Consider the following 49489-nt stretch of genomic DNA (forward strand, 5'->3'; position numbering starts at 1 on the left):
AAAAGCTCATACACTGGGGACTGAAAGAAATGTCCGCAATATATGAGCGTAGATACTCAATAGGTTGAACCGCCGTATACGAGAACCGTACGTACGGTGGTGTGAGAGGTCGGGAGTTAATCGCTCCCTCCTACTCGATTATCAAGTCAATGAGAAAGAGCATGGAAAATGAATTCCATGCTCTTTTAGATTATTTACAGATTAACCGTTCTTCATTTAAAAACATTGGAAAGATGAAACGCGGTCTAAATCAGTTCCATAATAATTCCATCTAAATCCGTTCCAACGATAGCCTGCTATGGATTCTCTGCCAACGAAAGTTGGGTAGAACCAAAAAGATCGACCGTTTCGTAACCAAATAAACGTAAAGCGGAATAAACATCCACGAATCGCTCCAGGATCTACTGCAAAAGCGCTAACTCCTCCTCTTGCTTGAGGAGATTGCTGCGGCGTAAACGATGGAGGCGGTCCTGAAGGAACATTCGATGGGGGACGAACACCACCTGGTAGCGAAGGAAAACCTGGCCCTTGGGATGGTGGTCCACCAGGTCCCGGAAATCCAGGTCTTCCAAATGGTGGCCCTCCTTGTCCAGGGAAGCCAGGAATTCCGAATTGTGGTCCTCCTCGTCCAGGGAAACCGGGTATGCCAAAGGGTGAAGAGTCTCGATCTGAAAAAGGGAAACCAGGAAATTGATTAACCAAAAATTTGTACCTCCCTTACACTTTTCTCTTCTTAGTCTATGTACGTAGAATGGAGAAGCTTGGGTAGAGGTTCACTGTTGGTTCAAGAACGCTTACAACACATAAAAATAAACGCATAAAAAGTGACAAAGTGTCCCAAGAAGAATGAAAATGTGAAAAATTTCATGAAACCCTAAAGGTGAAATTTTCAAGATATTGGATTTCGCCGCATAAATGGCACCACCAATGGTATACATAACGCCTCCGCCAATTAATAAAAGAAGGCCGTTCATACTTAAACGCTCTGATAACGGTGCTGCTAGGAAAACAATGATCCAGCCCATTGCAATATATAAACCGGTGGATAACCATCTTGGAGAATGAAACAAAACCATTTTAAATAAAACACCTGCTATTGCAAGGGAAACAACAATCGAAAATAATATGATTCCCGTTTTACCTTCTAAAGCAATTAAGCAAAGTGGTGCATAAGATCCAGCTATTAAAATATAAATCATGGAGTGGTCTAGTTTTCTAAAATAGGCAATCGTTTTGTCCGTAGCTAGGACCATATGATAGATGGCAGACGTTGAATATAAGAGAATCATACTTAATCCGAAAATGGAGACAGCTATGACCTGTAGGATGGATTCCTCATTTGAAATTGCTTTTTCCACCATCAATAGTAAGGCAATAACGGATAAACCAGCACCTAAAAAATGTGATAAAGAATTAAACGGTTCGCGAATATAACGATTCATAAAACACCCTCATTTCGATAAGTAGTAATAATAACTACTTATCAATATATAATGAATTCATCATGTAGTCAACATTTACGTTGCCGGATTTTTCATGTAAAATAAAGTCTAAGGAAACAGACATATTTGAGGTGGCGTAATGGAAAATATCAACGACTTACTAGAGAAGATATCACTCGAAAAGAGTGTGTCATTAGAAGAAATGCCCGAAATTGATTTATATATGGATCAAGTCATTCAATTGTTTGATCAAAAATATAAAGAAACGAAACGAAATGAAGACGAAAAGATTCTAACTAAAACAATGATTAACAACTATGCGAAAGGCAAGTTGTTTATTCCAATCAAAAACAAAAAGTACTCGAAAAAGCATCTCATATTAATCAGCTTAATTTACCAATTAAAAGGTGTCCTTTCGATTACGGATATAAAGTCAACGCTACAAATTATTAACGATAAGATCACAAGTGATGACATTAACTTAGATGCGTTCTATACTAGTTTACTTACGCTGCAGAAAACGAATGCAGAAAATGTGAGTGAATCAATTCCAATTCGGCATCAAGAAGTAAAAAGAGTGATAGATGAAGAAGATGAGAAATTAGAACAAATTATGCTTATTGCGTCACTCGTAAACATTAGTAATTCGTACCGGAAAATAGCCGAGCGTCTGATTGATGACTTAACAGAAACTGTTGCAGTTCCAGGTACCGAAACAAACACGAAAAAATAAACAATTGAATTAGTTGAAACAAACACGAAAGTTTGAGTGCCGGGCACCGATTAAGGAGTGACATTATTGTTAGAACAAGCAAGGAAGTATTTACAATCGTATTTCGGATATGAAACGTTCCGTAAAGGACAAGAACAGGCGATCCAACAAGTATTGGATGGAGTGAATTCTATATGTGTTATGCCTACTGGTGGAGGAAAATCGATTTGTTATCAAATCCCTGCATTGGTTCTTGAAGGTACAACTATTGTGGTGTCTCCACTTATTTCTTTAATGAAAGACCAAGTTGATACATTAATAGAAGCTGGTATTTCAGCGGCGTACATTAATAGCTCGCTTAGTCATGAGGAAGTAAGAGAAGTCCTTTATGATGTTCAACGCGGAGCAGTTAAATTATTATATATTGCACCAGAACGATTAGATTCACAAACATTCTTAAATGAATTACAAGGAATCCCAGTGCCGCTGATCGCAGTAGATGAAGCTCACTGTATTTCACAATGGGGTCATGATTTTAGACCAAGCTATCGCTTAATTAGTCGAATGACTGAGTTATTTCCAAATACACCGACTGTGTTGGCTTTAACGGCAACAGCCACTCCTCAAGTTAGAGAAGATATTTGCAGGATTTTAGCAATAAAAGAAGAACACACGGTTATGACCGGATTTGAACGCGCGAACCTTTCATTTTCAGTGATTCCTGGTCAAGATCGCGAGAAATTCGTAAAAGATTATGTAAAGAAAAATGAAAATGAAGCGGGTATTATTTATGCGGCTACCCGAAAAACGGTAGATCATGTTCACGATATGTTACATAAACGCGGAGTGAAGGTTGCCAAGTATCATGCAGGTTTATATGATGAGGATCGACGTTATGAACAAGAGCGTTTCTTGAAGGACGAAGTGGATGTTATGGTTGCGACGAACGCCTTTGGAATGGGAATAGATAAATCTAATATTCGATATGTCATTCATTATCAAATTCCACGAAATATGGAGAGCTATTATCAAGAAGCGGGCCGTGCAGGTCGTGATGGACTCCCGAGTGAATGTATTTTGATGTATGCGTCTCAAGATGTTCAAACGCAACGTTTCTTAATCGATCAAGCGCAAGATCAAAGTCGGATCCCTGGGGAACTTGTAAAGCTTCAAGGAATGGTAGATTACTGTCATACCGAAAATTGTTTGCAACAATTCATCATTCATTATTTTGGTGATACCGATGCGCAGGCGTGTGGGCGATGCAGCAATTGTATGGATGATCGGGAAAGCCAAGATGTCACAACCGATGCTCAGATGGTGCTCTCTTGTGTTATTCGAATGGGGCAGAAGTTTGGTAAAATGCTGACGGCTCAAGTGTTGACTGGTTCTAAGAATAAAAAGGTAATCGAATTTGGTTTTGATAAGTTAACGACTTACGGAATTTTAAAACACTACAGTGCTAAAGAAGTGGCTAACCTGATGGAGTTCATGATTTCTCAAGATTTATTAGCAGTAGAGCATGGGTCGTTTCCGACAATTTATGTCACAGAACATAGTAAAGATGTACTTAAAGGAAATCGCAAGGTCTTAAGAAAAGGAGTCGTGGTAACAAAACAAATTGCGGATAATGATCCGATGTTTGAAGAGTTACGTGTTCTTCGGAAGCGTTTAGCAGAAGAAGCAAATGTACCACCATTTGTTATTTTCTCAGACAAAACTTTGCAGGATATGTGTGCACGACGTCCAAAAGATGAAGATGAATTTTTAAAAGTTAGTGGTGTAGGTGCCAATAAACTCGAGAAATATGGCGAAGCATTTTTAGCAGTAATTAATGGATAAATATAAAATGGCCCCTCGCGTTTGCGAATGGCCATTTTTATATCTTATAAATTCAGAAGCTCTTTTTAAAACTAATCTATTAAAAAATAGGGCTAATCTTGTAATGATTCATTCGCTGGAGCATTCTTCGAGACTTCCAACTTCTCATTCCCCATAAAGTAAACAGCGACAACCGCAATTGCTATTGGAATAAGGGACCATAAAAATGTAGCCGATATTGAATTTGACATGGCATTTACAATAATTTCTAGAATATTTGATGGAATTTGAGCACGTTGTTCAGGTTGGAAAACCGTTTGTAAATTATCAATCGTACTCGCTGCTTGATCTCCTGAGGCACCAAGCTTCGTTGTAATTTCATTCGTCAATAATTTCGTTTGAAGGGAACCGAATATTGTAATTCCCAAAGCTAAACCCAGTGAGCGGAAAAATGAATTTGTTGAGTTTGCTGATCCACGATGGCGGTAGTCCATTTTATGAACGCTAGCAGATGGCAATAAAGAAAAGGAGAATCCAACGCCTAATCCGACTAAAATCATATAAATGGTCAATAACAATCGACTTGTATCTGGAGTAATCGTCGACATGAAAATCATGCCGATTGAATACACAACGACTGAAATGACCATGATTTTACGATACGTCATTTTGGATTGGGCGAAACCAGCAAAAGCGCTTCCCACAACCGATCCAAGTAACATTGGCATCAAGATAATTCCCGCATTGGTAGCGGATCCACCATAAACAGCTTGAACAAAAATAGGAATGAAAATGGTTAAACCCACAAAAGTAGCGCCATATATAAATGCTAAAACTTGAGATGATGCAAATAATCGATTCTTAAACATCCAAAACGAGATGATAGGTTCTGAGGCCTTTGTTTCAGCCCATAAAAACACAATAAAGAAGACACCGAAAATACTAAACAATGAGATGCTTTGCCAAGATGTCCAGGCAAACTCTTTCCCGCCAAGCTCAAGCCCAAACATTAGACTCACAATAGCTGTCACAAGCGTAATGGCGCCTAACCAATCAATCTTAAGCTTCGCATGTTGCCTTGTTTCATTATAAAACCGAAGAATTAAAACTAAAGAAGCAATCCCTATTGGTACATTCACATAAAAAACCCAATGCCAGCTAATCGTATCGGTAATAAATGCACCTAATAATGGACCTAGAACACTAGAAGCTCCAAATACTGCCCCTAATAATCCCGTCATTTTCCCTCGTTTTTCTGGAGGGAATACGTCAAAGACAATCGTAAAGGCGATTGGCAATAAAGCACCTCCACCAATTCCCTGAATCGCACGATATACTGCAAGTTGAGGAACAGACTCAGCTATGCCACAAAGTGCTGACCCAATTAAAAATATAGTTAAACCGAAAACGAAAAATCGCTTCCGCCCATACATATCTGATAGTTTCCCGAAAATCGGCATCCCTGCTAAAACAGCAACCGCATATGCAGACGTAATCCACACATAACTCTCTACGCCTCCAAGGTCAGCTAATATTGAACCTAGTGCAGTTGCCACAATGGTATTGTCCATAGCAGCCATTAATATAGCTAAAAGTAGTCCAGTTAAGACCAATCGCAAATTTGTTTTATCTCCCATATCATTTAGCTCCTCTTACCTAATAATAGAAATAGTATAGCAGTACAGTTCTAATATGAGAATTTTTGATTGGAATTGAAATTGCTAGGTAGTTCTACGAAACAATATTTACAAAAAGATATATTCTTTCCACTTCGCCCGTTCCAATTAATAGAGTCGACATAATCTATTAATCAAGGAGGTATCAAGTGGTGGTGTCTTTGTACTACCGATTCTAGCAAACTCTTCACTATCATTTGTCTACGATAAGGTAACCCGCGTTTCAGTATTTGGTTTTGGTCCACAGACTCATTCAAGTTCCAAGCAACGTACAAGGTTGAAGTAGATGAACACAAAAGGAGGCATGCCTGCTAGACTTGGCATGCCTTTTTTGCTCTAACGCCAAATTATTGTCGAGTAACGCTATATTAATGATAGTTTGCACCATATTATTACGTCCGAACGACATATTATCTTCCTCAAACGCTAGATTATTCATTCCAAATGCCAAAAAAATCCTCGAGCCATTCTCAGCTCGAGGGAATTTGTATTTATTCAACTAACAATAAAACCTTCGCACCAGAAGGATCAATCGCTCCCAAGATATCATTTTCCACAGTTACGACCGCGCCTATTTCTTGCAAACGACTTACCGCCAAATCTCGAGTCTCGGTACTTGGATATACAAGTGAAAACGCATGTAATCCGAGCGTGTGATCATTACGCTCTATCGCCTTAGGTCGGCCCCAAGTATTGAAGGCAATGTGATGGTGATAGCCATTTGACGAGATGAATGTAGCTTGAGACCCACAGCGACTAACGATATCGAACCCTAATGCATGTACATAAAATTCTTTTGCTTTTTCTAAGTTCGATACGCTTAAATGAATATGCCCCATAATTGTGCCTGAGGATATGCCAGACCATTCCGCTTTAGTTGCACTGGTAATTAAGTCCTCAATATCAAGTGGATCTACGGTCATTTCAACCTGTTCGTTTTGCCAATTCCACATTTCTGGACTGCGGTCATAATACAATTCAATTCCGTTGCCATCTAAATCATTTAAATATAGAGCTTCACTAACTTTATGGTCAGAGGCACCACTAAACGGATACCCCGTATTGCGGATGTGATTAAATAACGCACCTAATTCTTCTTTGGATGGAAGTAGGAGTGCCAAATGATAAAGGCCTGCAGCGCCAGGTATGTGAACATTATTTTGTTGACATTGTTCTATGATTAATAAAACATCTGATTGATTGGCTGAGAACTCTACTTTGTCCTCGGTTTTATTCAAAATGTGTAGTCCAATAATGTTTTCATAAAATGCTGTCGACTTTGTTAAGTCGGACACAATTAAATGGACATGCTTTGGATAGATTGATGGATGTTGATGAAAAGACATATGCATTCTCCTTTTAAGTTACATTTATAAATTAAGTTACTTTATGTAACTAATATTAAAGTATGAGTCTGTATATGTCAATCATATCGTTTTGCGAATAAATACCTTTTCATATGGCAAAACTTTCTTCAAATACGAAACCTTCAAAAACGAAGGGAAGTGAATGAATGAAAATATGGAAACGAGCACGACAAGTAGTTGAAAAAAGCAAGGAAAAACCTTCTCCGCCATCACATCAGAAGGAACCTGCACCAGTTTCGTTAGACTCTCTTAAAAAAGATCTGACTGATATTGATGATGCTGTTTTCAAAGAGTATCAAACAAAAGATGGACTTGTAACAGTTATCTATTTGAGTTCGCTAATTGAGCCTGTTCTTTTACATAAAATTATTATCTTGCCACTTGTAAATGATAAGGGCGAAGTAATGAATTCGTTTGATGAGATTGATGGATGGAATAAGCAAAAGCTTCTAATGGCCATTGTAAACGGTGACACCGTTATTTTTAATCACAAAAAACAGCAATATTTACTAGCTCATACCTATAGTCCACCAGAACGATCAATTACTTCTTCAGAAAACGAAGCAACCGTCCTTGGTCCGCAAGACTCCTTCACAGAGTCACTAAAAGCAAATTTATCTCTTATTAAAAGAAGGGTTCATCAAACGGGGTTAAAAAGTAAGGATTACACAATCGGTCAAGAAACAAATACCAAAATATCGATTATGTATATTGAGCATCTTGTTAACGATGAAAATCTTAAAAGAATTCAGGAACGCATTCAACAATTAGATTTTACAGGTTACGTGGATATCGTCATTCTTAAACAATTACTTGAGGACAATCCTTATTCTCCGTTCCCTCAATACGGAGCGACATCGAGGCCCGATGCTGCGGTGAATTCCTTATTAGATGGAAGAATTGTCGTTGCAATGGAAAATAGTCAAACGGTAATGATTTGTCCCTCTTCGTTTCTTGAAATGTTTAATTCTCCAGAAGATTATTATAACCGTTGGACAACGGCTACTCTATTAAGAATCTTGAGATTTGCGGGCTTCTTTATCACCATTATGCTGACGCCTACGTATATTTCAGCTCTATCTTATCATCCAGGCATTCTTCCATTTGAATTATTGATTATGACCATGGAATCAAGAAGCAGAGTACCTTTTCCTCCTGTTATTGAAGTACTATTTATAGAACTAATTATTGAAGTTTTGAAAGAGGCTGGATCTCGAATGCCTTCCAAGGTCGGACAAACCATTGGTATTGTGGGTGGTATTGTAATTGGGACAGCAGCGGTACAAGCGGGTATTGTAAGTAATACACTCATCGTACTAGTGGCTGTTTCCGCATTATTGTCATTTTTAATGCCCAGCTACCTTATGAGTAATGCCAGTCGCTTTGTGCGGTATATTTTTATTTTGGCAGCTGGATTATTTGGTTTGCTAGGCCAAATGTTGGCGTTAGCATGGCTGTTGAATCATTTATTAAATTTGACATCACTTGGAACGCCGTATATGACGCCTGTTATCCCGCGGTCATGGTCAGACATGTTTGATAGTGTCATTCGTTTTCCATTGACCTATTTTCAAAAAAGAACTGGAATGTCTAGAACAAAGAGAGAGAAAAAACCTACTAAATAGAGGGGTGATTGAAAATGGATGTTACTAAAAAGAAAATTTTGAATGGGTACCATGTGGTATTTCTAGTTCAGAATATTATGGTTGGCATGGGGTTGTTGTCCATGAATACCTCTTTAAGTCCAGTGGGCTACAGTCAGTGGTGGTTCCCAATTCTTTTTGGTGTTATAGCAAACCTCACACTCATCCCTATGATTTGGCTTGGTTTACAGTATAAAGATGATGACTTGTTTGATATCCATGAAAAACTTCTAGGAAAATGGATTGGTAAATCATTAAACTTTGTATTACTTATATATGCAATTGTTCTTTTTGCGGCGGTTATAGATGGCTACTTAGAACTCATTCAAGTTTCCATATTGCCAGAACGATCGATAAATGGTCATTTAATCTTCTTTATTTTAGTGACGGTGTTTATTGTTAAGGGCGGTATAAAATCACTGGCTAGATTTTGTATATTGACACTGTTCTTAACAGGCTGGATGGCCTATTTTTTGCGATGGGGCTTTGAAAATGGAGAAATACGGCATCTCTTGCCACTCTTTAACTTCACGGGTAATGAGTTTTGGGAAGCAACCAAAAGTGGTTTCAATACAATCGTTGGATATGAACTACTCATGTTCTATTTTCCTTATATTCGTCAGCCCGAAAAAGCCTTCAAACATGCATCTATCGGTATTTGGATAACGATAATGTTCTATTTTATGGTAGGCATTGTCGGAGTTATGTATTTTACAGAATGGCAACTAGAACATATACTCTTTCCGGTTCTAAAATTGTTCCAAGCAGTAGACCTCTCTTTTGTCGAGAGAATTGATAAGATAGGTATTACTTTATGGGTATTTTTAATTTTAACGACAGCTGGAGCTTATCTATGGATGGCTAAAAAAGGTGTCGATTCTCTTCGAAATAAAAATAGTCAATATCATATATATGCGGTTGCTATATTGACGTATGTCGTCATTAATCTTCCTATTTCTCAAACTGTAAAAAAAATTTTTTATGAACAAACATTCCTTTTTAGTTATGGTCTTATTTTATGGCCGATCCTCTTATGTCTAATTCACTTAGTCAGAAGGAGAAAAATGAGGTGAAAAGATGGCAGTTTCTCGATTCATAATGGCGATTAGTATTCTTTTAGTATTGAATGGGTGTACCACTAAGCAAGGTGTGCAACCTTCTTTGGAAAATCTGGGATTAATTAGTGTTGCTGGTTTTGATTATATTGATAATGACAACATGAGATTGACGGTAATTATGCCACAACCGGCTCTTGAGGCTGAGAAACATACGCAAGTCATTTCTGTTGATACGGATATGTTGCATAAAGGACTGGTTGACATTTCTTCCCGTGCTGATAAAACAGTCTCTTTGAAACAACTCCGAGTCGTCTTATTCAGTGAGGAATTTGCTAGAAAAGGACAAATGAAAGAAATGGTTGAGTATTTATTTAAAGATGCGGATGTACGATCAAGTGTATTTGTAGCTGTCGTGAAAGAATCTGCTGAAGAAATGCTTAGAATGGAATACCCAGATAAACAGAATACAAGTTCTTATATCAACAATTTATTCCAACAGAGGCAATATACCTTTTTCAGTCCTTTTACAACGATACATGAATTTGTCTATGATGAAACCGATCCTTTAAGGGATACGATTGCTCCATATGTGGAGCTAAAAGAAGAAATCATCCATATAGAAGGACTTGCCATGTTCAGTGATGGAAAAATGGAAACGACTTTCACCAAACAAGAAGGCAAGATTATTCAAATATTGCGTGGTAGAGAGAGATTGAGTGTATTTGCCATTACTCTCGACGATGAAGAGAAAGAGAAAGTAGCTATAGAATTTGTGAAATCAAAAGCTAAGGTGAAGGCAGAAAATTTAGAATCGCCGAAGGTCATTTTAAATTTGAAATTCGAAGGTACCCTAAGTGAATATGAAGGCAATAAAGATTTAGCTGAAAAAAAAGATGTTGAAACTCTTGAAAAAGAAGTGAGTAAGAATATTGACAAGGATATTAGAGCGTTGTTAGAAAAATGTCAAGAGTTATCAATTGAACCTATTGGTATGTTTGAAACCCTTCGTATGCGTTATAAAGGAGATTGGCCAAGTGGCTTAACCGAAGAATTGTTAGCAAAAGCACAATTTGAGATAACAGTTGAAACAAGTCTTACGAGTGTGGGTGCATTGAAATAAATTAATAAATAATAGACAAACAAAATTGGCATTCTGAAAACTTGAAACTTCGTGTTTTGTTAATCGTATTAGAAGATGACGATTGAATTTTAAGGAGGATTTCGATGTTTAAAAAGTTAGCTGCAGAAGCATTAGGTTTATCGGATATTGGAATTGTGGTACCAAAAGCTGATTTTGATAAGACGGAAGCAGACGATTTTGTTATGCACGAATCAGGAGAAGAAATTTTCTTCTTGATTAAGACCAAAGCAGATGAATATTGTTTTACAAACAAAGCACTCATTCACGTGGACGGCGCAAATGCAGTTAGTAAAAAAAGAACATTGAAACGGTATGAATACGCACTGCATCCAATTACCAATGTAGCTCTAGAAACGGCCGGTACCATCGATTTAGATGTCGAAATCAAATTCACGATTGGCAGTACACCATTATCCGTTGATATTCATAAACGGTTTTTAACGGAAATTAAAGATCTTTATAAAGTCTTATTTGCAATCTCACTTGAAGTGAAAGAAAACGAAAAGAAATATGCGATTGCTGAAACAAGTTTGAATTATGCTTCCCAGTCTATAGGTCGTATTAGTAACAATGAAGTGACTCCTGCTCAGTCATTTGAAGATATTGCTCGATTCTCACAAAATTGGTTGTATGAGAATCGGAAGAAATACGCTAAAAAAGATTTCAAAGATACATTTGAGTTGTATATTAATCAATAGTTGAATACTGTGAAACCGTCCTTCCTGAATGAATATGGACGGTTTTTTCATACGGCGTAGGGTTATGGATATCAGTGTAAGAAATTATGCGTTTTTTTAATCTGAATAAAGGGAAAACCTAGAGAAACGATTATATTTGCTTATAAAGGATGGTGAAAGAAATGTGTGGACGGTATAGTTTAACTGCTGACTTCCAAGTAATAGAAGATCGGTTTGGGGAAGCCACTTTTGATATAACTAAATACGAAGAAAGCTATAATATTGCACCTTCTCAAATGGTCCTATCAGTCGTTAATGATGGCTCGAAAAATAGACTCGGGTTCTTAAAGTGGGGACTAATTCCACCGTGGGCAAAAGAATCGAAGATTGGCTTTAAAATGATTAATGCCCGTTCAGAAACAGTGCATGAAAAGCCTAGTTTTCGAGAAGCATTCAAGAGAAAAAGATGTCTCGTTATTGCAGATTCTTTTTACGAGTGGAAACGAACGGACGACCGGAAAATACCCATGCGCATCAAAATGAAAAATGATGAACTTTTTGCGATGGCTGGTTTATGGGAATCTTGGAAATCTCCTAAAGGAGATACGATTCATTCATGTACGATTTTAACCACAACACCTAATGAACTCATGTCAAACATTCATGATCGAATGCCTGTTATTTTAAAACCATCAGATGAACAAAAGTGGTTAAATCCAGAAATGAAAACACTGGCTGATTTAAAGAAGTTTTTGATTCCTCTCCAAGATGGTCATCTAGAAGCATACGAAGTATCGGACAAAGTGAATTCTCCTAAAAATAATTCGCCTGAGTTGATTGAAAAAGTAGGAGACTAATTATATAAGAAATCTTTATTAGTGTAAGAGGTGAATGACATGAAAATTTTGGAAACAGACAGGCTAACACTCCGACATTTAACTGAGGAAGATGCAGAGTTTATCGTAACCCTTTTAAATGAACCGGATTGGATTAAATACATCGGAGACCGCGGCATTCGTACAGTTAAAGATGCGAAAAAGTACATCAAAGAAGGACCCATGACCATGTATAATGAGCATGGGATAGGCTTGTACTTAATTGAATTGAAGGAAAACGCACAACCAATAGGACTTTGTGGTCTGCTACATCGTGATTTCTTAAAAGACGTTGATCTTGGATTTGCATTACTTTCTACGTATTGGGGAAAAGGGTATGCGTTTGAAGCTGCAAAAGGTACCTTAACGTATGGTGCTGAAATCTTAGCTCACCGCCGAATTGTTGGCTTTACTTCACTTGATAATGAAAAGTCCGCCAACCTTCTTCGAAAATTAGGAATGAAAGACGAAGGGACGATTAAATATACGTCAACTTCCGAAGATGTCCGGTTGTTCGCAATTGAATATCCAAAAAAAGATTGAAACGAGCATCATCAATGCCGTTTCAATCTTTTTCATTATATGCCTGGAACCCATCCTGGATTTTTTAAGATTCTTTGCCATAGAGGAGTAGGAAGATCTAACTCTACTTGTTTATCGATTTCAAGCTTCGTGACAATTTCATCTTCGCGACCTTGCTCAATCTTTTGAACCCATTCTGGGTCAATTAATAATTCCCGACCTAACCCAATTAACGGTACTCCAGAAGTTAGCGCTTTTCGTGCATCTTCTGGGGTATAGATGGATCCAACCCCGATAAGCGGAACTCTATCTCCAATGACTTCTTGTAAGAGTTCAATACGTGAACGAGTATCTTCAACGCCTCGCTTAGGTGTAGACCAAAAATCCATAAGAGAAACATGTAAGTAATCTAGATTTTTTGAAGCTAATCGATCTACTAAAATGAGTGTGTCAACCATCGTAATACCTGGTTCTTCCGGTTCTTCTGGGGAGAACCGATACCCAACGATAAATGGTTCTTTTGCGTACTCATTCACAACGCGTTTTACTTCATCTACAACAGCTAATGGGAAGGTCATTCGTTTCTCTAACGTTCCACCAAATCGATCGGTTCGACGGTTTGAGTGTGGAGAAAAGAACTGTTGTATTAAATACGTATTGGCACCATGAATTTCAACACCATCATACCCAGCCTCAATTGCACGTCGAGTCATCTCGCCGAAGTCACGAATGATAGCTTCGATTTCAATTTCTGTTAGTGCACGAGGAACAGGTTTGCCTTCAGCGGGATAAGCGACAGCACTTGCGCTAACGACATCACCGTTCGGTGCGATCTCTTTCGGCACCTGTCTACCAGCATGGAAGATTTGTAAAATAGCTTTTGCGCCTTCATCTTTAATTGCTGAAGCTAGTCGCTTTAAGCTCGGAATCATTTGGTCTGTATGTGCTGCAAACTCACCAGGAAAGCCTTGTCCATTTGGGGTTCCGTATGTACAAGCAGTAATCACCATACCGACACCTTTTGAGCGACGAATATAATAAGCAACTTCTTCGTCTGAAACTGTGCCATCTTCATTGGAAGAGTAATTCGTCATAGGCGCCATCACAATGCGATTCTTAAGTGAAACACCATTTGAAAAGTCAAATGGTTCTAAGAGTGGTTTGTATTTTTCATTCGTCATATTTATGAACCTCCAGAACGTAGTGTGGATAGTAAGTATTAAGAAAAAGCATAGTGTCACTTTATGCTTTCGCCATATAGTAGTCAAAAGATATGCCTAAATCTGAACTTACGTGTAGTGTCAGGACGTTCTCTCATCAATTTTTATTATGACAAGTTGATAACACCCAATAATCATTGTCAGCAAAAAACCACCTGCAAAATAACCAGCTAATACATCACTTGGATAATGAACACCTAAATAGATTCGGCTGAATCCAATTGACAGAATCATGAAGATGCTAAAAATAGACAAAATGATACGTCCCCAGCGAGCGGGGATATGCTGCCACAAAACAAAGGTGAGTATTCCATAAATACACAAAGCATTCGTCGCATGCCCACTTGGGAAACTATATCCACCGATTTCAATAAGTCGATGAAAATCGGGTCGTGCTCTTTTGAATAATTGTTTTAATAGACGGAAAAGGTAATGTGAACCGAGCAAGACGATAATGAAAAGAAGAAGTTTTGATCGATCCTTCAAAAAGAAGTAGAAGATAATAAAAATGACAAAGGCTAAAATATGAATGAAAGACATCGAACCAATGTAAGTGAATAATTGCATGATACTTGTTAAGAATGAAGTCTCGAAATCTTGAATATAAGTTGTGACTAATTTATCGAAACGATCCATTTTATTCAGACGAACTAAGATAGCTATCAACCCAAATCCAAATGCGAAGAAAAAACTTAGCAATAAAAATAACTTAAAGTTATAAGGCATCTTCATGTATTTGATGATAACTCCTTTCAAGGATTCGATATATGTATATTCATTTATGGTAAAACAGCCAAAAAATAGTAAATAACTGTATAATCATATTAGGGGTGATATATTTGAAGAAAATTATTTTAGTAGTTAGCTTGTTAATGTTAACTGCTTGTTCGAATAGTTTAGATACATCCAAGTTAGTTGAATCGAAAAATAGTGAGGTATCCATGAAATTTTATAGTGCACCTTCTGTTGAAGTAGCAATTGATTCATTGCCGTACGAGGTTAATTTACCCGAGCAATTACCATTCAATGCAAAGAAATTCAATTCTTTAGGCATTACAGATTACGGAGGAAAAGGGCTCAATCCAGAAGCTAGTTTTATAACAAGTGATGAAAATTCAAATGAATTAATAATTACAACCTCAACTGCAAATGTGGAATATCCTGATACCACACCTAAAGAAATCATATTGAAAAATGGATATCAAGCTTTTTACATAGCACCGAATCGATTAGATGTTGTTGTTAAAGACGTTACATATTTATACACATTAATAATGCCAAAATTAGATGAATCTCAAGTTGAAACAGAGTTGCTCAAGTTAGCAGAGCAATTAACCGAATAAAAAAGCCATTCATCAATAGAATGGCTTTTCTCATTTATTTAATTCTCATGTATTCCACGACTTTTTGATCAATCATGCCACGAGGTTGGACACGTTCATCAAAGTTTTCAATTAAATGATACGACTCAATGGCGTTTAATAAATCATCGTGTTCAGAAAGCTCACGCTGTAAATGGCCATTTTCGTATAATAACTCTTGGAGTTCTTTTGCTAGAAAGCCTTGCACTTCAACCACGTCTTCAGGCAATGTAGGTTCAAAATACAGTTTATGTAACTTTAATAATCGAGTTAACTCTTGAACAGGTTCCTCATGATCATCTACTCTTAAATCGATATAGCGGTCATTGTAGCCACCATAACTGCCATTTTCTTTAACAATCAACAACGCTGCAGATTGTTTCCCGCGGCTATCACCACCCGCTGAATCACCTGCAAGTAGGGCAGACAACAATCGCTCAGCTAATGAACCTTGCGTTTGTAAGAAAGTTGACTCCATCGCTTCAACCGTATGTTGATCCACTAAAATATTTCCTTGAGCTGCAAAATGATCACCAGCCGAGCCTCCAGCCCAATCGAAACAATCTTCTCCAGTAAAAGTGACACTTCTTCCTTTAGCATCGATGATACCAACTTGTCTTGAGGCAGATTTGTCATCCGACTGTATTAATTTTTCAAGCACTTGTTGAGGGGGAAGTCCTTTTTCTAAAAGCTCTAGCCCATGTTTTCCATAATCTAAATTAGCCCACGACTGTGTAGCAATCGCGCCAACTCCAGCTTTTGCAAATGGAACAACTGCTCCAACGGCTAAAAATTTGGATGCAACAGCAACACCGAGCTCTTTTGTTTGTGGATCATATCCAACGATAGAAAATGTCATATCAATTTCCTCCTTGAGCAAATTTGGGTTATTAAACTATTTATTTAAAGCTAGCAATCTACGGTGAGTATCATCATCACAGATAACATACAATATGGCATCTGAAGGAATATTCTCGTCTAATTTTCGATTGATATCCATATGATCACGGTCAGCAATTAAAGTTGCACCATTTGAGAGTAAATCATGAAAAGCATCTCCATAGGTTTGCCACTTATCATTTTTTGGTACTTCAAACAAATCTTCACCAATACTTCTACTTATTAATTGTGTCACAATGGTACTGACGTTTTGATGCATGGCGGAACGAACCGCAAGCAAAGATGTTGTTTCTTGAGATAGGATAAACTCATCCACTTTCACATGTGAGAAATTAGGGATTTGTTTTTTTGTCATAATCTCAACTGTCGTGTGTACATGACTTGCCAAACGTTCAACAGTAATGGCAATCGTAAGTGTCTTGGCATCACGCAAAGATGGAATTTGAATGGCATCATCTGCAAAAATAATGACTGATTTGGCTTTTTTAATATTTGCTTGGTTAAACGTTTCTTCTTCGGAAGGATCACCTTGAACATAATGTACTCGCTCTAGTGCAACATCTGTAGGAGATTTGGGTAAAGTATCAATAATCACCACTTCACTCGTTGTATCAGATGCCAATATTTCATCAACTGCTGTTTCTGTCTTTTTGCCCCAACCCACAATAATGATATGATTTTCTTTGGTATAAGCCAATTTGCCTTCTTCCTTCCGTTTTCTAAATAAAGAAAATGTGTCTACAATTTTTCCAATGACGACTCCTAGTAATCCAATGCCGAATAAATACATAAGAATGGTAAATAACCTACCTGCGATTGTAGTAGGTGAATAATCACCATATCCGACCGTGGAAAAGGTGGTCATTACAAAGTAAAATGATGTGAGAAGACTTTCAAAAGTTTGGGGTTCTAACATATAAATAGTCACCGTGCAAAATAAGATAAAGAATAATGTGGCTAATAATAAGGATAAGTTTTTCATTCGAACTAAACCGAGTCCTACTTTCAAGAAAAAATGCATATGGTTATCTCCAATCGCCTGAATCTTTCGATAAATTCTAGTTTACACGTTTTCTATTCAAGGTGCTATAGTAGGGTTTAGCATTTCAATCTTCATTCAAAAAGGTTGAAAGTTGGTTTAGAGGAGATTTACTGAAAACAGCAGGAAGGAATGAACTGATGACCAATATTTTAGTAGACGCAGATGGATGTCCCGTTGTAGATTTAACCATTAAAATTGCAAAGCAGTTCTCCATACCGGTGTATTTGTTCTGCGATACCGCTCATAATATGCAACGTGACGGCGCAGAAACAATCATGGTTTCAAAAGGTGCAGATGCCGTTGACTTTGTTCTCGTGAATCGGGTAAATAAAGGCGATATCGTTGTGACACAAGATTATGGTCTTGCAGCCATGGTGTTAGCAAAACAAGGGTTAGTGATTGACCAAAACGGTCGAGCTTATACAAACGATAATATTGACCAACTATTATATAGCCGACACATGTCTCAGAAAGTGAGACAAGCAGGTGGTCGCATGAAAGGACCAAAAAAACGTCAAAAAGAAGACAACGAGAAATTTGAAAAAGGCTTTAGAGACATACTGGAAAATTTGCCGAAACAGTAAGGAATTGTTTCCTAGTGAATAAATAAAAATAGGTAACGCAAACTAAACCTGATTTCTTCTTTTTATTTCAATGAAAGAGGGGTGACGTGGATGAGTAAAAAAACACCGCTTGACGATAAGTCAGCACAAATTCATCACAATTGGACTCGACCAAAAAGAGCAAAATCGCAAGTGAATGGGAATACCGAAGAAACCCAGACGACACAGATTTTAAAAACGAGCGCCAAGATTCACCGATTGTAATGATTTGAATAAGAAGAAGTCATGACCCAGTAAATTTGCTGGGTCATTTTTTTGTGGAAAATAATGAGTCGAGACTTGTTTATGCACTGTTTGAACTGTTTCTAATTGCACACATTTTCGACAGATTACATATTATTTTGAAGAAGAGGTGGTGAACGATGAAGGAAGTGATAAATCCAGTTGTAACGGAAGAGCGTGAATGGCGAAAACAGCAAAGAAAGGGCCGCATGAAAGCAGCGTTGACCATATCGTCTCCGTTGTTGTTACTTGTGTTATGGGAATTTTTATCACAATCAGGTCTCATCGATTCTCGATTTTTCCCTCCGCCGACTCAAATTGTATCAACTTTTACTAGCTTACTAACAAGCGGTGAGCTATTTAGCCATATGGGGATCTCTCTTTTTCGAATACTTGCTGGATTTTTGTTAGGCGTAATTCCCGGAATTATCATTGGTTTGTGTATGGGATTGTATGCACCAATTCGACACTTTGTATCTCCACTAATCATGGCGTTAATGCCCATACCAACACTGGCTTTATTGCCATTAATATTAATCGTATTTGGCATTGGTGAAACTTCAAAAATTGTAACGATTGCAGGTAGTGTATTTTTTCCCGTTGTTATTAACACGGTGGCAGGTGTCATTACGATTGACTCCATCTATATTGATGTAGCCAAAAATTACGGAGCTAGCCAAAAAGATTTCTTTCTGAAAATTGCTTTACCAGGCGCATTGCCAGTCATGCTTGAAGGGATTCAGATGGGGCAAGCAATTGCCTTATTAACGATTGTTGCTGCTGAAATGATGGGTGCACAATCAGGAATCGGCTATTTAATATGGACATCGTATAGTGCGTTTTTATTAAAAGAAATGTTTGTTGGGCTCATCCTCATATCGTTTTTTGGCTATTTGTTCTCACTCCTAATCCGAGCTTTACAACGAAAACTTTTACCATGGAGGTGACCAATCTGGAACAAACACCTAAAATTCGAATTCAAGATTTAACGAAAGTTTTTTATAAAAAACAGGACAGTGTGACAGCCCTCGATAACATTTCTATCGATATAGCGGATGGTGAATTCGTCTGTATTGTAGGACCGAGTGGATGTGGGAAGACGACGTTGCTTCGAATATTAGCTGGATTGGAAAACCAAAGTGCTGGAACCTTTTCGATTGCTAAAAGTAGTGAGGAACGGCCGTTGCAATCCATGGTATTTCAAGAACGCGGCATTCTTCCTTGGCTAACTGTTGAAGAAAATGTTGCGTTCGGACTCAATATGCGCCATTTACCGGCGTCCATTGTGAAAGAGCGGACCCATTATTTTTTGAATAAAGTCGGGTTATCTAAGTTCGCCCGCATGTATCCAAAAGAATTATCTGGGGGAATGAAGCAGCGAGTTAGTATTGCGCGAGCATTCGCCAACGATCCAGAGATTTTATTGATGGATGAACCATTTGGTGCACTTGACGAACAAAATAAATACATTTTGCAAGAAGAGTTACTATCCATTTGGTCCGAGACGAAAAAAACGGTCTTGTTCATCACTCACAGCATAGATGAAGCTCTTTTTCTAAGCGACCGTATCTTATTGATGAGTTCACAACCAGGCAAAATTTTGAAAGAGATAAAGATGGATTTACCGCATCCTCGTAAGGTAATCGACATTCGATCCAATCCGTCGATGGCCGAAAAGTTTTTAGATATTTGGAGTCATTTGCAAGAGGAAGTTCAAGAGTCAAGAAAGTGAAGGGAGCGTTCGGATGAAAAAGTGGTTAGGCGTTTTTGGCATACTGGTGTTATTAGTTGGCGGATGTTCAAATGAAGAATCCGTAGATGTGAATGACGACGTGAGTAAAGATAATCCATCGGGAGACTTAGCTCCATTAAGTAAGAAAACGAAAGTGGTTATTGCAGAAGATGGAGCGGCATCCGGAGCGGGTTTTTATATTGCTAACGACAAAGGCTATTTTGCAGATTACAATATTGAAGTTGAATTTGCAACATTCGCAAACAGTGATGATATGTTGCCAGCTCTTGCTTCAGGCGAAGTGGATATTGCGGGCGGTATTTCATCCGCATCATTCTTCAATGCCATTGCGCAAGGGATTGACGTTAAAATAATTGCAGACAAAGGGCATAATGCGGACGGAAAATCTTATTTCACATTCGTCATTGCAGATGACTTAGCTGATGAAATTAAAGATTACAGTGACTTAAAAGGAAAACGTATCGCTGTTTCTTCAGAGCATGGAGTAGATGATTATATTTTCCATCAAATGCTTGATCATGCTGGTCTGACAAAGGACGATGTAGAATTTGTCTTAATGCCTGAATTCGGAAATATGATGGCTGCCATTGAAAATGGCTCGATCGATGCGGCACTTCAAATTGAACCGCTAATTACGACGGGTGTTGCACAGGGAATCCATGTTCGATTTGGAGATGCAACTGACTATGCACCTGAAGCACAAATTGCCATGGTATTAGGTTCACCGCAATTTATGAATGAAGAGCAAGATGTATCGCTTCGTTTTATGGCTGCGTATTTAAAAGGGGTGCGCGATTATAACGATGCCTTTAAGAAAGGCATTGGCAAAGATGAAATCATCGAAATCATGACAAAATATACAAGACTGAAGGACGCTGCGGTTTGGGAAGATGTATACGTAACTGGCTTAAACCCAGATGGCAAGATGTTTATTGGCGATATTCGTGATCAGTACGAACTGTATAAGAAAAACGGTGCAATTCGCGGCGAATTCAAATTTGACGAAGCCATCGATACAAGCATCACCGAAAAAGCGGTTGAGATTATTGGGGACTATGAATAATTGAGTTTGATAGCTGCCAAGGTAACATTTTCAGAGGATTCTTGCTCTAACGCCATAATAATTGAAACAAACGACATATTATGACTCGCTATCGCCAAATTAATCCTCTCAAACGCCATATTATCGGCTTCCACCGCCATATTATCAAACAACAACGAGTTGCCGTCATGGCAACTCGTTTTACATAACAAAGATAGATTATTTATTTTTTCATAAGTGCTTGTCATAGGCTTTATAGGGGTAAAGAAACATAGATTAGTATGGTACACTAGAACTATAATTATCAAACTATTCTAACTTTTTTATAGAGAGGGTGGTCAAATGTTTCAGTCTTACAACGTAAAGCCGTTTTTTGATGAAATGCTTGAAGCAAGCGGTAAGCCGAAGAATCATTATCAAAAATTTTATGAGATTTTACATACGTTTACAGAAGAGGAGTTAAAAGAAAAACATGAAACTGCGCAGCTTTCGTTTTTAAGACAAGGCATCACATTCACTGTTTATCATAATAATGTTGGAGCAGAAAGAACGATGCCTTTTGACTTTGTTCCCATCATTATTCCACCCGAAGATTGGGAGACGATTGAAAGAGGAATGATTCAACGGACAGAGGCACTCAATCGATTTTTAGATGATGTGTATCATGATCAGCGTATCGTTGAGGCTGGAATAATCCCTAAAGAATTAATTAATTCCAATCAGTATTACTATGCGAAGCAAGTTCAAGGATTGAAAGTTCCTTTAAATAATCATATTTTTATGGCGGGTATTGATTTAATTCGTGATGAAAATGGAAATTACTTAGTTCTAGAAGATAATCTTCGTAACCCCTCAGGTATGTCTTATGTCTATCAAAATCGATATGTGATGAGACAAATCTATCCCGAATTTTTCGCTAAAAACTCAGTACAAACTTTGGAACATCAGATGACTTACCTACACGAAGCAATCATGGATCATGCTGCTGCAGGTGTGGAAAATCCACGTGCTGTTTTGTTAACGCCGGGCATGTACAATTCTGCTTATTATGATCATGTGTTTTTAGCACAACAAATGGGACTGCAACTTGTTGAAGGCCGTGACTTAATTGTTGTCAACGACATTGTCTATATGAAGACGATTCGTGGGTTGGAAAAAGTTCATATTATTTATCGTCGAATTGATGACGACTTTTTAGATCCAGAAGCGTTTAGAGAAGATTCTACTTTAGGAGTGCCAGGACTATTGAGTGCCTATCGAAATGGCAATGTAGCGATCTTGAATGGAATTGGTAACGGAGTTGCAGATGATAAGGCGATGTATATTTACGTACCAGATATGATCCGTTTTTATTTGAATGAAGAGCCGATTATCGATAACGTAAAGACCTATCGTTTAGAAGATCCCGTTCAACGTGACTGGGTCCTATCAAGGTTATCCGAATTAGTGGTGAAGAATGTGGGTGCTTCAGGTGGGTACGATATGTTAATTGGTCCGCATGCATCCGTAGAAGAAATCGAGACTTTTCGAGAGAAAATCTTAGAAGCACCACATCAATATATTGCACAACCAACCATTCAGTTATCAAGAGCTCCAGCATACCAAGGGGAAGAGTTTTACCCATGTCATGTGGATTTACGTGTATTTGTTATACGTGGAAAGGAAACACATGTATTTCCTGGAGGATTATCACGTGTGGCATTGAAAAAAGGGTCGCTCGTGGTGAATTCATCACAAGGTGGTGGCGGAAAAGATACTTGGGTTATGAAGTCAGGGGGGAGAAGCTAATGTTAAGTCGAGTAGCGGATTCACTCTATTGGATGTCCCGTAATATAGAACGAGCAGAATTAAATACTCGAGTTTTAGATGTCCAATTAACTCAAATGGTTGAAACATTTTCGGAAGATTCAATTGAAGGAAAGCAATGGGAAATTCTTTTTGAAATATGTTCAACAGAAAAAGAGTTTAGAGCATTTCAACAATCAGAAGCATCGGATGAAACGTATATTCGGTATTTAGCTTTTGACGAAAAGAATGCCAATTCCATATTAACTTGCGTACGGATTGCGAGAGAAAATGCACGTATCAGTAGAGATCATTTGCCAAATGAACTATTTGAAGTTTGGAATGATATCTATTTATATGGACTTGAAGCGGAAAGGGAACCCTTTTCTATACGAAATTTGAGAAGTTTCTTCCGTAAAGTAAAACTAGCTTCATTAACTGCACAAGGCATTGTTGAATCTAGTATGTCTCGTGGAGTAGCGTATCGAATGATAAAAATCGGCAAATGGTTAGAACGTGCTGAAAAAACGGCACGTATATTGAATGTGGTTTGCGAACATACCCGCGAAACCCAGTTGGCTTATAAAGGTGAAGACTATTACGCATGGCTGTCTGCTTTACGAATGGTTAATGGCTACGAAGCTTATCTTAAGGTGAATCAACCTAAAATGGATCCGAAAACCATTCTGACTTTCCTTATAGCCGATGGTTCATTCCCAAGGTCGATTCGTTACAATATGGATCATGTGCGCTCAGCAATCGATGCGCTTGAAAACGCAAAAGTTGCCCCTTATTCTGAAAAACTTTACAGCGCGTTGAATGAATTACTGAACGACTTTGATGTCATGACAATAAATGAAGTTAATTCGGACGGCATGTTATCGTTTTTAAATCAATTCCAAAATAAGTGTAATGAGATTGGACAAATTTTTTCAAAGACGTATTATTTAATTGAGCCAGAATCTGCACAAATTCAATTTCAGAATGCAGAACAAGATTTACCACCGCTCGTTGAAAGGAAATCGTCTATGAAATACAAAATTGAACACACAAATATTTTCCAATATGATACCATGGTCGACCAAAGTATGAATTCAATACGCTTAAAACCGAGAACGGATGAGTGTCAACGATTGCTCTCATATCGTGCTGAAATCACGCCAGTTTCCTTGACGAAAGAACATACCGATCTTTGGGGAAATAGTGTGGAGTCATTTTTCATTGCCAATCAGCATGATCATTTAGAAGTAAAAGCAACTTCAGTCGTTAGTATTCAAAAAAGCCCTTTTATTCACCGAATTGATTATTCACCCGAAATGAGAGAGATTTTCCATTCTAGTTTGTTTCATGAACATTATTTAGCCTATTTAAGCAACACAGCCTATACATTTTTGACAGCAGAACAAATGAATAAGATAGACTCAGAAATCGGTGAAATGCACAACCCAGTTCAATACGCAATTAATGTCATGGGTTACTTGCATAATCACTTTACGTATGATGGATCTTCAACTGATGTCACGACGAAAGCATCGGAGTCTTTTGATTTGAAAAAAGGAGTATGCCAAGACATTACGCATGTCATGTTAGGCATTCTTCGATCGAGATCGATTCCAGCAAGATATGTTAGCGGCTATTTATATGTTGGGGAAAATTCAGCATTAATTGGTGATGCAGCTAGCCATGCATGGGTAGAAGTAATGGTCCCAGGGATTGGTTGGGTAGGTTTAGACCCTACGAACAATGTAGAAGCTTTAGAAAATCACATTCGTGTTGGAGTTGGACGCGACTATGTGGATGTAAGCCCTGTTCAAGGTATTTACCGTGGAGGAAATCATAAACTCGACGTGAAAGTTTCAGTTAGCTTAATCGATCAATGAAAAAAATAAATAAAGATGACGCCAACACGATATTGGCGTCATCTTTTTTCATTTAAAGCTCCCTATCATAAAACGCGAAGTTCAACACGGTTACGTCCGTTATTTTTTGCTTGATACAACTCATCGTCAGCCATAACGTACATGTCTAAAATACGGTTTAGTTGAGATCGCTTGCAATGAATGGCACCAATACTTATGGTGACTGGAAGCGTCTCGCCGTTATACTGATACGTCAGGTTTAAGGCACCAACGGCTTTTCTGATTGATTCAGCACAAAGCTTCAATTCTTCCGCGTCAATACCGTTCGTAAAGCAAACAAATTCCTCGCCACCATAACGGCCAAGAATCCCTTTTTGATACCCAAAGGTCTTTTCCATGCATTTCGCCACTTGTTTCAAGCATTCGTCGCCCTGTACGTGTCCGTGATAGTCGTTATACCACTTAAAGTGATCGATATCTAACATCATTAGGGCAATGTTTTGTTCGTCAGAGGATTCTTCCCAAACCTTTTGAAGATATCTCGTGACGCCTCTTCGATTCGCGACTTTTGTTAATTCATCGTAAAAAACTTCATCGCTTAAATCGAGATTAAGCTTCTCTAATTCGGCCAACTGTTTTTTGTGAAGAACGATTTCCGTCTCTAATTGTTCGTTCATTTTAGAAACTTTCTCTACTTCTTTTCCGGTGAACACCTTGTTTAATTCAATCTTAATTATTTCAAGTTTTTGCGAAATTACTTGAGTTTCGACTGCTTGTTCCGCAACGTGATACCGTTTGTAATAGTCCAGCGCAAGTTCGAATTTTCCTTTTCCTTCGTAGTTTTCAGTGAGAATTTTATAGATGGAACTTAGTTTTTTTCGAGCTTGTATTTGCTCAGCATGTATAGCAGCTAAATTCAAATATTCTAAAAAACTACTTTCATTTGATGCTTTTTCCATTTCAGCTTTGTTGATCAATACCTCAATGGTATAGAATTTATTCCCGATATGTTCTAAACGCTTTAAAGCACTATCGTAAAAACGTTTAGCCAAAATATACTCTTTTTTTATAAAGTGAATTTTGTCGATTTTATTTTCAACTTCAGCCAAAGAGGGAACATCATCGAGATTGATCAACATATCGTAACTCTTTTTATAGTAGTTATAACTTGTATCATAGTTTCCGTTCTTTAAATGAATTTCACCGATGTTTTCTAAGATGACAGCCAAGTTCATGTCGAATTGATAGTCTTATGAAATTCTAAGAACCTTTTCAAAAGCGATTAGCGCTTGTACTTAATCTCCAACCTCTCGATAAACTTCCCCTAAGTTGTTATACACACGGCTCTTAATTAAGTACTCATCTAAACCTTTTAGATGAAATAAAGAATTTAAAAAGTACTCTAACGCTTGCTCATATTGTGCATAGTAAAAGTAGACTACGCCTATTAAATTTAAGGCTTCCGCAACTCCGCTATTATTACCTTGTTGTTCATAACGAATCGTAAGCATGGTCATAACACCGTTTCAATTCTGTCATCGAGCGACATGCTAAACCCATTGCAAATAACGCGGCAGCTTCTTCCGTTTGTAAGGAGTTCTCTCGAGCAACTTGTCGAGCTTTTTGAGCCATTTCAAAAGATTGAGATGGATTTTGAAATGCTATTTTCCTCGCTGCATTGATTGACTCCATTAGTTGTTCAGAAACTAAATTCATATCCATCCCTCCCCGACAAAATTCTATCTACATTATTTCGACATTTTACGTCATTTCATCTTCTTCATATAGATAAAAAGATTGAGGTTTTTCCTGCTAATACAGGTTCTAAAGTCTCTCAGTGATTAGAGAACGTTGTAGTTAAAAAAAGACCTAGCAAGCACCATTAAAGGTGTAAGCTAGGTCAGAGACTGAAGACTAATAATATGTGGATTTCAATTGCAGCGGTCGCTTTCCGCGGGGGCCAACAGGATGTTGGTTTCAAAGACGTTGCCACACGACGTGGCGTTCTTTGTCTTTGTTATTCTGTAATCCGCTGGAGTCGCCTAGCGAAAGAAATAGCCGACCAATTTCATTTCAGTCGGTTATTTATGAAGTTATCTAAACTATTATTCTTTTACCTACATTCTTTGTTTCTCTAAGTTTTTGAAACAATGGCGAAACTGCCTTGGCCACCATGAATGGCGATAATGGGGCTTAATTCTCCGGTCTTTACAAGTTGGTTTGGATATCGAGAAATGATCATTTGTTGAATCATGATTGCGGTTTCTTCATCTCCACAGTGAAGAACCCAAGCTTCAGATTCAGAAGGAACAAAATCATCAATCATTTGGACAAATGATTTTTTTCGAGTTCTTATTTTATGAACGACTTCGATCGAACCATCTTTAAATTGTAATATGGGATGTATTTTTAGGATACTGCCAATCAAAAATCCGACCTTGCTGATTCGGCCACCTTTTAAAAGTTGTTGTAAATCTGCTACAAAAATTCGATTGTTGTAAGTATAATCACCGTTGTTTAAGGTATCTGCAATTTCTGCTGGCTTTACTCCGTTTGATGCCAAAACTCGCCCCTGTTCTATTAAGTCATATAAGGGCCAAGAAATGATTTTTGAATCTACTAGATGTACTGGAATCTTGGAGTTTTGCGCAACGGATGCTACAGTTGCAAAAGTTCCACTGATTTTATTGGAAATTAGAACTGCAATGATAACGTCATAAGAGGCTTCTAGTTTTTGAAACAGTTGTTCAATATCGAAAACTGTCGGTTGAGACGTTTTTGGAGAAGTGTTCGAGTTATTCAATAACTGATAAAATTTCGATGGCGTTAAGTCGATGCCGTCTTTATAGGATTTATTTTCGTGGTTAATTTGCAAAGGTAAAACATAGATATGTTCTGTATTTGCATTTAGGGGAATTAAGGCAGAGCTGTCAGTAACCCATGCAATTTTCATTTTACTTCCTCCATTCGCACATCCGTTCATGCGTTCTCAAGTTAGCGAAAGTATAATAGATTTATTCAGGAAAATAAAAAAGGAATGTGCAGGTGAGTCGAATGTTGGTGATAATTGCTGCAGTATGTATGTTTTTGTTTATGAGCACCATCTGGTTAATTGCTGTAAAACTCGATAATTACTCGATTGTTGATATTATTTGGGGAATAACGTTTATTATTACAACGACAGTCGTACTAGTATATACAGGACTATACAATGTGGTGTCTTTAACAATCGCCGCATTGGTACTTATTTGGGGACTACGTTTATCTATTTACTTGTTTTCGAGAAATGCTGGAAAACCAGAAGATTATCGCTACCAAGACATGCGTAAAAAGTGGGGGAATAAAGTAAAACAAACAGCTTTTGTTCGCGTGTTTATGCTTCAAGGAACCGTTTCTCTATTGTTCTCATTAGGAATCTTCTTAGGTATTAGTCAAAGTGATACCATCTTAGCTATGTGGCCTGTGTATTTAGGGGTCATTGTTTGGGTTGTGGGGTTCTTATTTGAATCGATTGGGGACGCACAACTAGGTGCCTTTATTCAGAAGCCTGAGAATAAAGGGAAAGTTATCACAACAGGACTTTGGAAATACACGAGACACCCGAACTACTTTGGGGAAGCCACTCAATGGTTTGGAATTAGCATCATTGCAAGTGCAGTACCATTCGGATGGATTTCGTTTATCAGTCCACTACTGCTGACTTTCTTCCTATTAAAAATATCGGGAGTGCCATTGCTCGAAAAGAAAAACGCGAAAAAACCAGGTTATGCAGAGTACGCTGCTAAAACAAGTGTTTTTGTGCCAATGCCACCAAGGAATTAATGAAATAAGCCAAGTCCTAGTGAAGTAACACATGGACTTGGCTTATTTTATACGAATAAGAAATATAGTGTAACGCCTAAATTGCTCACACAATTTTGGGTGCATAATGTATTTTTCTAATTAGATTTCATTTTCTATTTCATCATCGACATCATCAGTGAATTCATTTTCCAGATCGACTTCGGTATAATCTTCTACGCCTAAAGAAGTTGCGACTTTTTCAATCACTTCTTTTCTTGTCATATCTTTTGACAATGCTGTCTCCTCCTTCTATTTTTTTGTGTTTGTTTTCACCTTTATAGCCGAAAAATCGAGCTTATAAACCAAATGAAAAGACAAGTTACGTGCGTATCATTGCGTTCATTGAGATAATGGAATAAATAATGAGGGAAGGGTGTTTTATGATGTCGACATATACAGAAATTTCTACTTTGCCTGAATGGGAAAATGTATTACAGAAATCTAAAGATCAACCCGTATTAATCTTCAAACATAGTACGACTTGTCCAGTGAGTGCAGCTGCTTATCGAGAATTTACGTCCTTTAAATCTGACGTTGAAACGTACCTCGTAAAAGTTATTGAAAGCAGACCAGTATCGAATGAAATCGAAAGCAATTTGGGTGTCCAACACAAATCACCACAAATCTTTTTAATTTCAGATGAAAAGCCGGTTTGGCATGAATCTCATTGGAACATCACTGAAACCAAAATCGGACAAGCGATAGAAAATTATCAATCAAAATAGTGCGAAAAAACCCACTCTTTTCTAAAATGAGTGGGTTTTGTTTGTTTTTTTAAGGAAATTATTGAATATTCATGTTTATTGCTCCGTTTTATAGTAGAATCCATTTAGAAGCTAGATTGACAAAGAGATAAAAATGAGGATGTGTGAACGATGGAAGCAATTAACCGTGTGGGTAAATATTTAATAAATCATGCTGAAGAAATTTCACGAGAAATGGTTGAGGAAAGTTTGGCGACTGTCGAAATTGAAGTTACTGAAGATTTAATTCAGTTGTCAGTGAAAACGAATGCAGAATTTCTCATACTGTTAGCAGAATCATTTAAAGATAGTGATGAAGATGCTGCTGAAGAACTAATTGAGTGGAGTAAAAAATATGGCGAGGAACAAGCTAAATTGTTATCGCAACTTTCTGCATTGATTAAACCATATGCTGAAAATCGCTTAAAGTTTTTAAAGAGAATCACTCAAATTTCAATCGACCACGAATTATCGACTGAAGATGTAGTAACCATCAACAATCGTGTAAGTTACTTAATGGATGTCAGCATGATTGAAACGATTTTTGCTTATGAAGCATACAGAGATGGCTTAATGTATGACCGTCAAAAAGAAATTAATGAACTTTCTGCACCGATTGTGCCGGTTCAAGAAGGAATTGCGGTTTTACCATTGATCGGTATTATCGACCAACAACGTGTTCAGCATTTATTAAATAATGTATTGCCAACCATTCCAACTCTTGAAGTGGAACATTTAATCATTGATTTTTCAGGAATCTTGACGATTGATCAAGAGGTTGCCCATCACGTCTTTACAATTCACAACGTATTGCAACTTTTAGGCATACACGTATTATTTACAGGAATTCGTCCCAACCTATCAATGGCAGTTGTTCAAGCAGGAATTGATTTTTCTTCATTCCATACTTTTGCGAGCGTACGACAAGCTATTGAAAGTGTTAGATAGGACAATTCTAGCCGGTATTCAATGACTCGCTAAGTGAAATTAGATTTTATGCCGTAAATATGATAATATAACAGTCTAGATATAGCGAGGACGTGACTGAATATGATTAAGATCGAATTGCCAAAACCAGATTTAGTAATTAGACAACGTACACAAGTAGTGAAAGAAAATGAAGTAGAAATCCCATCAGTTTATGGATTTATTGATTTTCATCAAATTCCACGCGACAAAGGTGGACTCATTATGTTCTTCAACAGAGAAAATGAGTTGCTATTTGTAGGAAAAGCACGTAAGTTAAGACAACGTGTGAAAAAACATTTCGAAGACAATGTTTCTCCGATTAAAAATCATCGTGAGGAAGTAGTGAAAATCGAAATCTTTTTCGTGGATGACGCACTAGATCGTGAAATTTACGAAACGTATGCCATTAACAAACTGGTAGCGAAGTATAATGTAGATAAGAAATTTGTTCATCAATGATGAAAAGCTGACTTAACGGTCAGCTTTTCTTTTTGAATAGTATTGATTGAAAATTTAAAAAATAGAGGGATTACACTTGTCTTTATCGAATAAACATAGGGTAAGACAAAGTAAAATGCTGATGAAAGAGGAGGAACTCTAATGACATTTAAAGTTCAACGTATAGAAGATTTGAAGAAAGTCGATGTATCACAGTTGGTAGCGGAAAGTGAAGAAGAGGGTTACCGGTTCTTAACTCGGTTAGTAAATGATTACGAAGATGGAACGAATACGTTCAGTAAAGAAGGTGAAGCTCTTTATGGCGTATGGGAAGGTCCAGATAAATTAGTAGCTATTGGTGGGATTAGTCAAAATCCTTATGAAAATAAAGATACAGCACGTTTAAAAAGGTTCTATACGTTGCAAAGTGTTAGAAGACAAGGCGTAGGCTCACAATTGCTTTCTGAATTAAAAAATCATGCAAGTGAAAACTTTAAAGAAATTACCTGTAAAACAGAGTCTGCAAAAGCCGATGCCTTTTATAGAGCGAATGGATTCGAAGAAACACATGATGCACCACATATCACACACGTCATGAAGTTAGGATAGAGGTTAATGAAAGAAGAGAACCGAAGTACACATTGGTTCTCCTCTTTTCTATGAATTAATATAGGTTGAGTTCATCCAACTTATCTTCGACTACACTCAAAATAATACCTAAGAGGCTGTCCAAAAAATCTGTGAAAATGGATTTTCTGACAGCCTCTTTCTTTTGAACGGCTCTATCGGACACGAACAATAGGATTTATAATGTTGGAAAATTTCGAGCTAATGTTGTAATTCTTATGATTAATGTTGGAAAAAAAGCATGTAATGTTGGAATACACACATATTGATGAGATGTAATAAGCTGATTTCAATATTCAAGTTAAGCTGAGTTAATAGTCAGATCCATCTTTCTTTAATGATTTTATTTTAATTGATATTCGAATTATGGCAATTAGAAATAGCACGAGTGAACAAGACCAAACGAAGATCGTAATCGTGCCAACCCCAATATTAGCTTGAATAGGGAAATTGAAATACGTAAAGATCAGCGCATAAGAGAGTGGGCTACTAATCAACAAAAATAGTAGAATGGTAATCAACCTACGCCATTTCGTTAATAGAGTACTAGAAAAGAGAATTAAGGAAATAATTAATGGGATGAGCACTTGAAGTATCAATATCATTATATGAATGGGTTCGGTCATATCTACAACTCCTTTTTAAACTATATGTTTGACTGAGAAAAAATATTAATCTATACTTTAAGTAACTACTTTGCAAAACAAGGTAGTTGAATTTATATCTGCTACCTTGTATTACAATACACTGAGAGCTTGGTGGTTTTATGTCGATTCGTAGTCAGTTACTAAAAGGGATATTGGATGGATGTGTGCTGGCAGTCATCTCGAAAGAACCCGTTTATGGGTATGAACTCTCAAAGAAACTGCAGCTAGTTGGATTGCCAGATGTGAGTGAGGGAACTGTTTATCCCGTCCTATTACGTCTACAAAAAAATGATTTAATATATGGGGAAATGCGAACATCTGAATCAGGTCCAAACCGAAAATATTATTCTCTTACGCCGAAGGGGATTCAAGCACTCGAAATCATTACAAACGAGTGGCAGCAATTATCTGTGCCGATTAATGCTTTATTATTGAAGGGGGCTTCCAAATGAAATTGAATGAATTAATTCAACAAAACAATGAAAAAAGAAAATTGTTAACTGAAGAAAACGAGAAATATTATACGAGCATGGTTGTTTACTTGCGCACAGACCTAACACTATCAGAACAGCATGCAGAAGAAGTGCTAATGGAAATGTTAGATCATATGATTGCAGCTCAAAATGAGGGGAAAACGGCGGCTGAAGTATTTGGTCATGATCCGAAAAGTTATGCAGATGAACTGATTGAACAGCTACCCCAAGAAGAGAAACGTGATATGGTGAAATTCATTGGCCAACTTGCCTTTACATTAATGGGATGGTTTTTAGTTAGTAGAGGATTAATATTACTTCTCTTTACATCGTTTACCACAGTTAGCACAACTGTTTATATGATTCCTACTCTGATTATTTTAGCTTTAATTGGGCTAAGTGTTGTCATTGGCGTGAAACTTATTTTTGGTTTAATTCGCAGGTCTGTATTTAATGTAAATGCGAATGGCAAGATGGACATGATAAAAGCTGGATTATTCGGTGCAGTCAGTTTTGCAGTGATTATCGCAGCAAATATGTTCATACCTGATTTTGGTCCCTCATTTGAATTTCCAGCGTCTGCATCTCTTGGAGCTGGGGGATTGATGTTATTAGTTTCTTGGTTAATGAAACGTAATAATAATAAGTGAATTTGAAAAGGGGAGCAGATGACTGCTCCCTTTTTACATTCTATATGAACTTGCATAAATGACTAATGTATTCGTCAGCTCTTGATTTCATTAGACTTGAGGACAATTCAGTATAACCAAGATCAGTCCAGCCTTCGTATACATCCATCTCTTCATCCACAAAATCAAATACACTTAATATATCCCAATGAGGTTTATAGTCCATGGGATGTTCATTTAAATACGCTTTTAGGAACGAGTCAGCCGTTTCGACGCCATACAATAAGGAAAAATTTATGCGACAATGTGCAACATCTACTAATGCAGGCCCGCGACATGCATTGATCCAGTCCACTACTCCACTTAGTTTCCCGTCTTCCCAAAGAATATTGGTTGGGTGATAATCTCGATGAATAAAGACCGGTGTAAAAGATGGAGTAGAGTGTTGTGCAAAATGAAGTGCTTTCTCCCATTCGTCTGGATTAGTGGTCCAGTTAGGCACTGTCATCTCATGAATAGGCGTATACGATGCATAATCCCAACGAAAATCAGTCGGAATCGGCGTTTGATGAATTCGGTATAAGGTTTCTGCAAGTTGTGGCATTCCAGCTTCGTACACACTGCGGTCTAACTGAACTTTTCCTGGTATTGCACTCATTAAAAGAGTTGGAGCATCACACTCATTCGCATCAGTATCCGCAGCTAAAATCATTGGAACAGGCAGGTCTTCTATTGAAAGTGCTAGCAGACTAGCTCGCTCATGAATGATTAAATCTGGTTCTTCAGCTAACCATTCTTTATTCAAAATTTGCCTGGAGACGACGGATGATTGATCTTCTAATAGGTGATGTGAGATGACTGATGATACGCCACCTTTTAGAGAATTTGTATTTTTAACCGCTTTTCCTAATTGAAGCTGAATCCAGTTTTCAAGTTTTTCATTTACTTGATTCATAACAGTAAGATCCTTTCGCAATACGCGGGTTTATTTTCCGAGAACTTTCCAAGAAGTTCGAGAAACCTCTTCAAGCTCCCCGGTATCGAGCTTGAACGTTAACGCGCCAACATTATCTTGAGCATGGTGTGTTTTAGTAGCGCCAGGTATAGCGAATACGGTGTCGCCATGATAATGGATTAACCAGTTCAATGCGACTTGACTCGCGCTAACATTATATTTTTCTCCAATTGTATCAAGTAGATTGATTAAAGGTTTTGTCTTGTTAAGACCGGTTTCTTTAAATTTCCGTTGATAGCGACGAGGTCCCTTTGCTTGTTGAATTAAAGCTGGGTTATCGTGGAATTTCCCAGTTAGTAAACCTTGTTCAAGAGGTGAGTAGGCGATAATAGAGATGCCCAATTCTTTTGCACGCTCAATCATGCCACTTTCTTCAATCCGACGATCGAGCAAACTATATTTCACTTGATTCGAAGCAAGTGTAAGACCATGCTCCGTTAAGATTCTATGGGATTCAATCATAGCTTCCACGCTGAAGTTACTAACCCCGATATGTTTGATGTGTCCTTCATTCACAAGCTTAATCATTTCAAGCATTTGCTTTTCAACAGATGAAAAAGAAAAGGGTTGATGAATTTGGTATAAATCAATTGGTCTATGATTGAGCGCTTCTTTACGAATGTTAATCGTCTTCGATATCGAAGCAGCCGTTCGCAATGCTGGCCACCATTTCGTTGCGATTTTTGCATCTTCAGGTGTAACGCCAATAGAATCTAGCGCTTTCGCTAATATTTTCTCAGACTCACCACCACCATATACTTCGGCTGTATCAAACCAATTTATGCCACCATCTAAGGATGTCTTAATAATCTCTTCAGTTAACTCATCATCTAACGCTCCCCAAAATTTCCCGACCAATCCAGCTCCTTTACTGAACTGCCATGTGCCAAGACCAATTGCAGAGAGTGATAAATCGGATTGCCCTAATTGTCTTTTTTCAATGTGTTTATTCAACCAATTCATCCCCCATGAAGACAGTTATTTTGAGTAAGTGTACCATTCTATAAAGGATGAATGCCATTCTCTAGCTGTTTGAAAGTTTAATTGGAAAAGCACATAATAGGAGACATACAAGGTAAGCGAATCGGGGGAATGAAGAATGAAAGACGATTTAGAATTTGATATGGAAATGGCAAGAGAATATGACAAGGGAATTAGGCGAGCCATGCCATCGTATGATGCATTATTTCGAATGGTTCAGTCCTTTCTTCGAGCGAATGTGGAAGATGGAGCTAAGCTATTAGTAATTGGGGCGGGTGGTGGAAATGAAATCGTTACATTTGGTTCGGCTAACCCAACATGGACATTTGCAGGAGTGGACCCATCAGAACCAATGTTAGAAGTAGCCCTTCAAAAAGCGAAGAATGAAGGCATAGAGGAGCGCGTTTCCATACATACCGGAATCATTGAAGATCTTGAGTTTACGGAACGATTTGATGCGTCTACTTGTTTACTAGTGCTTCACTTTGTAGAAACGATTGAAGAAAAGAGAAGTTTATTGAAAAAAGTAAGAGAAAACTTAAAACTGGGTTCACCATTTGTCTTAGTGTCTATGTTTGGAGATCAAACACAACCTGAATTTGATGAACGCATGAATTTATGGAAATCCATTTGGCTTGATTTAACAGATTTAGAACCAGAAGATGTCGAAGCGATGGAAGAATCCGTTCGAGAATTATCATTTATTCCTGCGGGTCAAATTGAAGAGCTTTTAGAGGAAGCGGGTTTTGAACGCATTTCACAATTCTTCTCAACAACGTTATTTGGTGGTTGGATTTGTCACGCTAGAAAATAATGGATTAGAATATAGGTTTCTTTTTAATGCAAAGCGGGAACTTCATATACAAAGAGATTTGTAGAGGAAGTGTCCATTATGCATTCGCCATCGAAAGCAGAAGCAAAAGATAAAATGAGAGTAGCAAAACCATGGGTGCGCCGTTTTGGTCGTTTGGGATATATGGCAAAAGGTGTTGTATACGGAATGATTGGGGTACTCGCGGCACTGGCGGCGTTTGGACCTGGAGGCGAAATGACGGGAACGTCTGGAGCTCTTCAATCAATCGCAGAAATGCCATTTGGTGAAATCGTATTATGGATTATTGGGCTTGGTTTAATTGGCTATATCTTGTGGGACTTTATTAAAGCCTTTAAAGATCCGGAGAATGAAGGAACTGAAGCGAAAGGACTCATTAAACGAACTGGATATTTCATTAGTGGTGTCATTTACTCGAATTTAGCATTTGGATCGATTAAGTTAGCTAGTCATACGGGAAATGCCGGAGGAGGCAATTCGGAAAAGACCATATCGGCAAAGCTGATGGAACAACCATTTGGCGTATGGATCGTTGGATTAGTAGGTGCCATCATTATTGGATATGGGGTGTACGAACTGTATAGTGGTGTAAAAGAGAAGTTCATGTCTAAATTTAAAACATACGAAATGAATGATAAAGAACGTAAAATCGCTAGGGTCTCTGGAAAGCTCGGTTTGATATCACGAGGAATTGTACTAAGCATGGTTGGTTTTTTCTTCATTCGTACAGCCATTACACATAACCCAGATGAATCCAAGGGACTTGGTGGCGCATTAACAGAGTTAGCTAGCCAACCATTCGGCCAATTTTTACTAGCTCTAGTAGCTGTAGGGTTAATCTTATACGGAATCTATCAAATTATTCGAGGACGATATCAACACATGAACTTTGGTGATAATCGAAAATAGAATGATTTTTAGTAGAAATAGGGCTGCCACGATAATAATTATCGTGGTAGCTTTTTGGTGTCTAGAAAGGGAAATTGTAATTAGAAGTCGTAGCATTGTTAATGTAATTCCCTCAATCATTTAAATTATCTTTCACTTCAAAATAGTTGTGATACGATTACAATAAATGAATTCATTGTAGAGGATGTACGAGTATGCGAGTTTACGTTGCACTTATTTCCCTCAGTCTTATTTGGGGATTATCATTTGTTTTTATATCAATTTTAAGCGAACCGGCGGGTGTATGGGGCACTGTCTTTATTCGCTGTATAGCAGGGGCATTATTGCTATTGCCATTTTTGTGGTTTAAGCGGAAAGAAATTATTCGGCCGGTACCCTGGAAAGCTTTACTCGTGGTAGGTGTGGTGAACGCTGGATTGCCTTGGGGGCTGATTGCGCTTAGTCAGACACAGATTAATAGTAGTTTAGCAGCTGTGCTAAATGCGTTCACGCCAATCTTCACAGGATTACTAGGACTCGTATTCTTTGGAGCGGTTTTATTAAAGCAACAATGGATAGGCATAGTTATTGGGTTCATCGGCATAATTATTATCATGGATTTTGACGTCGCACACTTATTTGGTGAGAGTTTTATTGGTATAGGGACAATGATTTTGGCCACAATGTGTTATGGCTTTTCGTCGCATTATGCACGTAGACATTTGAAATCGGCAGGCATCCTATTCGTTACAACGTGTACATTAATTGTAGGAGCGGTGTTTGGCGGGACGATGATGTTGCTAACAAACGCAAACCAATTACAAACACTTACACAAAACGTAAGTGGGGAAGTGCTACTCGCGATAATTGGTCTCGGATTTTTCGGTTCTGGAATCGCTCATTTATTGTTCTTTTACATCATGAATGAAAGAAGTCCTGAATTTGCAACTTCAGTCACTTATCTAATTCCAATATCGGCCATTTTATGGGGGTATTTTTTATTGGAAGAACCAATTTCGATACATATGATTGTGGGATTGATCGTTATATTAAGTGGGGTGTATTTAACAACACGACCGCGATTAAAGCTAATTAAGTAAAGGGGGAATTTAACATGTTAACGATTAAACAGTTACAAGACATTGGGGCATTGCAAAAGGAATGCGAGGCATTCGACAAACTTCAATTGAAGTTGAACTGGGAAATGCTTCGTAGACGCGATTCAGATCAAACGGATTTCTTTTATTATCAAGAGGATGAACTTATTGCTTTTCTAGGAATTTATCCATTCGGCTCAGTTGCAGAAGTGTGTGGCATGGTGAAACCGAATGAGCGCAGAAAGGGTCTTTTTCAACAATTATTTTCTGAAGCCATGGACGTATGCGAAAAGCGTGGCTACAAGAAAATTCTTCTCAATGCACCTGCAAGTTCACAAGCGGCGAAAGGGTTTTTGAATAAACAAGGTGCCGCGTATGCATTCACAGAACATCAAATGAAGTGGGAAGAAAAAGAGTTGGCAGAAGTCAGTGGGTTTACGCTACGACAAGCTGATGAAAAGGATATTGCCATGCGAGCGCGTCTAGATGTTGAAGCTTTTGGGGTAGATGAAGAAAGTGCTACCGCTAATGAGAGTAGAATTGATAACGATGAAGACACTGACATGTTAATGATTGAAGTAGACGTGGAAGTGATTGGGAAAATCCGTGTTAAACGTGAAGACGGAGAAGCTTGGATCTACGGATTTTCCATTTTGCCAACACATCAAGGTAGAGGAATCGGACGGAAAGTGTTGCAACAAGTGGTGCGCGAACAAAGTGCTAAAGGGCACTCACTTCACTTAGAAGTGGAGACGAAAAATGCACACGCATTATTGCTTTATGAGTCAATTGGTTTTAAAGTGGTCCACGCTCAAGACTATTATCGATATAAATAGAAAAAACGAGTCCACGTGACTCGTTTTTTATTTGGTTTGAGGTCCTAACGCCAATAAATCTTCTCGTTGCGACAAATTATGGTTCGCTAACGCCATATTATCGCGTCCTAACGACAATAAATGAGCCCCGAACGCCAAAATATCACCCGCGAACGCCAATATAAATTCTCTTGTAACAAAAAAACGCCATTTCGGCGTTTTACATAAAAGTCTCCATCAATTGAAGCAATACAGGTCCTAATAATATGATGAAAATACATGGGAAGATAAAAATAACGAGAGGAAAGAGCATTTTAATCGGTGCTTTCATTGCTTTTTCTTCTGCACGTTGTTTGCGACGAATTCGCACTTCTTCCGATTGTATTCGTAAAATTTGGACCATACCAATTCCTAATTGTTCTGCTTGAATGATATTCCCAATCAACATCTGAATATCATCCACTTGTAAGCGTTCACGAACGCCAGCGAGTGATTCTCTGCGGGTCTTCCCAAGACGTAATTCCTCAAGACAGCGCTGGAATTCATCTGCCAATACGCCATGTTTTTTAGAAACTACCTTACTCAATGCTTGGTCAAAACCTAAACCGGCTTCCATACTAACTGCAAGTAAGTCGATGAAATCAGAAAGCTCAACTACCGCTTTATGATTGCGTGATTTGATTTTCATTTTTAGAAAAGCGTGAGGTAAATACATACTTAATGCGATTGTAGCTAACAGCATAAATAGGAGTTTGCCAATCGAAACATTAGCTATTACAAGGATAATGAACATGAAAATCGGCAACACGATTAACAATCCAAGTTGTAATATTCGAAACTCAAACGGCGTCATACTGTATGGTGTACCAGCTTGAAGCAATTTCCGTTCGATTTTTTCCGCTTTACCACGTTTATTCGTACGATTAAAACTTCTTTTAAACTGTTTAATGCGTGTATCAAATAAACGTTGAAACAAGGACTCCTTTGCATTCACGGTAGTCGATACGATTTTTTCTTGACGTTCTTCACCAATCACCAATGCAATACGTTGTTTCCTTGAAAGAATGGCTTCATTTCGTGCCAATACTAAGCCCAATAAGACAAGTGAAATGGTGATGAGTGCAAATAATTCAATCATTCGCTACACCTCGATTGTTGTGATTTTCATAATAAAGAAAAAGCCAATCATCATGGATACGGCACCCACAGCTAGTAAAACAAGACCAATCGGATTGGTGAATAGTACGAGCATATAGGGTGGGTTAACAACGAACAACATACCAGCTAATCCAAGCGGAAGTAAGGCAATAACCATTCCTGACATTTTCCCTTGGGCAGTTAACGTCTTAATTTGACCTTGAATTTTAATACGTTCACGAATGGTGTGAACGATTTTTTCTAAAACGACAGCTAAATTACCACCAACTTGACGCTGAATCAGAATGGCTTGGATCATCAAGTCTAAATCATTACTTGGCATTCTCTCTTTCATTCGGTTCAACGATTCTTCAACTGTAGCTCCGTATTGCATTTCTTGCAGGACGATCGCTAGTTCTTCTTTAACTGGAGAAGGTGACTCTTCCATGACATTTCGTAAGGCTTGAAAGAAACTAAAACCAGCGCGTAATGCATTTACTACCGTTGAAATCATTTCAGGTAAATAATTGTTGAATTGCTGTAGGCGTTTCTTTTGCTTTGATCTAACAATCATCTTCGGTAATACAAATCCAAAAATGGCACCAAAAAACAGTACCATTATAGCTGGCTTGAACAAATAAAATAACAGTCCGGAAAAAATGACAGAAATCCATTGGAACATAACGTATTCTTCCGGTTTTAATGGAATCCCAGCTCGTTGTAACATCATTTCTATCGATTTATTTTTATCCTTCGCTTTTAACCGCTTTCGGACTTTCTCTTTAGCGGTAGTTAAATCGACTATGCGACGCATTTCTTTATCGGATTTTGGCTCATCACTTTCACTATGAATGAAATGCTGTAATCGTTTGTTCATTTGTTGTTTTTGGTAAAACACTTTGACCAATAAAGCTAGAAAGAACAAAGTAGATGTGACTAATAATAAAATATATCCGATTAGCGTCATAACGTAATCTCATCTTTTTCAATGAAAACATGAGGAGGAATATGGATTCCTGACGTCTCAAGTTTTTCATAAAATTTCGGCCGAACACCTGTCGGGATTAATTTACCACGAATTTTACCAGATGCATCGACCCCAGCTTGTTCATAAACGAAAATATCTTGGAGAACAATGATGTCACCCTCTAGCCCTTGGACTTCCGTGATTTTAACAATCCGGCGAGTTCCGTCTTTTAAACGAGATTGCTGGACGATTACATCTAAAGCTCCTGAAATTTGATCACGAATCGCTTTTACAGGTAAATCCACTCCTGCTAATAAAACCATTGTCTCTAAACGTGAAATCATGTCACGAGGACTGTTCGAGTGACCTGTCGCAAGTGAACCATCATGTCCTGTATTCATCGCCTGTAACATATCAAGTGCTTCAGCACCACGGACCTCACCAATAACGATACGGTCAGGACGCATACGAAGGGAATTCCGTACAAGATCACGAATCGACACTTGTCCATTGCCTTCAATATTGGCTGGACGTGACTCCAATGTCACTACATGGTCTTGAGTAAGTTGTAATTCTGCAGCATCTTCAATCGTTACAATTCGCTCGTCCGCAGGAATGAAACTAGATAATACATTAAGCGTAGTCGTTTTCCCTGACCCTGTACCGCCACTAACGAAAATATTCAGTCGGGCTTTAACGCACGCTTCGATAAATAAAGCCATTTCTTCCGTAACCGTTCCAAATGATATTAAATCCTTAATAGTATAAGGGTCCTTCGAGAATTTACGGATGGTGATTGTCGGTCCATTTAATGCTAATGGAGGAATAATCGCGTTTACTCGAGATCCATCCGGCAGTCGAGCATCAACCATTGGGCTACTTTCATCAATACGTCGACCAATAGGGGCAACAATTCGTTCGATCACATTAAGAACATGTTCATTATCTCGGAATTCGATATCGGTTAATTCAAGACGTCCATTACGTTCACAATAAACATGGTCAGGTCCATTGACCATCACTTCAGATACCGATTCGTCTAAAAGTAGGGGATTGATAGGACCAAATCCTGTTAATTCATTAACTAAATCAGCCGTTACTTTTTTACGGTCAATCGATTTCCGATAAGACTCTTCTTCTTTTAATACTTCTTGAACTAATCGATCAATTTGTTGATCTAAATCATCATGTTCCACTTTCAAATCAATCGTCGCTAATATTTCTTTTTGAATGAGCTTTTTAAACTCTTGTTCTTTTTCTTGATGAACAGCTGTGGGTTTAACAACTTTCACTTCAGGCGCAACAGGTAAAGGAGGAGGGGAAGGAACGACATTCACGCGTTCTTCTACAGGTGTTACTTGCTCAACTTTTTCTGCAACTTCAATTGGTTCGGTGAGTTGCTGTTTTTGTTGCAATCGATTCAGTAAACTCAAGTTCATCTCCTCCTTATTTTTTGCGTCCAAACCACAGTTTTTTGGTTCGTTCTTTTCGACTGTCCGTTTCATCATCAGCATGATTATTCTTAACAATACAATCCGCCAAGCGTCCTAAGTCTTTCGCTAAATCAGTTCCACTTCGACGACTGACAACGGGAATACCAATATTTAATGATTGGCTAGCTAATTTAAAATTGTTTGAAACAAACTCTGCATCAAGTAATTGAAGCATCGCTGGGATTTCTTCTGGTTTAATTAAACCTTCCATATCGTATCGATTGATGACTAATTTTATCTTAGAGGTATAACCAAGTTGATCGAATGTTTCTAACAACTGCTTGGTGTTTTTTAATGCTGTCATATCAGGAGTGGTAACGACTAGAATATCATTCGCAATATCGAGTAAGTCGAGTGTTGTTTCATGAAATGCATAGCCACAGTCAATAACTGTATAGTCGTAATGGTCTTTTAACATATGAACCGCTTTTTTCATCACATCATTCGTTACTAGTTCCGCATGTTCAGGACGTTCTGGAGCAGCTAAAACTTGAATGCCAGATTCATGATTTGTTAAATAGTTGGAGATAAGAGAGTGGTCAATTCTTGCGATGTCTTCGGCAACATCTTTCATCGTGACAGATGTTTTTAAATCTAGGGCAATTGCAATATCACCAAATTGGAGCTTTCCATCAACTAAAGTGATGGATAAATATTTTTTTTGAAGTGCAATTGCTAAGTTTGTAGCTAAAAATGTTTGACCGACGCCACCTTTAGCGCTACATAGGGCAACTACTTTTCCTGTTTTCATTTGTCCTTGTAATTCCAAGGTGGCACCTCCTTAATTATTCGTCGTAACTTCACGACGGTGAAGAGTTAAATGTAATGTTCCACTTTCATGTGCTTGCACCAAACTTACGGTATCTTTAGGATCTATTTCAATTGTGACTGATGAATATTCTACCAGTTCATCATTTTCGTCACGAACCGTCATTTTTTGACCAATCGCTAAAACGCGCACTTTACCATATAATAATGATGTTTTAACGACGGGATCTGTTGTAGAACCGATTATTTCAGTAAATAAAACATCTACAAAATCCTCTGCTTCAATCAGATTTGATACCGATTGAACAAGGTTCGCGCGTATGGAAATTGCTTGTTTCCCCTCGGTGATTTTTTTCGAAAGAACATCATTGATTTGTTGGACAGATTGAACACGAGCGGGAAGTAGAACTTCATCACTTTCAATGCGTGTTGTTGCCAATTTACCAATAACCTCATCTACCGTTTTTAAGCTTGATGCATGGACAGAGGATTTTGGTTTCGTTGTTTCGGTAACCATCTCTTCAGTAATGACCGTGTTCTCCTCAATCATTTGAGTAGAGACAATCACTTTCTGAGTTTCTTCAGGTATTTCACTTTCTTTATTTTTTGAAGAAAGTGTGAATGCAAAAACAAGGGTTGTAATAAGTCCCATGACGATGGCTAATAAAAATAATGTGCGAGAACGCATGTGAACACCTACTCTACTAATCGAATTGTGTATGCACCTTTTTCGGATGCATCATCTAACTGAAAACCTGTACCGACACGTTTTAAGAAAACGCCTTTAATCGTTTTATCTTTGGAATCCATTGGCTCAGAAATATAAAAATAAGCAAAACCTGTAATTTTCACTTGTTTCATTTGATTGGAATCTTGATTATAAGGAACATATACGGGTATTAATAAAATCCTCGGACAATCCCTAGCAGTCATATCATTGCAAGTAGAAATCAAATAGTCGACAGCTGTTTTAGTGGGACCAGCGATATTACCAGTTTGGGTATTAATGATATCGCCAATTTTTAATTCGCCATCGAAGCCATACATTAAATTTTGTTCGTATAGTTTAGCACCGGGTCCTTCAAGTGCTAGTGCGCCGAAATATCCTGTATCGCCTGCAGTTTCATCCACTTTAAGTGTGTATTCATTCCCATAAATAAGAGGGATGGATTCATCAATTCCAATAGGAGCAGCCCCTGAAGCTCGGCCCATTTTACCGATTTCGACAGTGGCTTTTACTTTTACATCCACTTCGTTAAATCCAACGATGGAAGAGAAAAACAATGCAACAGGTTCATTTAAATGAACTGCTACGCTTTTTTCGGGTGTTACTGTAATACCTTGAAGATAGGGAAGTACATCATGTGCATCTAAGATCCCTTTAACAATATTCGTTACAGGTTCCCCTGCATTTGTTGTTAGTTCCTGTCCACCAGATAAGGCAGCTGCGTTGGCCGCTTTTTGAAGATTTGCCTTTGACATATATAAATGGCCGCCATCGACGACTAATCCAGCAAAAGCTGTCAGAACAAGCATTAAAAAAGCTGCAATCAGAATGATATTTCCTCGTTCATCTTTGTGAAAATCACGCATTTTCATCGCTTAACCTCACTCCACTCGAATTGTCGAATCCACTTGAATATCAATAGGTCCGTTAATTACTAACTCAGCTAAAGGCATAATGGCGTTCATTTTATAAGAAAGGGTCACAGTTACATCGTCGCCTGATTCACGAATGCTATCACTTGGCGTAATCGAAACGATCATTGAATTCCCATTTCCTGCTGTGAAATGTTGTTTAGCATACGACTCCATTTCAGCATCTGTGTAACCAAAACTACCGAGACGAACGGTTTCTTGCGCTGTAAAATGCATCGTCGAATACGTGTAAGCAACTCGTCCAAGATCAATGATGAATACTAAAAACAATAAAAAAACAGGAATGACAAGCGCAAATTCAACGAGAGATTGACCTTTCTCCTCGCGAATCATAGGCGAATCACTCCTTGGAAAATCATTGTGCATAATGCGCCTCCTACAATAGCAACACCATACGGAAATGTTTGATTGGATGAATGATTTCGCACAACGGCTAATTTCATTCCATACGTCATGAGGCTGTTGCGGTGAAATAAAGTCAGCCACTGCTTAGATTTTATTAACCTAAACAAAATGAGAAGTAGTGCAACCACTCCGCCAATAATAGACATATAAACCGCAGTCGTTAAAATGAAAACTGATCCTTGAATGGCTCCGATTACTGCCATTAACTTCACATCACCAGCACCCATGCCCTTCATCATGTATGGAATCAAAAGGATGGCGAATCCAACAACCAATCCTAGTAAACTACTTGTTAGACCAATCCAGCCATTAGTGAAAACTTGTAAAATCAAAGCGAGAAGGAGGGAAGGAAGCAACACATGATTATAGATTTTTCTGCTTTTCAAATCTGTAAACAAACAAATTATCATTAAAACGATGAGTAATCCATCTAGTAGTTGCATCCATATTTTCTCCTCTCACTTAAAATTTGTAACTTATTCTGGAGCAGTTTCGTCTGTAAATGCAGCTGTTACTTTTTTGAATTGTTCAACAATAGCGTCTCCGAATAATACTAATAGTCCAACAACCCCAATTGCGATAATTCCCAATACCAACGCATACTCAGCCATACCTTGTCCTTCTTCTTCGTTCATGAAATTTTTGATCCATTGTGTCATGATTATTTCTCTCCTTTTGGTTGTATGTGTAGTTTTTGTCCTTCTTCAAGTGCGAGTTCTTCGATGCGACCTGCTGCTAATTCAATTACCGAATAAGCTTTAGGGATGTGTAGTCCACGTTTTCCTGGAGCGACAAATTGTTCGAGTCCAACCACTACTTGATTGGCATCTAAGTAGACGATGTCAATCGGGTATTTCATAAAATACGTGTGAACCGATCGGCAGGGTTGAATATGAATTCCGGATTGACGAGGAAGTGATGATGTGAATAGAAGTCCCTTTAAACGTTTTCCAAAGGAGTACGCAGGTTTAACATTATTCGCAATCACAGTTCCTTGTACCGAGTCAATCACTTGCACAACTTCACCTCCAACATAAAAAAATGAACCCCGCCTACCGAAAGCGGGGTTCACTAATAGATTAGTAGATATCAAAATGTTGTGATGGCTAATTTTATAAAAGGGCATTAGACCCTCTTGCAAATAGTGATCACTCGTTTTGCATCTCTAAAATCTTATGCCCTGTTCTTTCGGTAGCTGGCTGGCAATTGTGTTTGTACACAAGAAGCCCCTGTAGCTTTGCGTCGCTGACTTTCATCAGGTTTGCCTTTATCGAGAATCAGTAACGAAGTACATCACTTATTTCTCTTATTGCCTATAATAGGTGCAGAAGAAGATTCTGCATATAGTCTAAACTATTCCTTTTGGTAAATTTTATGCGTGTAAAAAGATGTGTTTTTATTCGCGAAAAATTATAATTATAAGAGATTCGACTTATTCCATTAGTCACGCGTATTGATTATATTCACTATATGTTACAGTGTTTATATAGAAGGAGATGGGCGTATGGACCGTTATTGGTTGAAAATTAAGGAAAGTATTTGGTTTATTCCGACCTTATACAGTTTAATATCAGTTGTTATTGCCATTATTTTTTCAACAATTGATCATTTATATGATGATATTTTGCTTATGTACGTCCCGCATGTTTTATTAACAACAGTCGAACTGGCTCAAACGATATTAGGTGGCTTGTCTGCAGCACTTTTAACGATGACCACATTTACGTTCTCGACGATTATGGTTGTTCTGACAACCTATTCTTCACAATTCTCTCCTAGAACACTAAAGAATTTTGTTCGCGATCCAATGGTGTGGCGGGTATTAGGGGTGTTTATGGGTGGGTTTATATATACCACGTTATCTCTTCTATTTATGCAAGAATCAATTTCTGGCGAATCGGTTATTTCATCATTAGTAGGCGTATTATATGCGATGGTTTGCTTAGTGTTCTTTGCGATTTTTATTCACCATATTGCAAAAAATATTCAGGTGAATACGCTCATTGAGAAGTTAACAATTGAAGGGGACGAAGCGGTTGGGTGTTATAAGGAACTTCTAAAGAGAGAAGATATGACAACCAATATAGATGGACATTGGACAGTTAAAAAGATGGCTTATCCAATAAAGGCAGAAAACGATGGGTATATTCAATTATTTAATCTAGAACAAATGGTGAAGGTTGCTCAAAAATATGATGGGCAAATTGAAATTGAATGTTGTATCGGTGATTTTGTTCAATCAAATACACCAGTAGTTACACTTTATGTGAATGAATTAATTGAAATAGAAGAAGATCCTGCGCAATTATTTACGATTGGAAGAGAAAGAGATACAAGACAAGACCCGGTTTTCGCGATTCAAAAGATGGTGGAAGTGTCCCTTCGTGCTATTTCACCAGGAATTAATGATCCAAATACAGCCATTCATAATATTCATCAATTAGGTAGATTGTTGGGAAGTTATAGCCAATTACCTCAAGCAGATTTTGTGTTTAATGATGTGAAATCGATTCATAGAGTGAAATTGAGAATACATACCTTTGAAGAAGTGTTGTATCACACGTATTATCAGTTAAGTCATTATGGAAAAGGGGATATATCCGTTTTGGCAGCTATCTCTGATTCACTAATTAATGCCGCTCAACTGGCTCCACTTACAGCAAAAGAAGAACTGTGGAAAATTCAGTTATACATGATTGAAAGTATGGATGGGACAGAAATACAGTCATTAGATCGTCAATTCTATCAAAAGAAAATTAATCGTTTAGCGGAGTTGGTTGGAACAACAACGATAATATTGAAAAACCAAACCAATGATTATTTTGAGGAAGGTTATGAATTAAAACCATAAGAAAACAAAGCTTGCATCCATAATGGTGCAAGCTTTGTTTTTCTTAAACAGATATCCAAACATACATAACTTCTATCAATTTAAAAAAGAGCGCCGTGGGAAATTGGCGCTCTTTCTTGTACTTAATATTCTTTTAGCATATCTGTTTTTTTCTCATCTTTGTACTCAAGTACTTCATGAGAAGGGTCATACGAATCACCATAAAAGTGTTCGTCTTTAAACGTATGGATGTTTTCATACGTCCATTTCATTGCTTTGTAGATTTCTAATTCATCTTGATCTACAGGAGACCAGTATAAGATTTCAAGAACTGTGTTTTCACCTGTTGCAAGTGATCGACGAATATAGCCGATACGTGAGGCATGTTTGAAATCTTCACGGGCGTAAAATTTCAAACGTTTTTCGGTGTCAGTATCTTCATAGTTCACAGGTTCTACTTCAAGTAGAATGGCTTTGTTTTTCTCTTTTAATTTATTTAATAACTTTCGACCCAGTCCTTCGCCACGTGCATCTTTAGAGACAAACAAGTAGTCTACGAAGATGAAGTTTTCAAACTCAACGTACATGAGAACGTGTTTTGGTCCTTCGTCTTTCATATACACATTGCCTTTTTCAGCAAGTAATGTCTCCATATGCTCTTTTGACTTCATTTCTTCGACTGGGAAATATTGATTTAGTTTTTCGTACCAATTCATACAAACAGTCTCCTTCCAAAGTTTTAGTTTGCCCGGAGTTTTTGTTTTAAGAGGTTAGATTATAGAGGAACAAATGAGACGGGAAAAAACCCTCGTTGATATGTATACCCTATTCTAACACTTATAAACATGTTATAAGAAATTTTTTGCTTGATGGGAGTAATCCTTTTGGCATAGAGTCTAGTGAATAGAAGGCTATACCAATTGATTCGGAAAGATTTGCTTTTAAAGAGCCTTCATATGAATTAGCTATAAAAACAGCTGTAACAGAATAAAACTCATCTCCATTATCCACTTTGTAGTAAAACTCTTTTCCTGAAAAAACTTGCTTCAACTCTAAACTCGTGACGGTCAAGTTCGTTTCTTCAAATACTTCGCGTACAGCCGTTTCTTCAAAGCTTTCACCTAAATCCATTAATCCGCCGGGTAAACCGAAAACCCCTTTTTGTCGTTCTTGTATTGAACTACCCCCACTTATCGACCATACGGTCTGATTGAAGTGGGAGATTCTTGGGAACAGAGCGTACTTGTTGACGTATTTCTTTGTCAACAGAGGTTTCTCTTTTTGACCAAGCTATCCCCGCAGATTCCTACGGTTCTACACTTTTCTTTAAGCCAAAACTAAGGTTCTTAACCCTTCGGCTAGGATATTTTTGCTGGCATTTATATCTCTATTGTGATGTTCGTGGCAAACAGGACAAGTCCATTCCCTTATTTCAAGAGATTTCTTGCCATCCTGATGTCCACAATCGGAACATATTTGACTAGACGGGAAC

At 37.9% G+C, this 49489-nt stretch carries 58 protein-coding genes, 1 pseudogene and 1 riboswitch; of the genes and pseudogenes, 29 read left to right on the top strand and 30 right to left on the bottom strand.

The genetic code is table 11. The features are described from left to right. Positions 1-216: 216 nt before the first annotated feature. Both AC3EA5_RS15110 and trhA read right to left on the bottom strand, forming a co-directional pair. Positions 217-702, bottom strand: coding sequence for a transporter (locus AC3EA5_RS15110; RefSeq protein ID WP_488609084.1), 486 nt, complete (start codon positions 700-702; stop codon positions 217-219). A 92-nt stretch (positions 703-794) separates the two neighbouring features. Then, positions 795-1442 carry a PAQR family membrane homeostasis protein TrhA gene (gene trhA / locus AC3EA5_RS15115; RefSeq protein ID WP_488609085.1) on the bottom strand — a complete coding sequence of 216 codons (648 nt, stop codon included), beginning with the start codon at positions 1440-1442 and terminating at the stop codon, positions 795-797. Between the two features lie 139 nt (positions 1443-1581). Here trhA and AC3EA5_RS15120 point away from each other — a divergent pair, with 139 nt between their 5' ends. Both AC3EA5_RS15120 and recQ read left to right on the top strand, forming a co-directional pair. Further along, positions 1582-2175, top strand: a complete 594-nt coding sequence (locus tag AC3EA5_RS15120) for a DUF1836 domain-containing protein (RefSeq protein ID WP_488609086.1) — start codon at positions 1582-1584, stop codon at positions 2173-2175. A 66-nt stretch (positions 2176-2241) separates the two neighbouring features. Beyond that, positions 2242-3996: a DNA helicase RecQ gene (recQ, locus tag AC3EA5_RS15125; RefSeq protein ID WP_488609087.1), complete on the top strand. Its 1755-nt coding sequence runs from the start codon at positions 2242-2244 to the stop codon at positions 3994-3996. 92 nt (positions 3997-4088) lie between these two features. Here recQ and AC3EA5_RS15130 read toward each other — a convergent pair whose 3' ends face one another. Both AC3EA5_RS15130 and AC3EA5_RS15135 read right to left on the bottom strand, forming a co-directional pair. After that, entirely contained in the window at positions 4089-5612 is a 1524-nt protein-coding gene (locus tag AC3EA5_RS15130; RefSeq protein ID WP_488609088.1) for an MDR family MFS transporter, read from the bottom strand. A gap of 530 nt (positions 5613-6142) precedes the next feature. Next, a complete protein-coding gene (locus AC3EA5_RS15135; RefSeq protein WP_488609089.1) occupies positions 6143-6997 on the bottom strand; it encodes a VOC family protein in 855 nt (284 codons plus the stop codon). Between the two features lie 167 nt (positions 6998-7164). Between AC3EA5_RS15135 and AC3EA5_RS15140 the strand changes: the two genes are divergently transcribed. From AC3EA5_RS15140 to AC3EA5_RS15165, 6 genes are all read left to right on the top strand, one after another. Further along, positions 7165-8643, top strand: a complete 1479-nt coding sequence (locus tag AC3EA5_RS15140; RefSeq protein WP_488609090.1) for a spore germination protein — start codon at positions 7165-7167, stop codon at positions 8641-8643. A 14-nt stretch (positions 8644-8657) separates the two neighbouring features. Continuing rightward, positions 8658-9734 carry a GerAB/ArcD/ProY family transporter gene (locus AC3EA5_RS15145; protein ID WP_488609091.1) on the top strand — a complete coding sequence of 359 codons (1077 nt, stop codon included), beginning with the start codon at positions 8658-8660 and terminating at the stop codon, positions 9732-9734. Positions 9735-9738: 4 nt separating this feature from the next. Beyond that, positions 9739-10839: a Ger(x)C family spore germination protein gene (locus AC3EA5_RS15150; RefSeq protein ID WP_488609092.1), complete on the top strand. Its 1101-nt coding sequence runs from the start codon at positions 9739-9741 to the stop codon at positions 10837-10839. 104 nt (positions 10840-10943) lie between these two features. Then, entirely contained in the window at positions 10944-11558 is a 615-nt protein-coding gene (locus AC3EA5_RS15155) for a PH domain-containing protein (RefSeq protein ID WP_488609093.1), read from the top strand. 161 nt (positions 11559-11719) lie between these two features. Beyond that, positions 11720-12394, top strand: a complete 675-nt coding sequence (locus AC3EA5_RS15160; RefSeq protein WP_488609094.1) for an SOS response-associated peptidase — start codon at positions 11720-11722, stop codon at positions 12392-12394. Positions 12395-12433: 39 nt separating this feature from the next. Then, on the top strand, positions 12434-12955 hold the full coding sequence (locus AC3EA5_RS15165) for a GNAT family N-acetyltransferase (RefSeq protein WP_488609095.1): 522 nt from the start codon (positions 12434-12436) through the stop codon (positions 12953-12955). Between the two features lie 35 nt (positions 12956-12990). Here AC3EA5_RS15165 and AC3EA5_RS15170 read toward each other — a convergent pair whose 3' ends face one another. Both AC3EA5_RS15170 and AC3EA5_RS15175 read right to left on the bottom strand, forming a co-directional pair. Then, a complete protein-coding gene (locus AC3EA5_RS15170) occupies positions 12991-14115 on the bottom strand; it encodes an NADH-dependent flavin oxidoreductase (protein WP_488609096.1) in 1125 nt (374 codons plus the stop codon). 120 nt (positions 14116-14235) lie between these two features. Continuing rightward, positions 14236-14886 carry a phosphatase PAP2 family protein gene (locus AC3EA5_RS15175; RefSeq protein ID WP_488609097.1) on the bottom strand — a complete coding sequence of 217 codons (651 nt, stop codon included), beginning with the start codon at positions 14884-14886 and terminating at the stop codon, positions 14236-14238. 98 nt (positions 14887-14984) lie between these two features. Here AC3EA5_RS15175 and AC3EA5_RS15180 point away from each other — a divergent pair, with 98 nt between their 5' ends. Next, positions 14985-15497, top strand: coding sequence for a hypothetical protein (locus AC3EA5_RS15180; protein ID WP_488609098.1), 513 nt, complete (start codon positions 14985-14987; stop codon positions 15495-15497). Between the two features lie 34 nt (positions 15498-15531). On the opposite strand, the gene AC3EA5_RS15185 is transcribed toward AC3EA5_RS15180, so the two are convergent. Further along, positions 15532-16374 (bottom strand): DUF1028 domain-containing protein, encoded by an 843-nt coding sequence (locus AC3EA5_RS15185; RefSeq protein ID WP_488609099.1) that lies wholly within the window; start codon positions 16372-16374, stop codon positions 15532-15534. Between the two features lie 36 nt (positions 16375-16410). Continuing rightward, entirely contained in the window at positions 16411-17436 is a 1026-nt protein-coding gene (locus AC3EA5_RS15190) for a potassium channel family protein (RefSeq protein WP_488609100.1), read from the bottom strand. A gap of 158 nt (positions 17437-17594) precedes the next feature. Here AC3EA5_RS15190 and AC3EA5_RS15195 point away from each other — a divergent pair, with 158 nt between their 5' ends. The 8 genes and pseudogenes from AC3EA5_RS15195 to AC3EA5_RS15230 all read left to right on the top strand — a co-directional run bounded on the left by AC3EA5_RS15195 (position 17595) and on the right by AC3EA5_RS15230 (position 24762). After that, a complete protein-coding gene (locus AC3EA5_RS15195; protein ID WP_488609101.1) occupies positions 17595-18041 on the top strand; it encodes a YaiI/YqxD family protein in 447 nt (148 codons plus the stop codon). 90 nt (positions 18042-18131) lie between these two features. Further along, positions 18132-18284: a YpzG family protein gene (locus AC3EA5_RS15200; RefSeq protein WP_488609102.1), complete on the top strand. Its 153-nt coding sequence runs from the start codon at positions 18132-18134 to the stop codon at positions 18282-18284. Positions 18285-18442: 158 nt separating this feature from the next. Further along, positions 18443-19249, top strand: a complete 807-nt coding sequence (locus tag AC3EA5_RS15205) for an ABC transporter permease (protein ID WP_488609103.1) — start codon at positions 18443-18445, stop codon at positions 19247-19249. Positions 19250-19254: 5 nt separating this feature from the next. Next, entirely contained in the window at positions 19255-20034 is a 780-nt protein-coding gene (locus tag AC3EA5_RS15210; RefSeq protein ID WP_394191460.1) for an ABC transporter ATP-binding protein, read from the top strand. Between the two features lie 13 nt (positions 20035-20047). Continuing rightward, positions 20048-21118 carry an ABC transporter substrate-binding protein gene (locus AC3EA5_RS15215; RefSeq protein ID WP_488609104.1) on the top strand — a complete coding sequence of 357 codons (1071 nt, stop codon included), beginning with the start codon at positions 20048-20050 and terminating at the stop codon, positions 21116-21118. Positions 21119-21439: 321 nt separating this feature from the next. Next, positions 21440-22885 carry a circularly permuted type 2 ATP-grasp protein gene (locus tag AC3EA5_RS15220; RefSeq protein ID WP_488609105.1) on the top strand — a complete coding sequence of 482 codons (1446 nt, stop codon included), beginning with the start codon at positions 21440-21442 and terminating at the stop codon, positions 22883-22885. After that, positions 22885-23814, top strand: a pseudogene (locus tag AC3EA5_RS15225) (alpha-E domain-containing protein); the annotation flags it as partial. The gene AC3EA5_RS15220 and the pseudogene AC3EA5_RS15225, both read left to right, overlap by 1 nt. 96 nt (positions 23815-23910) lie before the next feature. Next, entirely contained in the window at positions 23911-24762 is an 852-nt protein-coding gene (locus tag AC3EA5_RS15230; RefSeq protein ID WP_488609136.1) for a transglutaminase family protein, read from the top strand. Between the two features lie 65 nt (positions 24763-24827). On the opposite strand, the gene AC3EA5_RS15235 is transcribed toward AC3EA5_RS15230, so the two are convergent. The 4 genes from AC3EA5_RS15235 to AC3EA5_RS15250 form a co-directional block, all read right to left on the bottom strand. Further along, positions 24828-25880 carry a GGDEF domain-containing protein gene (locus AC3EA5_RS15235; RefSeq protein ID WP_488609106.1) on the bottom strand — a complete coding sequence of 351 codons (1053 nt, stop codon included), beginning with the start codon at positions 25878-25880 and terminating at the stop codon, positions 24828-24830. Positions 25881-26036: 156 nt separating this feature from the next. Continuing rightward, positions 26037-26252, bottom strand: coding sequence for a tetratricopeptide repeat protein (locus AC3EA5_RS15240; RefSeq protein WP_488609107.1), 216 nt, complete (start codon positions 26250-26252; stop codon positions 26037-26039). After that, a complete protein-coding gene (locus AC3EA5_RS15245; protein WP_488609108.1) occupies positions 26233-26457 on the bottom strand; it encodes a hypothetical protein in 225 nt (74 codons plus the stop codon). The genes AC3EA5_RS15240 and AC3EA5_RS15245 overlap by 20 nt, the downstream gene beginning before the upstream one ends. Positions 26458-26875: 418 nt before the next feature. Further along, the gene (locus AC3EA5_RS15250) at positions 26876-27694 is read right to left on the bottom strand and encodes a DegV family protein (protein WP_488609109.1); all 819 of its coding nucleotides are present in this window, start codon (positions 27692-27694) and stop codon (positions 26876-26878) included. A 101-nt stretch (positions 27695-27795) separates the two neighbouring features. Between AC3EA5_RS15250 and AC3EA5_RS15255 the strand changes: the two genes are divergently transcribed. Beyond that, entirely contained in the window at positions 27796-28563 is a 768-nt protein-coding gene (locus AC3EA5_RS15255; protein WP_488609110.1) for a DUF1295 domain-containing protein, read from the top strand. 120 nt (positions 28564-28683) lie between these two features. On the opposite strand, the gene AC3EA5_RS15260 is transcribed toward AC3EA5_RS15255, so the two are convergent. Then, positions 28684-28818, bottom strand: a complete 135-nt coding sequence (locus AC3EA5_RS15260) for a hypothetical protein (RefSeq protein WP_488609111.1) — start codon at positions 28816-28818, stop codon at positions 28684-28686. A 149-nt stretch (positions 28819-28967) separates the two neighbouring features. Here AC3EA5_RS15260 and ytxJ point away from each other — a divergent pair, with 149 nt between their 5' ends. The 4 genes from ytxJ to AC3EA5_RS15280 all read left to right on the top strand — a co-directional run bounded on the left by ytxJ (position 28968) and on the right by AC3EA5_RS15280 (position 31343). Then, complete coding sequence (gene ytxJ, locus AC3EA5_RS15265; RefSeq protein ID WP_488609112.1) at positions 28968-29309, top strand: bacillithiol system redox-active protein YtxJ; 342 nt, start codon at positions 28968-28970, stop codon at positions 29307-29309. A 150-nt stretch (positions 29310-29459) separates the two neighbouring features. Then, positions 29460-30275, top strand: coding sequence for an STAS domain-containing protein (locus AC3EA5_RS15270; protein WP_488609113.1), 816 nt, complete (start codon positions 29460-29462; stop codon positions 30273-30275). Positions 30276-30377: 102 nt separating this feature from the next. Then, the gene (locus AC3EA5_RS15275; protein WP_394191367.1) at positions 30378-30755 is read left to right on the top strand and encodes a nucleotide excision repair endonuclease; all 378 of its coding nucleotides are present in this window, start codon (positions 30378-30380) and stop codon (positions 30753-30755) included. 141 nt (positions 30756-30896) lie between these two features. Beyond that, on the top strand, positions 30897-31343 hold the full coding sequence (locus tag AC3EA5_RS15280; RefSeq protein WP_488609114.1) for a GNAT family N-acetyltransferase: 447 nt from the start codon (positions 30897-30899) through the stop codon (positions 31341-31343). A gap of 329 nt (positions 31344-31672) precedes the next feature. Here AC3EA5_RS15280 and AC3EA5_RS15285 read toward each other — a convergent pair whose 3' ends face one another. Further along, a complete protein-coding gene (locus tag AC3EA5_RS15285) occupies positions 31673-31987 on the bottom strand; it encodes a hypothetical protein (protein ID WP_488609115.1) in 315 nt (104 codons plus the stop codon). Positions 31988-32127: 140 nt separating this feature from the next. Here AC3EA5_RS15285 and AC3EA5_RS15290 point away from each other — a divergent pair, with 140 nt between their 5' ends. Together AC3EA5_RS15290 and AC3EA5_RS15295 are read left to right on the top strand one after the other, a co-directional pair. Further along, on the top strand, positions 32128-32460 hold the full coding sequence (locus AC3EA5_RS15290; protein ID WP_488609116.1) for a PadR family transcriptional regulator: 333 nt from the start codon (positions 32128-32130) through the stop codon (positions 32458-32460). Beyond that, positions 32457-33131 carry a DUF1129 family protein gene (locus tag AC3EA5_RS15295; protein ID WP_488609117.1) on the top strand — a complete coding sequence of 225 codons (675 nt, stop codon included), beginning with the start codon at positions 32457-32459 and terminating at the stop codon, positions 33129-33131. The genes AC3EA5_RS15290 and AC3EA5_RS15295 overlap by 4 nt, the downstream gene beginning before the upstream one ends. Before the next feature lie 40 nt (positions 33132-33171). Here the strand turns inward: AC3EA5_RS15295 and AC3EA5_RS15300 are convergent, their stop codons facing one another. Beyond that, positions 33172-34065, bottom strand: a complete 894-nt coding sequence (locus tag AC3EA5_RS15300) for a phosphotransferase family protein (RefSeq protein WP_488609118.1) — start codon at positions 34063-34065, stop codon at positions 33172-33174. Positions 34066-34095: 30 nt separating this feature from the next. Then, positions 34096-35079 carry an aldo/keto reductase gene (locus tag AC3EA5_RS15305; RefSeq protein ID WP_488609119.1) on the bottom strand — a complete coding sequence of 328 codons (984 nt, stop codon included), beginning with the start codon at positions 35077-35079 and terminating at the stop codon, positions 34096-34098. Between the two features lie 145 nt (positions 35080-35224). On the opposite strand from AC3EA5_RS15305, the gene AC3EA5_RS15310 reads away from it, so the two are divergent. From AC3EA5_RS15310 to AC3EA5_RS15325, 4 genes are all read left to right on the top strand, one after another. Then, a complete protein-coding gene (locus AC3EA5_RS15310) occupies positions 35225-35920 on the top strand; it encodes a class I SAM-dependent methyltransferase (RefSeq protein ID WP_488609120.1) in 696 nt (231 codons plus the stop codon). A 78-nt stretch (positions 35921-35998) separates the two neighbouring features. Continuing rightward, entirely contained in the window at positions 35999-36847 is an 849-nt protein-coding gene (locus AC3EA5_RS15315) for a DUF1206 domain-containing protein (protein WP_488609121.1), read from the top strand. 194 nt (positions 36848-37041) lie between these two features. Next, positions 37042-37926, top strand: coding sequence for a DMT family transporter (locus tag AC3EA5_RS15320; protein ID WP_488609122.1), 885 nt, complete (start codon positions 37042-37044; stop codon positions 37924-37926). A 14-nt stretch (positions 37927-37940) separates the two neighbouring features. Next, positions 37941-38759 (top strand): GNAT family N-acetyltransferase, encoded by an 819-nt coding sequence (locus AC3EA5_RS15325; RefSeq protein ID WP_488609123.1) that lies wholly within the window; start codon positions 37941-37943, stop codon positions 38757-38759. Positions 38760-38786: 27 nt separating this feature from the next. On the opposite strand, the gene AC3EA5_RS15330 is transcribed toward AC3EA5_RS15325, so the two are convergent. From AC3EA5_RS15330 to AC3EA5_RS15380, 11 genes are read right to left on the bottom strand one after another with little or no spacing between them, the layout of a single operon-like run. Continuing rightward, on the bottom strand, positions 38787-38918 hold the full coding sequence (locus tag AC3EA5_RS15330) for a hypothetical protein (protein ID WP_488609124.1): 132 nt from the start codon (positions 38916-38918) through the stop codon (positions 38787-38789). A gap of 40 nt (positions 38919-38958) precedes the next feature. After that, the gene (locus AC3EA5_RS15335) at positions 38959-39876 is read right to left on the bottom strand and encodes a type II secretion system F family protein (protein WP_488609125.1); all 918 of its coding nucleotides are present in this window, start codon (positions 39874-39876) and stop codon (positions 38959-38961) included. Between the two features lie 3 nt (positions 39877-39879). Further along, positions 39880-40842, bottom strand: a complete 963-nt coding sequence (locus AC3EA5_RS15340; protein ID WP_488609126.1) for a type II secretion system F family protein — start codon at positions 40840-40842, stop codon at positions 39880-39882. After that, a complete protein-coding gene (locus AC3EA5_RS15345; RefSeq protein WP_488609127.1) occupies positions 40839-42275 on the bottom strand; it encodes a TadA family conjugal transfer-associated ATPase in 1437 nt (478 codons plus the stop codon). Before AC3EA5_RS15345 ends, AC3EA5_RS15340 begins: the two co-directional genes overlap by 4 nt. 13 nt (positions 42276-42288) lie before the next feature. Further along, positions 42289-43104: a CpaE/TadZ family protein gene (locus AC3EA5_RS15350; protein WP_488609128.1), complete on the bottom strand. Its 816-nt coding sequence runs from the start codon at positions 43102-43104 to the stop codon at positions 42289-42291. Positions 43105-43116: 12 nt separating this feature from the next. After that, a complete protein-coding gene (gene cpaB / locus AC3EA5_RS15355) occupies positions 43117-43791 on the bottom strand; it encodes a Flp pilus assembly protein CpaB (RefSeq protein ID WP_488609129.1) in 675 nt (224 codons plus the stop codon). Positions 43792-43799: 8 nt separating this feature from the next. Then, complete coding sequence (locus AC3EA5_RS15360) at positions 43800-44702, bottom strand: pilus assembly protein TadG-related protein (RefSeq protein ID WP_488609130.1); 903 nt, start codon at positions 44700-44702, stop codon at positions 43800-43802. 9 nt (positions 44703-44711) lie between these two features. Beyond that, positions 44712-45095 carry a TadE family protein gene (locus tag AC3EA5_RS15365; RefSeq protein ID WP_488609131.1) on the bottom strand — a complete coding sequence of 128 codons (384 nt, stop codon included), beginning with the start codon at positions 45093-45095 and terminating at the stop codon, positions 44712-44714. Continuing rightward, a complete protein-coding gene (locus AC3EA5_RS15370) occupies positions 45092-45610 on the bottom strand; it encodes an A24 family peptidase (protein ID WP_488609132.1) in 519 nt (172 codons plus the stop codon). The genes AC3EA5_RS15365 and AC3EA5_RS15370 overlap by 4 nt, the downstream gene beginning before the upstream one ends. A 33-nt stretch (positions 45611-45643) precedes the next feature. Continuing rightward, complete coding sequence (locus tag AC3EA5_RS15375) at positions 45644-45826, bottom strand: Flp family type IVb pilin (protein ID WP_488609133.1); 183 nt, start codon at positions 45824-45826, stop codon at positions 45644-45646. 2 nt (positions 45827-45828) lie between these two features. Next, positions 45829-46185 carry a DUF192 domain-containing protein gene (locus AC3EA5_RS15380; protein WP_394191324.1) on the bottom strand — a complete coding sequence of 119 codons (357 nt, stop codon included), beginning with the start codon at positions 46183-46185 and terminating at the stop codon, positions 45829-45831. Between the two features lie 169 nt (positions 46186-46354). Beyond that, positions 46355-46443: riboswitch (cyclic di-GMP riboswitch) on the bottom strand. Between the two features lie 228 nt (positions 46444-46671). Here AC3EA5_RS15380 and AC3EA5_RS15385 point away from each other — a divergent pair. After that, complete coding sequence (locus AC3EA5_RS15385) at positions 46672-48018, top strand: DUF2254 domain-containing protein (protein ID WP_488609134.1); 1347 nt, start codon at positions 46672-46674, stop codon at positions 48016-48018. 122 nt (positions 48019-48140) lie between these two features. Here the strand turns inward: AC3EA5_RS15385 and AC3EA5_RS15390 are convergent, their stop codons facing one another. The 3 genes from AC3EA5_RS15390 to AC3EA5_RS15400 all read right to left on the bottom strand — a co-directional run. Continuing rightward, a complete protein-coding gene (locus AC3EA5_RS15390) occupies positions 48141-48713 on the bottom strand; it encodes a GNAT family N-acetyltransferase (protein WP_394191320.1) in 573 nt (190 codons plus the stop codon). 121 nt (positions 48714-48834) lie between these two features. Then, positions 48835-49263 (bottom strand): NUDIX domain-containing protein, encoded by a 429-nt coding sequence (locus AC3EA5_RS15395; protein WP_488609135.1) that lies wholly within the window; start codon positions 49261-49263, stop codon positions 48835-48837. Between the two features lie 60 nt (positions 49264-49323). Continuing rightward, positions 49324-49489 (bottom strand): zinc ribbon domain-containing protein (locus AC3EA5_RS15400; RefSeq protein WP_488608246.1); only part of this gene is annotated, 166 nt, incomplete at its 5' end.

The sequence above is a fragment of the Paenisporosarcina sp. genome (assembly GCF_057785155.1).

Bases quoted from the DNA above. Each gene is read 5' to 3' on its own strand.
- AC3EA5_RS15320 (WP_488609122.1), top strand. From the start codon at position 37,042: ATGCGAGTTTACGTTGCACTTATTTCCCTCAGTCTTATTTGGGGATTA.
- AC3EA5_RS15250 (WP_488609109.1), bottom strand. From the start codon at position 27,694: ATGAAAATTGCATGGGTTACTGACAGCTCTGCCTTAATTCCCCTAAAT.
- ytxJ (WP_488609112.1), top strand. From the start codon at position 28,968: ATGTCGACATATACAGAAATTTCTACTTTGCCTGAATGGGAAAATGTA.
- AC3EA5_RS15240 (WP_488609107.1), bottom strand. From the start codon at position 26,252: ATGCTTACGATTCGTTATGAACAACAAGGTAATAATAGCGGAGTTGCG.
- AC3EA5_RS15195 (WP_488609101.1), top strand. From the start codon at position 17,595: ATGACCAATATTTTAGTAGACGCAGATGGATGTCCCGTTGTAGATTTA.
- AC3EA5_RS15140 (WP_488609090.1), top strand. From the start codon at position 7,165: ATGAAAATATGGAAACGAGCACGACAAGTAGTTGAAAAAAGCAAGGAA.
- AC3EA5_RS15145 (WP_488609091.1), top strand. From the start codon at position 8,658: ATGGATGTTACTAAAAAGAAAATTTTGAATGGGTACCATGTGGTATTT.
- AC3EA5_RS15230 (WP_488609136.1), top strand. From the start codon at position 23,911: ATGAAATACAAAATTGAACACACAAATATTTTCCAATATGATACCATG.
- AC3EA5_RS15340 (WP_488609126.1), bottom strand. From the start codon at position 40,842: ATGACGCTAATCGGATATATTTTATTATTAGTCACATCTACTTTGTTC.
- AC3EA5_RS15205 (WP_488609103.1), top strand. From the start codon at position 18,443: ATGAAGGAAGTGATAAATCCAGTTGTAACGGAAGAGCGTGAATGGCGA.
- AC3EA5_RS15235 (WP_488609106.1), bottom strand. From the start codon at position 25,880: ATGTTGATCAATCTCGATGATGTTCCCTCTTTGGCTGAAGTTGAAAAT.
- AC3EA5_RS15275 (WP_394191367.1), top strand. From the start codon at position 30,378: ATGATTAAGATCGAATTGCCAAAACCAGATTTAGTAATTAGACAACGT.
- AC3EA5_RS15135 (WP_488609089.1), bottom strand. From the start codon at position 6,997: ATGTCTTTTCATCAACATCCATCAATCTATCCAAAGCATGTCCATTTA.
- AC3EA5_RS15120 (WP_488609086.1), top strand. From the start codon at position 1,582: ATGGAAAATATCAACGACTTACTAGAGAAGATATCACTCGAAAAGAGT.
- AC3EA5_RS15170 (WP_488609096.1), bottom strand. From the start codon at position 14,115: ATGACGAATGAAAAATACAAACCACTCTTAGAACCATTTGACTTTTCA.
- AC3EA5_RS15375 (WP_488609133.1), bottom strand. From the start codon at position 45,826: ATGACACAATGGATCAAAAATTTCATGAACGAAGAAGAAGGACAAGGT.
- AC3EA5_RS15370 (WP_488609132.1), bottom strand. From the start codon at position 45,610: ATGCAACTACTAGATGGATTACTCATCGTTTTAATGATAATTTGTTTG.
- AC3EA5_RS15335 (WP_488609125.1), bottom strand. From the start codon at position 39,876: ATGATTGAATTATTTGCACTCATCACCATTTCACTTGTCTTATTGGGC.
- AC3EA5_RS15360 (WP_488609130.1), bottom strand. From the start codon at position 44,702: ATGAAAATGCGTGATTTTCACAAAGATGAACGAGGAAATATCATTCTG.
- AC3EA5_RS15255 (WP_488609110.1), top strand. From the start codon at position 27,796: ATGTTGGTGATAATTGCTGCAGTATGTATGTTTTTGTTTATGAGCACC.
- AC3EA5_RS15290 (WP_488609116.1), top strand. From the start codon at position 32,128: ATGTCGATTCGTAGTCAGTTACTAAAAGGGATATTGGATGGATGTGTG.
- AC3EA5_RS15280 (WP_488609114.1), top strand. From the start codon at position 30,897: ATGACATTTAAAGTTCAACGTATAGAAGATTTGAAGAAAGTCGATGTA.
- AC3EA5_RS15295 (WP_488609117.1), top strand. From the start codon at position 32,457: ATGAAATTGAATGAATTAATTCAACAAAACAATGAAAAAAGAAAATTG.
- AC3EA5_RS15150 (WP_488609092.1), top strand. From the start codon at position 9,739: ATGGCAGTTTCTCGATTCATAATGGCGATTAGTATTCTTTTAGTATTG.
- AC3EA5_RS15185 (WP_488609099.1), bottom strand. From the start codon at position 16,374: ATGACATTTTCTATCGTTGGATATGATCCACAAACAAAAGAGCTCGGT.
- trhA (WP_488609085.1), bottom strand. From the start codon at position 1,442: ATGAATCGTTATATTCGCGAACCGTTTAATTCTTTATCACATTTTTTA.
- AC3EA5_RS15130 (WP_488609088.1), bottom strand. From the start codon at position 5,612: ATGGGAGATAAAACAAATTTGCGATTGGTCTTAACTGGACTACTTTTA.
- AC3EA5_RS15245 (WP_488609108.1), bottom strand. From the start codon at position 26,457: ATGAATTTAGTTTCTGAACAACTAATGGAGTCAATCAATGCAGCGAGG.
- AC3EA5_RS15160 (WP_488609094.1), top strand. From the start codon at position 11,720: ATGTGTGGACGGTATAGTTTAACTGCTGACTTCCAAGTAATAGAAGAT.
- AC3EA5_RS15315 (WP_488609121.1), top strand. From the start codon at position 35,999: ATGCATTCGCCATCGAAAGCAGAAGCAAAAGATAAAATGAGAGTAGCA.
- AC3EA5_RS15190 (WP_488609100.1), bottom strand. From the start codon at position 17,436: ATGCATTTTTTCTTGAAAGTAGGACTCGGTTTAGTTCGAATGAAAAAC.
- AC3EA5_RS15175 (WP_488609097.1), bottom strand. From the start codon at position 14,886: ATGAAGATGCCTTATAACTTTAAGTTATTTTTATTGCTAAGTTTTTTC.
- AC3EA5_RS15325 (WP_488609123.1), top strand. From the start codon at position 37,941: ATGTTAACGATTAAACAGTTACAAGACATTGGGGCATTGCAAAAGGAA.
- AC3EA5_RS15155 (WP_488609093.1), top strand. From the start codon at position 10,944: ATGTTTAAAAAGTTAGCTGCAGAAGCATTAGGTTTATCGGATATTGGA.
- AC3EA5_RS15270 (WP_488609113.1), top strand. From the start codon at position 29,460: ATGGAAGCAATTAACCGTGTGGGTAAATATTTAATAAATCATGCTGAA.
- AC3EA5_RS15385 (WP_488609134.1), top strand. From the start codon at position 46,672: ATGGACCGTTATTGGTTGAAAATTAAGGAAAGTATTTGGTTTATTCCG.
- AC3EA5_RS15220 (WP_488609105.1), top strand. From the start codon at position 21,440: ATGTTTCAGTCTTACAACGTAAAGCCGTTTTTTGATGAAATGCTTGAA.
- AC3EA5_RS15310 (WP_488609120.1), top strand. From the start codon at position 35,225: ATGAAAGACGATTTAGAATTTGATATGGAAATGGCAAGAGAATATGAC.
- AC3EA5_RS15200 (WP_488609102.1), top strand. From the start codon at position 18,132: ATGAGTAAAAAAACACCGCTTGACGATAAGTCAGCACAAATTCATCAC.
- AC3EA5_RS15285 (WP_488609115.1), bottom strand. From the start codon at position 31,987: ATGACCGAACCCATTCATATAATGATATTGATACTTCAAGTGCTCATC.
- AC3EA5_RS15365 (WP_488609131.1), bottom strand. From the start codon at position 45,095: ATGATTCGCGAGGAGAAAGGTCAATCTCTCGTTGAATTTGCGCTTGTC.
- cpaB (WP_488609129.1), bottom strand. From the start codon at position 43,791: ATGCGTTCTCGCACATTATTTTTATTAGCCATCGTCATGGGACTTATT.
- AC3EA5_RS15300 (WP_488609118.1), bottom strand. From the start codon at position 34,065: ATGAATCAAGTAAATGAAAAACTTGAAAACTGGATTCAGCTTCAATTA.
- AC3EA5_RS15215 (WP_488609104.1), top strand. From the start codon at position 20,048: ATGAAAAAGTGGTTAGGCGTTTTTGGCATACTGGTGTTATTAGTTGGC.
- AC3EA5_RS15165 (WP_488609095.1), top strand. From the start codon at position 12,434: ATGAAAATTTTGGAAACAGACAGGCTAACACTCCGACATTTAACTGAG.
- AC3EA5_RS15390 (WP_394191320.1), bottom strand. From the start codon at position 48,713: ATGAATTGGTACGAAAAACTAAATCAATATTTCCCAGTCGAAGAAATG.